Origin of the sequence: Patulibacter sp. (assembly GCF_030655195.1) — a bacterium.
Classification (GTDB): Bacteria; Actinomycetota; Thermoleophilia; order Solirubrobacterales; family Solirubrobacteraceae; genus Patulibacter.
This window is the reverse complement of record NZ_JAURWA010000157.1, coordinates 1-41137: the sequence shown is the minus strand read 5'-3', so window position 1 is coordinate 41137 and position 41137 is coordinate 1. Positions and strand designations below refer to the sequence as shown.

Annotated in this window: 32 protein-coding genes and 1 pseudogene; 21 read left to right on the top strand and 12 right to left on the bottom strand. The window is 74.7% G+C overall.

The window, feature by feature from the left end; translation table 11 throughout:
• The first annotated feature begins 386 nt into the window (after positions 1-386).
• The 3 genes from Q7T67_RS17910 (at position 387) to Q7T67_RS17900 (ending at position 2212) form a co-directional block, all read left to right on the top strand.
• On the top strand, positions 387-1100 hold the full coding sequence (locus tag Q7T67_RS17910; RefSeq protein WP_304792939.1) for a Crp/Fnr family transcriptional regulator: 714 nt from the start codon (positions 387-389) through the stop codon (positions 1098-1100).
• Positions 1100-1744 (top strand): NUDIX hydrolase, encoded by a 645-nt coding sequence (locus Q7T67_RS17905; RefSeq protein WP_304792935.1) that lies wholly within the window; start codon positions 1100-1102, stop codon positions 1742-1744. The genes Q7T67_RS17910 and Q7T67_RS17905 overlap by 1 nt, the downstream gene beginning before the upstream one ends.
• 69 nt (positions 1745-1813) lie before the next feature.
• Positions 1814-2212, top strand: a complete 399-nt coding sequence (locus Q7T67_RS17900; protein WP_304792932.1) for an ASCH domain-containing protein — start codon at positions 1814-1816, stop codon at positions 2210-2212.
• A 15-nt stretch (positions 2213-2227) separates the two neighbouring features.
• On the opposite strand, the gene Q7T67_RS17895 is transcribed toward Q7T67_RS17900, so the two are convergent.
• Positions 2228-2671, bottom strand: coding sequence for an Lrp/AsnC family transcriptional regulator (locus Q7T67_RS17895; protein WP_304792929.1), 444 nt, complete (start codon positions 2669-2671; stop codon positions 2228-2230).
• Positions 2672-2770: 99 nt separating this feature from the next.
• On the opposite strand from Q7T67_RS17895, the gene Q7T67_RS17890 reads away from it, so the two are divergent.
• From Q7T67_RS17890 to Q7T67_RS17860, 7 genes are all read left to right on the top strand, one after another.
• Positions 2771-4885, top strand: a complete 2115-nt coding sequence (locus Q7T67_RS17890) for a DUF6421 family protein (RefSeq protein WP_304792926.1) — start codon at positions 2771-2773, stop codon at positions 4883-4885.
• Positions 4882-5922 (top strand): low specificity L-threonine aldolase, encoded by a 1041-nt coding sequence (locus Q7T67_RS17885; protein ID WP_304792922.1) that lies wholly within the window; start codon positions 4882-4884, stop codon positions 5920-5922. Before Q7T67_RS17890 ends, Q7T67_RS17885 begins: the two co-directional genes overlap by 4 nt.
• Before the next feature lie 27 nt (positions 5923-5949).
• A complete protein-coding gene (locus tag Q7T67_RS17880; protein ID WP_304792919.1) occupies positions 5950-6930 on the top strand; it encodes a D-glycerate dehydrogenase in 981 nt (326 codons plus the stop codon).
• 141 nt (positions 6931-7071) lie between these two features.
• Complete coding sequence (locus tag Q7T67_RS17875; protein WP_304792916.1) at positions 7072-7596, top strand: MarR family winged helix-turn-helix transcriptional regulator; 525 nt, start codon at positions 7072-7074, stop codon at positions 7594-7596.
• A complete protein-coding gene (locus Q7T67_RS17870) occupies positions 7593-9230 on the top strand; it encodes an MDR family MFS transporter (RefSeq protein ID WP_304792913.1) in 1638 nt (545 codons plus the stop codon). The genes Q7T67_RS17875 and Q7T67_RS17870 overlap by 4 nt, the downstream gene beginning before the upstream one ends.
• Positions 9231-9577: 347 nt before the next feature.
• On the top strand, positions 9578-11809 hold the full coding sequence (locus Q7T67_RS17865) for a hypothetical protein (RefSeq protein WP_304792910.1): 2232 nt from the start codon (positions 9578-9580) through the stop codon (positions 11807-11809).
• Positions 11810-11856: 47 nt separating this feature from the next.
• The gene (locus Q7T67_RS17860; RefSeq protein WP_304792907.1) at positions 11857-14154 is read left to right on the top strand and encodes a hypothetical protein; all 2298 of its coding nucleotides are present in this window, start codon (positions 11857-11859) and stop codon (positions 14152-14154) included.
• 79 nt (positions 14155-14233) lie between these two features.
• On the opposite strand, the gene Q7T67_RS17855 is transcribed toward Q7T67_RS17860, so the two are convergent.
• Complete coding sequence (locus Q7T67_RS17855; RefSeq protein WP_304792904.1) at positions 14234-17302, bottom strand: hypothetical protein; 3069 nt, start codon at positions 17300-17302, stop codon at positions 14234-14236.
• 306 nt (positions 17303-17608) lie between these two features.
• Between Q7T67_RS17855 and groES the strand changes: the two genes are divergently transcribed.
• From groES to Q7T67_RS17840, 3 genes are all read left to right on the top strand, one after another.
• Entirely contained in the window at positions 17609-17908 is a 300-nt protein-coding gene (gene groES / locus Q7T67_RS17850) for a co-chaperone GroES (RefSeq protein WP_304792901.1), read from the top strand.
• Positions 17909-17950: 42 nt separating this feature from the next.
• The gene (gene groL / locus Q7T67_RS17845) at positions 17951-19582 is read left to right on the top strand and encodes a chaperonin GroEL (RefSeq protein ID WP_304792898.1); all 1632 of its coding nucleotides are present in this window, start codon (positions 17951-17953) and stop codon (positions 19580-19582) included.
• A 351-nt stretch (positions 19583-19933) separates the two neighbouring features.
• On the top strand, positions 19934-20380 hold the full coding sequence (locus Q7T67_RS17840; RefSeq protein ID WP_304792894.1) for a MarR family winged helix-turn-helix transcriptional regulator: 447 nt from the start codon (positions 19934-19936) through the stop codon (positions 20378-20380).
• A gap of 258 nt (positions 20381-20638) precedes the next feature.
• Here the strand turns inward: Q7T67_RS17840 and Q7T67_RS17835 are convergent, their stop codons facing one another.
• Together Q7T67_RS17835 and Q7T67_RS17830 are read right to left on the bottom strand one after the other, a co-directional pair.
• Positions 20639-21805 (bottom strand): site-2 protease family protein, encoded by a 1167-nt coding sequence (locus tag Q7T67_RS17835; protein WP_304792892.1) that lies wholly within the window; start codon positions 21803-21805, stop codon positions 20639-20641.
• A gap of 1 nt (position 21806) precedes the next feature.
• Positions 21807-22889 (bottom strand): citrate synthase 2, encoded by a 1083-nt coding sequence (locus Q7T67_RS17830; protein WP_304792889.1) that lies wholly within the window; start codon positions 22887-22889, stop codon positions 21807-21809.
• A gap of 129 nt (positions 22890-23018) precedes the next feature.
• On the opposite strand from Q7T67_RS17830, the gene Q7T67_RS17825 reads away from it, so the two are divergent.
• Positions 23019-24479 carry an amidase gene (locus Q7T67_RS17825; protein ID WP_304792886.1) on the top strand — a complete coding sequence of 487 codons (1461 nt, stop codon included), beginning with the start codon at positions 23019-23021 and terminating at the stop codon, positions 24477-24479.
• Positions 24480-24500: 21 nt separating this feature from the next.
• Here the strand turns inward: Q7T67_RS17825 and Q7T67_RS17820 are convergent, their stop codons facing one another.
• A complete protein-coding gene (locus Q7T67_RS17820) occupies positions 24501-25385 on the bottom strand; it encodes an NAD(P)H-binding protein (protein ID WP_304792883.1) in 885 nt (294 codons plus the stop codon).
• Between the two features lie 184 nt (positions 25386-25569).
• On the opposite strand from Q7T67_RS17820, the gene Q7T67_RS17815 reads away from it, so the two are divergent.
• Positions 25570-25833, top strand: a complete 264-nt coding sequence (locus Q7T67_RS17815) for a ferredoxin family protein (protein ID WP_304792880.1) — start codon at positions 25570-25572, stop codon at positions 25831-25833.
• Between the two features lie 177 nt (positions 25834-26010).
• On the opposite strand, the gene Q7T67_RS17810 is transcribed toward Q7T67_RS17815, so the two are convergent.
• On the bottom strand, positions 26011-26526 hold the full coding sequence (locus Q7T67_RS17810) for a carbonic anhydrase (RefSeq protein WP_304792877.1): 516 nt from the start codon (positions 26524-26526) through the stop codon (positions 26011-26013).
• Between the two features lie 245 nt (positions 26527-26771).
• Here Q7T67_RS17810 and Q7T67_RS17805 point away from each other — a divergent pair, with 245 nt between their 5' ends.
• On the top strand, positions 26772-28181 hold the full coding sequence (locus tag Q7T67_RS17805; protein ID WP_304792874.1) for a hypothetical protein: 1410 nt from the start codon (positions 26772-26774) through the stop codon (positions 28179-28181).
• Between the two features lie 154 nt (positions 28182-28335).
• On the opposite strand, the gene Q7T67_RS17800 is transcribed toward Q7T67_RS17805, so the two are convergent.
• The 4 genes from Q7T67_RS17800 to Q7T67_RS17785 form a co-directional block, all read right to left on the bottom strand.
• Positions 28336-28833 (bottom strand): carbonic anhydrase, encoded by a 498-nt coding sequence (locus Q7T67_RS17800; RefSeq protein ID WP_304792871.1) that lies wholly within the window; start codon positions 28831-28833, stop codon positions 28336-28338.
• A gap of 130 nt (positions 28834-28963) precedes the next feature.
• Positions 28964-30109, bottom strand: coding sequence for an Mrp/NBP35 family ATP-binding protein (locus Q7T67_RS17795; RefSeq protein ID WP_304792869.1), 1146 nt, complete (start codon positions 30107-30109; stop codon positions 28964-28966).
• Positions 30110-30242: 133 nt separating this feature from the next.
• On the bottom strand, positions 30243-31337 hold the full coding sequence (locus Q7T67_RS17790; RefSeq protein ID WP_304792867.1) for a hypothetical protein: 1095 nt from the start codon (positions 31335-31337) through the stop codon (positions 30243-30245).
• A 485-nt stretch (positions 31338-31822) separates the two neighbouring features.
• Positions 31823-32689 carry an inositol monophosphatase family protein gene (locus Q7T67_RS17785; RefSeq protein WP_304792864.1) on the bottom strand — a complete coding sequence of 289 codons (867 nt, stop codon included), beginning with the start codon at positions 32687-32689 and terminating at the stop codon, positions 31823-31825.
• 177 nt (positions 32690-32866) lie between these two features.
• On the opposite strand from Q7T67_RS17785, the gene Q7T67_RS17780 reads away from it, so the two are divergent.
• Positions 32867-36151: an ATP-dependent DNA helicase gene (locus tag Q7T67_RS17780; protein WP_304792861.1), complete on the top strand. Its 3285-nt coding sequence runs from the start codon at positions 32867-32869 to the stop codon at positions 36149-36151.
• Positions 36152-36200: 49 nt separating this feature from the next.
• On the opposite strand, the gene Q7T67_RS17775 is transcribed toward Q7T67_RS17780, so the two are convergent.
• Positions 36201-37163, bottom strand: a complete 963-nt coding sequence (locus Q7T67_RS17775; protein ID WP_304792858.1) for a PAC2 family protein — start codon at positions 37161-37163, stop codon at positions 36201-36203.
• 101 nt (positions 37164-37264) lie between these two features.
• Here Q7T67_RS17775 and Q7T67_RS17770 point away from each other — a divergent pair, with 101 nt between their 5' ends.
• On the top strand, positions 37265-38278 hold the full coding sequence (locus Q7T67_RS17770) for an HD domain-containing protein (RefSeq protein ID WP_304792855.1): 1014 nt from the start codon (positions 37265-37267) through the stop codon (positions 38276-38278).
• On the opposite strand, the gene Q7T67_RS17765 is transcribed toward Q7T67_RS17770, so the two are convergent.
• On the bottom strand, positions 38275-39054 hold the full coding sequence (locus tag Q7T67_RS17765; protein ID WP_304792853.1) for a sulfite exporter TauE/SafE family protein: 780 nt from the start codon (positions 39052-39054) through the stop codon (positions 38275-38277). The two genes, Q7T67_RS17770 and Q7T67_RS17765, sit on opposite strands and share 4 nt — an antisense overlap.
• 105 nt (positions 39055-39159) lie before the next feature.
• Here Q7T67_RS17765 and otsB point away from each other — a divergent pair, with 105 nt between their 5' ends.
• The 3 genes and pseudogenes from otsB to Q7T67_RS17750 all read left to right on the top strand — a co-directional run.
• Complete coding sequence (gene otsB, locus Q7T67_RS17760) at positions 39160-39969, top strand: trehalose-phosphatase (RefSeq protein WP_304792850.1); 810 nt, start codon at positions 39160-39162, stop codon at positions 39967-39969.
• Positions 39966-40499 carry a hypothetical protein gene (locus tag Q7T67_RS17755; protein ID WP_304792847.1) on the top strand — a complete coding sequence of 178 codons (534 nt, stop codon included), beginning with the start codon at positions 39966-39968 and terminating at the stop codon, positions 40497-40499. The genes otsB and Q7T67_RS17755 overlap by 4 nt, the downstream gene beginning before the upstream one ends.
• A pseudogene (locus Q7T67_RS17750) lies at positions 40499-41137 on the top strand (hypothetical protein); the annotation flags it as partial. The gene Q7T67_RS17755 and the pseudogene Q7T67_RS17750, both read left to right, overlap by 1 nt.

The following is a 41137-nucleotide window of genomic DNA, read 5'->3' as shown; positions in this document are numbered from 1 at the left end:
CCGCCCCGCCCCCCCCCCGGCCCGCCGACCCTGGACACACCCCGAGCGTCCGAGTCGTCCGGCGCATCGGCTGATGCGCCAGGCGACTCACGCCCCCGGGGTGCGTGTTCCCGGACGACCATCACCGACCCGCCCGCCGACGCCCGGTCCCACATGACCCTCCTCCGAGGGCCGGATCGGCTCGGCGGCTCGCACCCCGTACGCGCGGCCCGCAGGTCGGGCCCGGACGGATCTGTTCCCGCGGTCACAGACCTCGGCGGGGACGCCAGAACCTCCGCATCGTCAGTGTCCACCGGGGGTCATGGGCCGAGCGGGGGTGCGGGGGGCCCGGCCGGACGTCCGGGCAATTCGTCGCGTTCGACCGTTGTGTGTGGTAATCACATGGGGTGGGCGCCACCGAGCATCAGGTCAACGACATCGATCCGACGCTCGAGCTGTTGGGCCGGGTCCCCGTCTTCGAGACGCTCGCGGCGGAGGACCTCCAGCGCGTCGCGGAGGTCGCCGTGCCCCGGCGCTTCTCGCCGCAGCAGGTGATCTTCCGCGAGAACGACAAGTCGGACACGTGCTACGTCGTCAAGGAGGGCCACTGCCGGGCCGTCCGCCACCACCCCGACGGGCGCGCCATCACGCTGGCGCACTTCGGGACGGGCGACATCTTCGGCGAGCTGGCGATGTTCGACACCGACCGGCGCTCGGCGACCGTCGAGGCGCTCGATCGGGTGCAGGCGCTCGCCATCCTGGCCGGCGACATGCGCCGCCTGATGCGCGAGCACCCGGACATCTCGGCCAAGCTCGTGGTCGCCCTCGGCCGCCGCCTGCGCGAGGCCAACGAGCGGCTCTCCCGCCAGTCCTTCCAGACCGTCCAGTCCCGCGTCGCGGGCGTGATGACGCGGCTCGTCGAGCAGGCCCGCGAAGAGGGCAACGACGAGCCCGAGGTCGAGATCCGGATCACGCAGGCCGACATCGCGCAGCTCGCCGGCAGCTCACGCGAGTCCGCCAGCCGCTTCCTGGCCGTGCTGGAGCGCGCCGGGGTGCTGAAGCAGGGCCGAGGACGCATCCTCGTGCACGATCCGGCGGCGTTGGACCGCTACGTGTACTGATGGCCGGGCGCAGGCGCGGGCGGCGTTCGGGCCGCCCCGCCGCCGACCCGGCCTCCGGGAGCCCGTCCGACGCGAAGGCCGACGGCGGGACCCGCGACGCCGCCCCCGACCGGGGCGCACCGAAGAAGGACGCCCCGACGGCCGCCGGCGGCGGGGCGACGCGTGGCCGTCGTCGTCGTCGCGGGGGTCGCGGCGGCCGGGCGACGGCCGGCGGAGGCCCGCCGGCGGCCGAGCGCGAGTTCTCCTGCGGGGGCGTCGTCGTCCGCGACGGGGCGTGCCTGGTGATCAACCCCGTCCGCCCCGACGGCCGCACGATCGCGACGCTCCCCAAGGGCCATCCCGAGGAGGGGGAGGACCCGCCGACCGCCGCGCTGCGGGAGATCTGGGAGGAGACCTCGGTCTCGGCGTCGATCACCGCCCGGCTGGGCGAGGTCGTCTACTGGTACCAGCGGGAGGGGAAGCGGATCCGCAAGACCGTCCGCATGTACCTCTGCGCCCACGTCGAGGGCGAGCCGATCGCGGACGGCTTCGAGGTCACCCGGGCCTACTGGATGCCGCTGGAGCAGGCCCTGGACGAGCTCGCCTTCCCCGGCGACCGCGAGATGGTGGCCCAGGCGATCGCCCGCGCCGAGCGCGACCGCTGAGCCCTCGGCGGGCACTTTTCGTGCAACCCGTGGTGGGGACCGCTCCCGGACGTTAGGGTTCCGTCCTTCATGCAGGTCCTGAACTTCTACTCCCGCATCTTCGCCGACCAGTTGAAGCGGGGCCGCAAGACCGCCACGATCCGGCTGGGCGACAAGTCGCACAAGTACCGCAAGAACCAGGCGGTCCTCGTCACGATCGGGTACCAGTTCTCGCCGCGCGAGAAGATCTTCGACGCCGTGATCGACGCCGTCGAGGTCAAGCGGGTCCGCGACCTCTCCCCGCGCGACATCGAGCACGACAACCCGGAGTTCCGCCGGCACGACGAGCTCATCCACTTCCTCGAGCAGATCTACGGCCGCACGGTGACGGAGGACGACATCGTCACCGTCGTGCGATTCAGCCAGATCATCTCGAGCCCGCCGGGCTACGCGGACGCGCGCCTCGGCATCGGCGGCGCCCAGAACTGAGGCGGCGCCGGGGCGTCAGGCGCCCGGCTCTCCCGGGCCCACCAGGCGCGAAAGGACGATCTGGGTGCGGGTGCGGACCACCTGGCCATCGCGCTGCAGGTCGCGGATCAACCGCTCGAGGTCCAGGTTGTCGCGGGTGCGCACCCGGGCGATCGCGTCCGCCTCGCCCGTGACGCTCCACGCCTCGACGACCTCGGGCCGCGTGCGTAGCGACGAGGCGACCTCGTCGAGCTGCACCGCCGGGCCGTAGAACAGCTCGATCAGCGCCTCGGTCTCGAACCCGAGCGCCCCGTGGTCGATCGTGGCCGTGAAGCCGCGGAGGACCCCGGACTCGCGCAGTCGATCGATCCGGCGCTTGGCCGACGGCGCGCTCAGCGAGACGCGGGCCGCGACGTCGTCGTAGGTCCGTCGGCCGTCCTCGAGCAGGAGCGCAAGGATTCGCCGGTCGATGTCGTCCATGCGTTCGATTGTTGCACGAAGTCGACGCAGAACGGCATCGACACGACACGCGAGGGCCCGTACCGTTGAGGGATCGCCATGCTTCTCGATCTTCCCCCGGTGCCCACCCGACGGCCGCTCGCCCGCGTGCTGTTCGACGAGGCGCACCGCGAGGCGTGGACGATCCGCCCCGACGTCGCGCGGGAGATGCAGCCCGCGCACCCCGAGGACTCGTCCTACGCCCGTGCCGCCGACCGGCTGCGGCGCTGGGACCTCGACGTCCGCGCCCACGCCACGGGCCGCCTGACCCCGGAGGTCCTGGCCGACGTGGACGTGCTCGTCGTCGCGCACCCGTCCGAGCCGCGCTGGGAGCGCACCGTCCCGGGCGAGGGCCCGCTCTTCACCGCGGACGAGCTGGCCGCGATCCACGCCTTCGTCGCCGGCGGCGGCGGCCTGCTCGTCCTGGCGGAGGAGGAGCACGACAAGTACGGCAACAACCTGACCGAGCTGCTGGCGCCCTACGGCGTCGCGGTCCGCCACGAGGTGCTCTCGGACTACGTCCGCCACGACCGGGCACCGCACTGGGTCCTCGCCGCGCCGGCCCGTGGGGCCCAGGGCCGGATCGACGGGGTCGACCTGCTGGCCGGCGTCGAGGGCGTCTGCTTCTACCGGGGCGCGACGCTGGAGCTCTCCGGCGACGCGCGGGCGCTCCTGCGCACCGCGTCGACGGCGTCGACCCCCGACGCCCCGCTCGCGGCGGTCGTCGCGGCGGGAGCCGGCCGGGTCGCGGTGCTGGGCGACTCCGACCTCTTCGGTGACGACTGCCTGGACGACCGGGACCACGAGACGCTCCTGCGCAACCTCGTCTCCTGGCTCGCCGTCCCGTCGATGGCCGACGAGGGCGACGCCCCGCTCTCGGCCGCCCACGACGATCCCGCCTGGGCGCGGCTCGTCGAGGCGGTCGAGGCGCTGCGCCTGCTGCAGCGCCCCGACGGCGCGCTGGACCGGGCCGACGACCCCGCCGTGGCCTCCCACGCCGAGGCCCACGTCGGCGCGATGGTCGAGGCCGTCGCGGCGCTCGCCCCGCACCTGCCGCACCAGGACGCGTACCTGCAGGCCGTCCGCGCCGACCTGGAGCGCTGGGCCGCGACCGGCTTCGGCGTCCCCGACTTCGGCCCGTCGCTGGAGGCGTTCCGCCCCGACCTCGACCGTCGCGACGGCGCCGAGCACCTCGTGCTGTTCCCGATGTACAAGCAGAACGGCTCGCGCGACACCGCGTTCGAGGCGCTGCTGATCCGGGTGCCGTGGCCGGAGTGGCTCGCGCACCTCGAGCGCGAGCGCTACGACAACGAGAAGTTCGTCCCCGTCACGTTCGTGGACCACACCTCGGGCTACGACTCCGAGTGCGCGGTCCTGTTCCCCGAGACGGTGTCGGTCGCCGAGCGCGCCGCCAACCACTTCGGCGGGATCTTCTGCGACCGCGAGGCCGAGCGGTTCCGGCGCACGGTCACCGCCGCCGCCGGGATCCTGCGCCTGGACCTGCCGCCGGACGTCGCCGCCCTGTGCGCCTCGCAGCGCGCCGCTCAGGACGCCTACCTGCTGTGGGACCTCGTGCACGACCGCGCCCACAGCCACGGCGACCTGCCGTTCGACCCGTTCATGATCCGCCAGCGCATGCCGTTCTGGATGTACGCGCTGGAGGAGCTGCGCTGCGACCTGACCGCGTTCGGCGAGGCCGTGCTGCTCGAGGAGCAGGGCGTCGCCGTCGCGCGGGACACCCAGCGGGCGATCCTGCTGGACCGGCTCTTCCGCTTCCCCGTCACGGGCACGCGGGTGCGCAACTACGACGGGCTCGGCGGCCAGCTGCTGTTCGCCTACCTGCACCGCACGGGACGGGTCCACTGGACCGACAACCGCCTGGCGATCGAGTGGGACACCGTCGCCGAGGGCGTGCTCGAGCTGCGCACGCTCGTCGAGGACCTCTACCGCCAGGGCATCGATCGCACCAAGCTCGGGCACTGGCGGGCCGCGCACCAGCTCGTCGCGACCTACGTTCCGCCGGCGTCGGGCTCCGTCTGGGCCACACAGCCGCTGGCCGAGGTCGAGGACCCGCGCGTGCACGTCGACGAGGTCCTGGACGACGAGTTCCCGCTCTCGATCTTCTACACGTCGCTGCGCCTGAAGATGGCGCCGGCGCTCGAGCGGCCGGCGCGGCCTGCGAGCATCGCCGCATGAAGGGCTTCGCCTCCGACAACTACGCGGGCGTCCACCCCGAGGTCCTCGCCGCGATCGCCGAGGCCAACGTCGACCACGCCGTCGCCTACGGCGAGGACCCGTGGACGGCGCGGGCCGAGGGCCTGCTGCGCGACCACTTCGGGCCGTCCGCGCGGTCGTGGCTCGTGTTCAACGGGACGGGCGCCAACGTCCTGGCGTTCCGCGCGCTCTGTCGCCCGTGGCAGGCCGTGATCTGCGCCGACACGGCGCACGTCAACGTCGACGAGGGCGGCGCGCCCGAGTTCATCGGCGGCACCAAGCTCCTGACCGTCCCGACGCCCGACGGCAAGCTGACCCCCGGCATGGTCGACCTGCACCTGACCCGCGTCGGTGACGAGCACGCCGTGCAGCCGCGCGTCGTCTCCGTCACGCAGAGCACCGAGCTGGGCACCCGCTACGAGCCCGGTGAGCTGCGCGAGCTGGCCGACCACGCGCACGCCCACGACCTGCTGCTCCACGTCGACGGCTCGCGCCTGGCCAACGCCGCGGCCGGCCTGGGCGTGTCGCTGCGGGAGACCTCGACCGACGTCGGCGTCGACGCGCTGTCCTTCGGCGGGACGAAGAACGGGCTGCTCGGCGGCGAGGCACTCGTCCTGCTGAGCGACGGGATCGGCGAGGGGGCCACGTACCTGCGCAAGCAGACGCTGCAGCTCGCGTCGAAGGGCCGGTTCCTCGCCGCGCAGTTCGTCGCGCTGCTCGAGGGCGACCTCTGGCGGTCCAGCGCGGAGCACGCCAACTCGATGGCCGCGCGGCTGGCGACGGCGGTGGCGGAGGTCCCGGGCGTGACCCTCACCCAGCGCGTGCAGGCCAACGCGGTCTTCGCGCTCGTCCCGCCCGGCGTCGCCGACCGCCTGCGCGAGGACGTCCGCTTCTACACGTGGGACGAGACCACGGGCGAGGTCCGCTGGATGTGCAGCTGGGACACGACCGAGGACGAGGTCGACGCGTTCGCCGACCGCATCGCGCAGGCGTGCGGGGCGGCCGTCGCCGCGGGCTGAGCGGTCCCCGCCGCTAGCGTGGGGGCCATGTCCGCGACCCCGCCCGTCCGCATCGCGCTCTCCCGCCGGGGCTACCCCGGCCTCGAGGGGGCCCCGCTGCCCGACGGCGCCGAGCTCGTGCTGCCCGACGAGGGCGCGCCGACCGACGCCGCCGCCCTGCGCGCGCTCGCGGCCGACTGCGACGGGCTGGTCGTCTCGACCCCCGACCGGGTCGACGCGGAGCTCTTCGACGCCGCTCCGCGGCTGAAGGTCGTCGCGCTCGTGGCGGTCGGCTTCGACAACGTCGACCTCGACGAGGCCCGGCGCCGGGGCGTCGTCGTCACGCACACGCCCGGGGTGCTGGCCGACGCGACCGCCGACCTGGCGTTCTCGCTGATCCTGATGGCGCGCCGACTGCTCGTCCCGGCGCTCGACACCACCCGCGCCGGCGAGTGGGGCGCGTTCGACCCGCAGGCGTTCTTGGGGCTGCAGGTCGCCGGGACCACGCTCGGGATCGTCGGCTACGGGGGCATCGGCTCGGCCGTCGGCCGGCGGGGCGCGGGCTTCGGGATGACCGTCCTGCAGCACAGCCGCAGCCCGAAGCCGGAGGACGGGATCGCCGAGGCGGTCGGCCTGGACGAGCTGCTGGAGCGCTCCGACGTCGTCTCGCTGAACGTGCCGAAGACCCCCGAGACCGCCGGGCTCATCGGCGCGCGCGAGCTCGACCTGCTGGGTCCGCAGGGCACGCTGGTGTCCACCGCCCGCGGCGGCGTCGTCGACGAGGACGCGCTGCTGGCCGCGCTGCGCGAGGGGCGGATCCACTCCGCCGGTCTCGACGTCTTCTCCACCGAGCCGCTGACCGACGCCGCAGACCCGCTGCTGCACGAGCCGCGCCTCGTCTGCCTGCCGCACATCGGCTCCGCGTCGGAGGAGACGCGCACCGCGATGACGCGGATGGCGCTGCGCAACGTCACCGCCGTGCTCTCGGGGGAGGACGCCCCGAACGTCGTGCCGCCGCTCCGGGGCTGAGGCGCCACTGCGCGCCTGAGGCGCCGGGGCGGGGCCGGGAGCACCCGCGCCGCCGGGGCATGGTCCCGGTCCGCGGAGTACATGCTTGCACGAAGCAAGTGAAAGCGATACTGTTGCTTGCAGGAAGCAGGTATCGACTCCGTGCAGCAGACCGACCACGACATCGACGCGCTCGCCCAGGCGCTCTACAACCTCTCCGCCCTGCGCCGGGACCTCCAGCGCTTCGCGGGGATCGAGCACGCCGTCGGCGGGCTCATGGTGCTGGCCGTCGTGCACCGGATCGGTCCGGTCCGCATCAGCGACGTCGCCTCCGACATGCAGGTCAACCTGTCGGTCGCCAGCCGCCAGATCCAGGCGCTGGAGGACGACGGGTACGTCGACCGGGTCCCAGACCCCAACGACGGCCGGTCCAGCCTGATCGCCATCTCGGCGGCGGGCCTCACCAAGCTCGAGCGCGCCCACCAGCGCCTGGTCGGCGCGATCGCCACGGCGGTCGACGACTGGGAGCGCAGCGAGATCACCGGGCTGGCCGACGGCATCGTCCGCCTGCGGGCCGCGCTGGGGACCTGCGTCGACCACCACCTTCCCGCCGACCGCCCCGCGGCCGACCCCACCCTCACGTCCGCGGCAGCCGCGGACGCGCGTCACGAGGAGCACCTCCGATGAACAGCACACCCACCCCCGCCGCCGGCGGACCGCCGGTCGCCGGCCAGATGACCCACCGACAGATCCTCAACGCGCTCTCGGGCCTCCTGCTCGCGATGTTCGTCGCGATCCTGTCGAGCACCGTCGTCTCGGCCGCGCTGCCGGAGATCATCGCCGACCTGAAGGGCGGCCAGTCCGCCTACACGTGGGTCGTCACGGCGACCCTCCTGACGATGACGATCTCGACCCCCATCTGGGGCAAGATGTCGGACCTCTTCAACCGCAAGCAGCTGATCCAGCTGGGTCTGGTCATCTACCTGACCGGCTCGATCCTCGCCGGCTTCGCGACGTCGACCACGTGGCTCATCGCCTGCCGCGCGATCCAGGGCGTCGGCGTCGGCGCCCTCACCGCACTGGTCCAGGTCATCCTCTCCGACCTCGTCTCGCCCCGCGAGCGCGGCCGCTACATGGGCTACCTCGGTGCCGTCTTCGGCCTCGGCACGGTCGCCGGCCCCGTCATCGGCGGCCTGCTGACCGACGGCCTCGGCTGGCGCTACTGCTTCTTCGTCGGCGTGCCGTTCGCCCTCTTCGCCCTGGTGCTGCTGCAGCGCACGCTGCGCCTCCCGACGAAGAAGCGCGACGACGTCCACATCGACGTGATCGGTGGCACGTTCATGGCCGCCGGCGTCGCCTCGCTGCTGATCTGGGTCTCCCTGGCCGGCAAGAACTTCGACTGGATGAGCTGGCAGACCGCCGCGATGGTGATCGGCGGCATCGTCCTCCTCTTCGCCGCCGTGATGGTCGAGCGCCGCGCTCCCGAGCCGCTCGTCCCGCTGGACCTGTTCGAGAACCGCACCGTCGTGATGGCCGTCATCGCCTCCGTCGCCGTCGGCGTCGCGATGTTCGGCACCACCCTGTTCCTCACCCAGTACATGCAGCTGGCCCGCGGCTACAGCCCGACGGCCTCCGGCCTGCTGACGATCCCGATGGTCGTCGGACTGTTCGGCTCCTCGACCCTCTCGGGTCGCCGGATCTCGCAGACCGGGCACTACAAGCGCTTCATGCTCGCCGGCACCGTCGCGCTGACCGTCGGCCTGGCGCTGATGGGCACCATCGACGAGAAGACCAGCCTGGTCGAGGTCGGCATCTTCATGTTCGTCCTCGGCGCCGGCATCGGCATGGTCATGCAGAACCTGATCCTGGCCGTCCAGAACGTCATCCCGGTCGACAAGATCGGCGCGGGCTCCGCCCTGATCGCCTTCTTCCGGTCCCTCGGCGGCGCCATCGGCGTGTCGGTCCTCGGCGCGATCCTCGGCTCGAAGGTCGCCTCGACCACGGCCGACGGCCTGGCCGAGCAGGGCATCCCGAGCGCCGGCGCCCCCAGCGGCGGCTCGATCCCGGACGTCGGCGCGCTGCCGGGCCCGGTGCGCGAGATCGTCGAGCACGCCTACGGCACCGGCGTGGCGGAGATCTTCCTGATCGCCGCACCGCTCGGCGTCGTCGCCTTCATCGCGGTCTGGTTCCTGCGCGAGAAGGCCCTGGGCACGAAGAGCGGCATCGAGCTCGCCGCCGAGCAGGCACAGGACGGCGCCGCGTCCGACGAGCCCGAGGCCCCGCGCCGCGCCCCGGAGCTCCGCGAGCCGGTGATCCACTAGGAGCGGACGCCGGGACCGTCCGCCCCAGGGTGGACGGTCCCCGGAGCGCACTCCCGCACGGCATCCCGACGCCCCCGGCCGAGTCCTCGGCCGGGGGCGTCGGTCGTCCCGGGGCGAGCCCTCGGCCGGGAGCGTCCGTCGTCCCGGGGGGGCCGGCCGTCGAGCGCGCTCGACGGCCCGGCGTGGCGTGCAGGTCGCCCGGCCGGACCCGGGCCGGACGACCCCCGGGACCGTGAGCGCCGAGGCGCCAATCGCACGGGATCGGTACGGCGTCCGCATCGAATCCACGGACCCGGGGTTCTCAAGGCATCGACCGCAGTGTGGCGGTCCCAGACCCAGGAGTTCCGATGCGTTCCTCGAGCAGGACGGCCGTTCTGGCCGTCACCTTCGGCGTGGCTATGGTGCCCGCCGCGGCGTCCGCCGCAGGCCCCGCGGCCACCACCTTCACGGGCTGGGACGCACCAGGTCCCCTCGGCGTCGGCACCCCGTCGCACGTGTCGGCGGCGGGTACGACGACCGTGATCCTGGGGACCGACCTCAAGGACGGACGGGTGCCGATCGCCGTCACCTCCGCCACCGGCTCGCGGGTCGGCCGCGTCGAGGTCAACAGCGGCGACGCGGGCCCGCTGGCCGTCGCGGCGGCCGGTGCGGACCGCCTGCTGCTCGCCGACACCTGCCGCGTGCGGCACTCCGAGGACCGCGGTCTGGCGTGGAAGGGCGAGCCGCTCGCCGGCTGCTCGGGCGCGGCCCTGAGCCTCACCGTGGCGAGCGCCGACGTCGCGTTCGCGTCGACCGACAAGCGCACCTGGCGCACCGTCGACGGCGGTGCCACCTGGACCGTCGCCAACGCCGGCGAGCGCGGCCCGCAGCTGGCGCTGGACCAGAACGTCGGCCTGCGCACGGTCGCGGCCGGTGCCGCCGGCCTGGGTCTGCAGCGCTCCGTCGACGGCGGCGCCTCCTGGCAGGGCGTCAAGGTCCCCGGTCCGCCCACGGACTCGGACGCCGCCCCGCTCGTCGACGCGCTGCCCTCCATCGCCGGCCTGGCGCGCCGCGCGGACGGCGCGGTCGTCGTCGGCGCCGGGAACGCCGTCCTGGTCTCGACGGACCAGGGCGCCACGTTCACCCGCCGCGTCGTCCCGATCCCGGACGACCTGCCGGGCGCCACGGGCGTGCTCGTCAAGAACGTCGTCTGCGGCACCGCCGGCGGCTGCGTCGTCGGGGTGACCGCCGTCGGCGACCCCGCCCGCCAGAGCGCCCTGCGCTTCGACGGCGACGCCTTCGGCGCCCGCGTGGCCGCCCTCCCCGACGCCGAGGTCACCGCCCCGGCCGCCGACGCGGTCGTCGGCATCACGCGCCCCCAGAACGCCGGGCCGCGCGTCCTGCGCTCCGACGATGCGGGCGCGACCGCCTATCGGCCCCTGGCCTCCGGTGACGACCGCACCGGCTCGCTCGGCGTCCACGGCCTGCTGGCGATCGCCAGCGTCGGCCGCCTGCACGTCTCCTCCGACCAGGGGAAGACCTGGAACGACGTCGCGCTGCCGGCCACGCCGAACCTCACCCGCGTGGCGTCGGCGGGCGGCAAGCTCGTCGCGCTGGCGGACGACGGCACGCTGCGGCGGCTGGACGACGGCGTCTGGGCGACCCTCGCCGACGTCTCCGCGATCCGCCCGGCCGCCCTCGCCGTGGCGGGGGACACGCCCGTCGTCGTCGGCGCCCGCGGCGTGATCCGGCTGACCGACCCGGCGAAGCCCGCCCCGGTCGAGTCCTCCGTGCTCCAGGGCCGCGGCTTCACGAACGCCGTCGCCCAGGGCTCCACCGTCCTGGCGTGGGCCCGGCGCGGCAGCAGCCTGCTCGTCGTCCGCTCCACCGACGGTGGTCGCACGTGGAAGCAGTCGAAGCTCCCGAAGTCCACGGACGACGTGCAGCTCGTCTCCGCGAAGACCGCCTACGCGCTCGACGGTCGCACGCTCTACCGCTCGACGGATGGTGCGAAGACGTTCAAGCGCCGCGCGATCGTGCCGAACCTGGGGGCGGCCGGGCCGGACACCCGCGGTGCCGGTGACCCGAGCCTCGAGTTCTCCTCCGACCGCGACGGGGTGCTGATCACGCCGGCCGGCGCGTTCGTCACCCGCGACGGTGCGAGCACCCTGCGCGTCCTGCCGACCCCGGGGGCGACGACACCGCCGGTCGCGGCCGTCTTCGGCTCCGGCGTCGTCCTGCAGGACAGCGTCCTGGGTGCCGTCTTCCGCAACACGTCGCTGCTGGGCTCGAAGGCCCCGACGCTGACCCTCCGCACCGCGGGCAAGGCGAAGAAGGGCAAGAAGGGCGTCCGCACGGCGACGGTCGTGGGCGTGCTCAAGGGCGCGGCCGACGACGAGCCCGTGTCGCTCGTCGCCTGGCGCGGCGGGGGCAGGGACACCTCGGTCCTGCGCTCCGTCACCCCGAACGCCGACGGCAGCTTCCGCGTCACCGTCCGCCTGACGAAGACCCAGAAGGGCGTCCAGGCCTGGTACCGCGGCGCGGTCCTCGCCGAGCGCACGGACCTCTCGACGGTCAGCAAGGTGCTGCGGGTCCGGTAAGACACGAGCCCGGCATCGACAGACCCGTCCCGTCCCCAGGAGCTCCCGTGTCCCCCGCCCGTTCCGTCCTGCTCACCGCCACCGCGGCGGCCGCGCTCGTCGCCGGCCTCGCCGCCGAGGCGACGGCCGCCCCACCCCCCGCCTCCGCGGACGTCCTCGCCGATCCCGGCGCGGCGTCGACGACCTGGGCCGGCTGGGCCGCGCCCGGCCCGTCCGGTGTCGGTGAGCCCGTCCACGTCACGGCCCGGGACGGGGCGTTCGCCGTCGTCGGTCGTGCCTCGGGCGGGATCGCGCCGTTCCTCGTGCAGCGCATCGACGACGACGGACGGGTGGTGCGGACGATCGGTCGCGTGCCGGTCTCGGCGGCGGCCGCGGCGGCCTCATCGGTGGACCTCGTGTCCGCCGGCGGTCGGACGCTGTACCTCGCCGACGGCTGCGGCGTGCGGCGCTCCGCCGATCTCGGTGCCACCTGGCGGACGACGGTGTTGCCGGGATGCGGGTCCGGGGCGGACGTGCGGCTGACGGCGGTCGACGAGCGCACGGTCTGGGCGAGCTCGGGCTACACCGCATGGCGGACCGTCGACGGCGGCGCCACATGGACCACCGGGCCGGCCGTCATCCGCGGACCGCTGGCCGCCCGCTCCGGGACGAACGCGATCGGCCAGGGGTCCCCGCGCCCGCTCGGCGGCACCATCGCGGAGACCCGGGACGGCGGGGCGACGGCCATCGGTCGAGGGTTCCGCCCGACCCTCGGGCCGGGGCCGGACGGCGCGTTCGTCAACGTCCTCCCGGGCCTCACGACCCCGGTGCTGCGGTCCGACGGCACCGCGGTCGTCGGGTTCGCCCGCTCGATCGGCCTCGTGCCCGTCGCGTCCGACCCCGACGGGAACGACCCGACCTTCGTCGTCCCCGGTGCCGGCGGCCCGGGCGATCCCCGCCCGACCCGCATCGTCTGCGAACCCGGTGGTGCCTGCATCGTCGACCTCACGACCACCGACGGCGGCCGGTCCTCCGTGGTGCTCCGCGACCGGACCTTCGGCCCGGTGGTCGCCGCGTTGCCCGCCGGGGACGCGTCGTCGCCGGGGACCGCCGCGATCGTCGGCACCGAGCCCGACCCCGGGGACGGCGGAGCCCGGCGCGTCGTCGCCACGACCGACCTCGGGGCGACCCCCTACCGGACGATCCTCTCGGCCGACGGCGGCCGCGCCGAGCTCGGTGCCGACGGGCTGCTGGCGATCCCCGAGGAGGGGACCCTGCGGATCTCGACCGACCGCGGCCGGTCCTGGACCGTCGCCCCGGATCCCGCGCCCGCGGGGCTGGTGCAGGTCTCCCGCGTCAGCGGGACGACGGTCGCCCTCGCCGAGGACGGGACCCTGCGCGTCCCCGCCGACGGGGCCTGGGCCCCGATCGCCGACCTGACGGGCATCGCCCCTCGAGCGATCGCGGCGTCCGGCGACGCGCTCGTCGTGGTCGGCGACCGCGGCATCGCCCGCCTGACCGATCCTGCGGCACCGGTCGTGCGGACCTCCCCCTCTGCGGTCGCGAAGGCCGGCCGCTTCGACCACGTGACGGCGTCCGGGCGCGTGGCGATCGCCTGGAGCACGAGCGGCCGCCGCACACGGGCGGCGCGCTCCGGCGACGGCGGCGCGACGTGGCGGCCGACGACGCTGCCCGGCGGCACGAGCGCGGTCGACCTGGCGACCCCGTCGGTCGCCTATGCGCTCGCCGGCCGGACGCTGCACCGGTCGGCGGACGGCGGACGGCGCTTCGCGACCGCGGCCGTGGCGCCGCGCACCGGTGGCGCCGGCCCCGTGGGTGCCGGGCAGGCGTCCCGCCTGGACTTCTCCTCCGCCAAGCGCGGGGCCCTCATCACCCCGGCCGGCCCGTTCGTCACGGGCAACGGCGGCCGGACACTGGAGCTCCTCGCGGTGCCCGGTGCGGTGACGCCGCCGGTGGCCACCGTCGACGGATCGGCGATCGTCGCCCAGGACCCGCTCACCGGGACGATCCAGCGACACGCCGACCTCCTGGGCGTGCCCGCGCCGCGTCTGTCGGTGCGTCGGGCGTCGTCGATCAGGAGGGGCCGGTCCGGTGCCCGGGCGGTCACGGTCTCCGGTCGGCTCCCCGGGGTCGGTGCGGGGGAGCCCGTCGCCGTCCTCGGCATCCGAGGCGGCGTGCGGGACACGACGCTCGAGCGCGTCGTGCGGACGGACGACCGTGGGCGCTTCCGCGCCGCGGTCCGGCTCACGCGCTCCCAGCGGGGCGTGCAGGTCCGCTACCGCGGCGTCGTCCGCGCCGATCGCACCGTGCGGGGCGCCACGAGCACGGTCCTGCGGGTCCGCTGAGGCCGGGGCACGGCGGTCCTGCCGGCGCGGGCACGACCGCCGTGGCCGGCCCCGGCACCCCCGGGGCCCGGCCGCGACCTCAGCCCAGCTTCACCGTGCGCGTCTTCACCGTCTGCGCGCCCAGCTTGCCCTGGGCCCGGACGCTGGCGCCCAGCGTGCCGCGCTTCGCCGTCGCGCAGGCGCCCTTCAGCGCCACCTTCGTGCTCCAGCGGCCCTTCTTCGGGGCGACGGAGGCGCGGAGGGTGGTCCTGCCGCACCGCAGCGCGACCCGGACGCGGGCCTTCGAGGCCTTCGCGATGGTCCCTGTGACGGTGACCCTCCGACCCGACCGCTTGGCGCTGCGCACGCGCAGGCCCGGGCTCTTCGCGCAGGCGGTGGTGATCCTCGGCGCCTGGGTCGGGGCCTTCTTGCCGTTGTGGCCGACGAAGCGGGCGCTGCCCACGTTCTTCCGGCCGCAGATCGACTGCACGGCCTCGATGATCCCGTTCTTGCCCGAGGCGATCGACAGCGTGAACTTCGAGAGGGGCGCGTCGGGCAGCGACGGGAACGTCGTCACGAGCCGGTTGCGGTTGACCGCGGTGACGGCACGCAGGTGGATCGTGGCCTCGCCCTGCAGCTTCACGTAGAGCGTCGGCAGGGTCGCGACGACCTTGCCCGACGCCGTGGTGCGCTGCCCCTTGACGAAGTAGACGGGGCCCTTCAGCTGCTTCTCGAGGATCGAGGTCGTCGCGGTGGCCGATCCGACGATCGACGCCGCCGGGCACTTGTCCTCCAGCGCCGCCTGCGTCTCGCACAGACCCTTCGCGTTGGCCGCGGCGAGCGCCACGGACTTCGGCAGCGCGACGCTCGTCGAGCGGATCCCGGCCTGCCCGTCCGCCTGGGCCGCGGTGGCCTGGACGCCCGGGTGACCGCCCTTGCGCATCTCCCTGCGGCCGGTGAACGCGAGCTGCAGCTTCGGCGCGAACTTCTCCTTGTCGCAGCCGGTGAACGCCACCGGTGCGCTGCGCTGGGCGGCGGTGCCGTCCGGCGCGGCGAGGGTCGACCCGACCTGCTTGGTCCCGCAGGACGTGGGGTTGCGGGCGAAGCCCTTGCGGTCGACGGCGAACGTCAGCGACCGCAGGCGCAGCTGCACGCCCTCCTTGATCTGCGGCAGCGGGTCGCTCGTCACCGTGACGTGCGAGTCCTCCGGGTCGATCGAGACGGCCTGGCGGACGACCACGTTGCCCAGGTCGTACGGACCGGCGATCGCGCGGATGATCGTCACGAAGCCGAACTGGCCGCCGCCGTACGCGTTGGTCAGGTAGACCGGGCCGCTCAGCGGATACGGCGCGGGGCCGGGGCCGGCCAGCGTCGACGCGGTGCCGATCCGGCTGGCCTCGGGGCAGGCCTCCGCCGCGATCTGCGCGTCGGAGCAGCGGGCCACGCCCTTGATGCGGGCGATCAGCCCGGGCGGCAGACCGACGGCGATCTTCTGCAGGAAGCGGTTGCCGTCAGGGCGCGTGAACGTCGTGGAGAACGGGGCGAACGCGCCGGCCTGCGGCGAGGCGGCGACGGAGAAGCCGGGCTCGAACGGGAAGCCGGTGCAGCCGACGACGTCCTGCACCGCAGCGGGCGTGGCCGCGGCGGTGCCCGACCACGGGGCGATGGACGCGACGCTCTGCACCGTCCCGCAGGTCTGCGGGGTGGCGATCACGGCACGGGGACCGTCGTCGAAGTGGAGGTCCAGCGACGAGAACGGCAGCTGCGGCGCGTTCTCGACGACCGTCGTCAGCCGTCCGGTGACCGGGTCGGGCCTGACCGACCCGACGAGCCGGACGGTGAAGCCCGGTCCCTCGGCCGAGATCAGCAGCCGGTACCGGTCGCCCGGCAGCGGGTCGCCGAGGTAGAGGCTGCCGGTCAGCGGCGCGTCGAGGACCGGGGTCCCGACGGTCACGGAGCCGACGCGCGAGGCGGCCGGGCAGGCGACGGGGTCGGCGCTGCCGCGCCGGAACTGCGCGTCGGAGCACGTCTGCAGGCCGTTGGCCGCCGACGGGCTGATCGTGGAGCCCTCCGGGAGGGTCAGCGAGACGTTGCGGACGTGTGACGTGGCCAGGGAGCCGGCGGCGCGGGTCTGCGGGACGCGCAGGCCGACGTCGAGGCCGGTCGGGCTGTCGCGCGAGATCTGCGCCGGCCCGAGCGTGGTGGTCGGGCCGAACGGCACCGCGCCGCAGCCCTCGACGCCGACGGGCGTCGTGTAGCTCGCGGACCGCGCGTCCCCGGCGGTGGACGTCGTCGCGAGGCGCGAGGTCTGGACCCCGGCGCACGACGTCGGCATCGAGAGGAAGGCCACGTCCTTGGCGGCGACGGCGACGTTGCCGCCGGAGGTCTGGTGGGCGAGCGCGCCGGCGATCGGGGTCGCGGCGGGGATCGCGGGGATGTCCGTCTTGGCCTGGGTGCGCTCGGCGTCGTGCGACGCGGCGCCGGGGACGCCCCAGAAGACGAGCTTCGACCGGACGAGCGCCGGGTTGGTCGGCAGCCCCGAGATCGTGAAGAACAGCCCGTTGTCGTCGCTCCGGACGCCGCCGATGATCTGGATCGGGCTCTTGTCCCCGGCGAGGAGCTCCGAGCCGGGCGCCTGGGCGGGGTTGAACGCGAAGCGCGCGACCTGTCCGGTCAGGCGGGCCATGTTGTAGAGCGGGACGCGGACGTCGACCGTCTGGCGTCCCAGGAGCGTGATGTCCCCCCGGATCGTCAGCCGCTGCACGCCGATCTGGCTCTCGACGGGGCAGGCCTTGGCGGACAGCTGCGCGTCCGTGCAGGTCGGGTACGCGGCGGGATCGGGCGTCAGACCCGCGGGGATGTCGACCCTGATGGTCTTCGTGTTCCCGACGGGCTCGCCCTGGCCGTCCGTCGCGAAGACGAAGTCGGTGACGCCGAACGGCGGGCGTCCACCGGCCTGCTGGAAGTAGGACGTGTCGTTGTCCGGGTCGGTCAGCGTGCCGGCCTCGAACTTCGTGATGTCGTAGGCGTGCGCGGGGGCGGCGACGGCAGCGGACGCGCCGAAGGCCGCGAGGGCGCAGGCGGCGGCGGTCAGGCCACGGCGGGCGATGAGGCGGGCGCCTGGCCGTGCCTGCTCGCGGGATGTCCTCGGGCGGGGTGATGCGTGCATGAGTCCTCTCCGGCTCCGCCCGGTGGGCGACGGAGCGCGAGCAGGCTAGTGGGTCGGTGCACGTGTGTCCACAGGGTTCGACGGGTCGGCCGACGGAACGCCCGGTCCGGTGACGGGGCCGCACCTCGGCCGCTCGACGGTCCGGAGCGGCCCGGACCCCCGGGACCCGCCTTGGCACTCTTGTGACCAGAGTGCCAACGAGTCTTGACGGCGAGGCGCAGCGCGCTATGCTGGCTCCACGTTGGCACTCTCGAGGTGAGAGTGCCGACCGCCGTCTTTCACGTAACACGAAGTCCGGAGGGACCGATGTCCATCTCGCTGCAGCCGCTCGGCGATCGCCTGATCGTCCGTGCCATCGACGAGGAGCAGACGACCGCCAGCGGTCTCGTGCTCCCCGACACCGCCAAGGAGAAGCCCCAGAAGGGCGAGGTCCTCGCCGCCGGCAACGGCCGTTGGGACGAGGACGGCGAGAAGCGCATCCCGCTCGACGTCGCCGTCGGCGACCAGGTCCTGTACTCGAAGTACGGCGGCACCGAGATCAAGGTGGACGGCGAGGAGCTCCTCGTCCTCCGCGAGAGCGACGTCCTGGCCAAGGTCGTCGGCTGAAAAGCCGACCGACTCCGAGACTGAAGAAGAAGGAACAGACTTATGGCTAAGCAGCTCAAGTTCGGCACGGAAGCGCGCCAGGCCCTCGAGGCCGGCGTCGACGCCGTCGCCAACGCCGTCAAGGTGACCCTCGGCCCCAAGGGCCGCTACGTCGTCCTGGACAAGAAGTTCGGCGCTCCGACGATCACGAACGACGGTGTCACGATCGCTCGTGAGATCGAGGTCGAGGACGTCTTCGAGAACCAGGGCGCGCAGCTCGTCCGCGAGGTCGCCACGGCGACCAACGACGTCGCCGGCGACGGCACGACGACCGCCACGGTGCTCGCCCAGGCGATCGTCAAGCAGGGCCTGAAGAACGTCACGGCCGGCGCCAACCCGCTCGCCCTGAAGCGCGGCATCGAGAAGGCCGTCGAGCAGATCGTCGCCGCCATCGCCGCGCAGTCGACCGAGATCTCCGGCAAGGACGAGATCGCCCGCGTGGCGACCATCTCCTCCCGCGACGCCGAGATCGGCGACGTCATCGCCGACGCGATCGACAAGGTCGGCAAGGACGGCGTCGTGAACGTCGAGGAGGGCCAGACGTTCGGCATCGACCTCGAGTTCACCGAGGGCATGCAGTTCGACAAGGGCTACGTCTCGCCCTACATGGTCACGGACCAGGACCGCATGGAGGCCGTGCTCGAGGACCCCTACATCCTCATCGCCAACTCCAAGATCGGCGCCGTCCGCGACGTGCTGCCCGTCCTGGAGCAGGTCATCCAGGCCGGCAAGCCGGTCCTCATCATCGCCGAGGACGTCGAGGGCGAGGCCCTGGCGACCCTGGTCGTCAACAAGCTGCGCGGCACCTTCACGGGCGTCGCGGTCAAGGCCCCGGGCTTCGGCGACCGCCGCAAGCGCATCCTCGAGGACATCGCGATCCTCACGGGTGGCGAGGTCATCACCGAGGATCTCGGCCTGAAGCTCGAGAACACCCAGATCAACCAGCTGGGCCGCGCCCGCCGCGTCGTCGTCGCCAAGGACAACACGACGATCGTCGACGGTGCCGGTGACGCCGAGGCCATCAAGGGCCGCATCTCCCAGATCAAGGCCGAGGTCGAGAACACCGACTCCGACTTCGATCGCGAGAAGCTCCAGGAGCGCCTCGCCAAGCTCTCCGGCGGCGTCGCCGTCGTCAAGGTCGGCGCCGCGACCGAGACGGAGCTGAAGGAGAAGAAGCACCGCGTCGAGGACGCGCTGCAGGCCACGCGCGCCGCGCTCGAGGAGGGCATCGTCCCCGGTGGTGGCGTCGCGCTGCTCCAGGCCGGCCTGAAGGTCGACGTCTCCGACCTCGAGGACGACGAGAAGACGGGCGCGAAGATCGTGCTGCGCTCGCTCGAGGAGCCCCTCCGCCAGATCGCGTTCAACGCCGGTCTCGAGGGCTCCGTCGTGATCAACGACGTGCGCAACGCCGAGCCGGGTGTCGGCCTCAACGCCTCCTCCGGCGAGCTCGAGGACCTGGTCAAGGCCGGCGTCGTCGATCCCGCCAAGGTCACCCGCTCCGCGCTGCAGAACGCTGCGTCGATCGCCAAGAACATCCTCACGACGGAGGCCATCGTGGCCGACCCGCCGGAGAAGGACGGCGCCGGCGGCATGCCCGACATGGGCGGCATGGGCGGCATGGGCGGCATGATGTAGCCACCCCTCGGCACCGCATCGGTGCTGAGACGGACCGGGCGCCGCGCATCGCGCGGCGCGCCCACCCAGGTCCAGACGAACGGCCGCCCTCGGGCGGCCGTTCGTCGTTCCGGGGACGGGGACAGCGACTCGGCGGCGCACCCGCGGCCGCCGAGCGTGGTGGGGCCCGGCCGACGTCCTGGTCGGCTCGTCCGCCGTGGGGGCGGCGAACCGGACCTGAAGGGCCAAGCGGCGCCGCCCGGTCGGCTCGTCCGCCGTGGGGCGGCGAACGTGACCCGCTGGACGCGCGCGGGGACCAGGGTCGACCCCGTCGCCCGGTCACCGGGTGTGCGCCGACTATCCTCCGGCTCGATGGCCGCGCCCGACGACACCACGACCGCCGACGCGGTCGCCGTCTGGGGACACCTGACCGCGCTCGTGGAGCTGCGTCGCTGCGACGGCTCCGACGTCGCCCGCGACCTGGACCTGCCCCCGTCGCAGCTCCTCGCCCTGCGGCACCTCGACCCGGAGGAGCCCTGCCGGATGGGGTCCCTCGCCGGCGCGCTGGCCTGCGACAAGGGCAACGTCACGGGGATCGTCGACCGGCTCGAGAAGCGCGGCCTCGTCGAGCGACGCCCCGACGCCGGCGACCGCCGCGTGAAGGTCCTGGCGCTGACCCTCGCCGGGGTCCGCGTGCGCGCCGAGGTCGAGCGCCGCCTGGCCGCCCCGCCGGCCGCGCTGGCGGGCCTCGACGACGACGAGCTGGCCCAGCTGGCGGCGACGCTCGGGCGGGTCGTCGGCGCACTCCGCCAGGACTGACGCCGCCGCGCCCGGACCCGACCGGACCGACGCAGCAACGCGCCGCCTGACGGCACGAACCTGCGTCACTGGTCGCCCGCGAGCCACCGACGCATCGATGTGCCGCCCAGCGGCACGAACCTGCGTCACTCGCCGGCCGCGAGCCACCGACGCATCGATCTGCCGCCCAGCGGCACGAACCTGCGTCACTGGCCGCCCGCGAGCCACCGACGCAGCACCGCGCCGCCCGGTCCGCCCGCGCCCGGTCCCGCCCGCGCCCTACGTCCGCAGCCCGCCCTCGACCACCAGGGCCTGCCGCGCGGCCTCGCGGGAGACCACGCCCACCAGCACGCCGTCGCCGTCGACCACCGGCAGCGCTCCCAGGCGCTCCAGGTCCTTGTCCTTCATGAGCTTGTGCAGCAGGACGTCGTCGCGCACGACGGGCCCGCGACCGCCCGAGAGGAGCTCGCCCGCGGGGGTCGTCGGTCGCCCGGCGGCGAGCTCCTCGCGGACGCGCTCCGCGGCCAGCCGTCCCTGCAGGCGACCGTGCGGGTCCAGGACGACCGCCCAGTCCAGGCCGTGGCCGTCGAACGCCTGCGCGTCGGCCTCGGCGGCGGTGTCGGTCGTCGCCACCCACACGGGGGAGCTCTCCATCACCGCGGACGTGGGCACGAGGCTCGTCTGCGTCCGGCGCGGCTCCGTCGGGATCACCGCGGCCTGGGCGTTCTGCCAGATGAAGAACGCGAGGAACAGGGCCATCAGCCCGTTGAACGTGCTGCCCGTCTCGGCGACGAGCCAGATCGCCGCCAGCACGAGGAGGCCGGCCAGCAGCTTGCCGGCCTGGGCCGCGAAGGCGGTGCCGCGCTCGGGGCGGCCCGTGGCCTTCCAGACGATCGACCGGGCGATCCGGCCGCCGTCCAGGGGCAGCGCCGGCAACAGGTTGAAGATCAGCGCGAGGCCCTCGAAGAAGAGGATGATCCCCGCGACCGCGCTGACGGCCGTCGAGCCGGAGTACTGCAGCGTGCCGATCTGCCAGAGCGTCCGCAGGTCGTAGCCGTCGACGGATCCGACGACCAGGGCCGCGATGACCGCGGCCAGGAGCGTCACGGCCGGGCCCGCGGCGGCGACGAAGAACTCCTCCTTCGGCGTCCGCGAGCCGCGGGAGAGGTGCGCGAGGCCCCCCAGCGCCCACAGCTCGACGCGCTCGGTCTCGATGCCGAACGCCCGGCCCATGAGGGCGTGCCCGAACTCGTGCCCGACCAGCGCGATCACGTAGAGGACGACCACGACGACGGCGAGGAAGAACGCGCGTCCCTCGGTCGGGGCGATCTGGTCGGGGAAGAACCCCGCCATCAGGTAGAGCGCGACGAAGATCCACAGCAGCCACGAGAAGCCCGCGACGATCGGGACGCCGAAGAGGCGCCCCAGGTGCAGCTGACCGCCCATCTCAGCGCACGTCCGCGACGGAGCGGGGCGGCTCCCCGACGTACTTCGCGGTCGGCCGGATCAGTCGGCCCTCGCGCTTCTGCTCGAGGATGTGCGCCGACCAGCCGGCGACGCGCGCGCACGTGAAGAGGGGCGTGAAGAGCGGCGCGGGGACGTTGGCGCTGTCGAGGATCACGGCGGACCAGAACTCGACGTTCGTGGCCAGCACGCGGTCGGGGCTGCGGGCCTGCAGCTCGCCGAGGGCGGCCTCCTCCAGAGCGGCGGCGGCCTCGTAGCGCGGGGCGTCGATCTCCTTGGCGGTCCGACGCAGGACGCGGGCCCGCGGGTCCTCCGCCCGGTAGACGCGGTGGCCGAAGCCCATCAGCCGCTGCCCCTTGTCGAGCGCGGCCTTGACCCAGGCGAGCGCGTCGCCGGACTGCTCGACGCCCTCGAGCATCGCCAGGACGCGCGACGGGGCGCCGCCGTGCAGCGGCCCCGACAGCGAGCCGACGGCGCTGGAGAGCGCGGCCGCGACGTCCGCGCCGGTCGACGCCGTGACGCGGGCGGTGAACGTCGACGGGTTCATGCCGTGCTCGGCGGCGGAGATCCAGTAGGCGTCGATCGCCTTGGCGTGGACCGGGTCCAGCTCGCCGCGCCAGCGGATCAGGAACCGCTCGGCGACGGTCGCGCCCTCGCGGATGGCGGCCTGCGGCACGGGCGGCCGGCCGCCGCCGCGGGCGGACTGGGCGACGAACGACAGCGCCATCACGGACGCGCGGGCCAGCTCGTCGCGGGCCTCCTCGTCCGTCGTGTCGATCAGCGGGCGGAAGCCCCACTCGGGGGCGAGCATCGCCAGGGCCGCCTGGACGTCGACGCGCGGGTCGCCCGAGCGGACCGTCAGCGGGTGCGGCTCGGCGAACGGCAGGCCGCGGCCGAAGGTCCCGTCGACCAGGAGCCCCCAGACCTGCTCGTAGGGGACGTGGCCCACGAGGTCCTCGATGTCGACCCCGCGGTAGCGGAGCGAGCCGCCCTCCTTGTCGGGCTCGGCGATCGTGGTGGCGAAGGCCACCACGCCCTCCAGCCCGGAACGCACGTCGTCGGTCATGTCTCGTCCTCGGTCGCTTCCGGCCTGCCCCGCGCACGATACGCGAGGGACCGCGGGCGACCGGTCCATCGACGGCGTCCACGGGTCGCGTCCCGGGGCCGGTCGCGGGGCGGGCGCTACCGTGGGCCGATGTCGCCGGACGCCTCGCTCCTGCTGCGGCCCGCCGTCGAGCTCGCGGCGCTCGTCCGGGCGGGCGAGGTCACGGCGGTCGAGCTGACGACCCTCGCGCTGGAGCGGATCGCGACGGTGGACGGGCGGGTCAACGCGATGGTCGACGTCTGGGCCGACGACGCCCTGGCCGCGGCGGCCGCGATCGGGCCGGGCGACCCGCGGCCGTTCGCCGGGGTGCCGACCGCGATGAAGAACAACCGCGCGGTCCGGGGCCGGCGACTCACCTTCGGGTCCGGGATCGTCGACCGGATCGCGACGGAGGACCACGGCGTGACGCGCCGGGTCCGCGACGCGGGCTTCGTGCTGCTCGGCGCCACGAACCTGCCGGAGTTCTCGATCACCCCCGTCACGCGCGGGCGGCGCTTCGGCGCGGTCCGCAACCCCTGGGACCCGGGCCGGGCGGCCGGCGGCTCCTCCGGCGGGGCGGCGGCGGCCGTGGCGGCCGGGATGCTGCCGATCGCCCACGGCAACGACGGCGGCGGGTCGATCCGGATCCCCGCGGCGGCCTGCGGGCTCGTCGGGCTGAAGCCCTCGCGCGGTCGCGTCACCCTGGCCCCGGACCTGGGCTGGCACCTGCTCGTGACCGACGGGATGCTCGCACGGACGGTCGGCGACGCCGCGGCGGCGCTCGACGCGCTGGCCGGCCCGCTCCCGGGGGACCTGTCGCCGCTCCCGGCGGCCGCGCCCGGTGCGTTCGCCGCGGCGGCGCGGACCGGTGCCGCCGCCGGCCCCGGGCCGCTGCGGGTCGCGCTGACGCTCGACCCGGTGTTCGAGCACGAGGCCTCGCCGGCCGACGCGGCCGCGACCTGGGCCACGGCACGCCGCCTCGAGGCGTTGGGCCACCACGTCGAGGAGGTCGACGCCCCCTGGCGGATCCCGGGGTTCCTCGACCTCTTCACGGTCGGCTTCGGCGCCGGCGTGGGGTCCGGGATCCGGTCCGTCGGCCGTGCGCGCGGCCGCGACGTGGAAGCCCACGAGGTCGAGTCGCTGAGCTGGGCGCTCTACACGGCGTCGCTCGAGCGGCCCGCGGTCGACCACGTGCTGGCCGACGCCGAGATCCAGGGCGTCGCCCGCCGTGTCCTCACCTGGGCGGCCGCCTGGGACGTCGTGCTCACGCCCACCCTCGCCACGGCGCCGCCGTCGGTCGACGCGCTGGACCCCGACGGCCCCGACCCGATGGGCGGCTTCCGCGCCGGCGCCGTCTTCAGCCCGTTCGCGGCGATCTGCAACGTCACGGGCCAGCCGGCGATCACGCTGCCGCTCGGGGTCCGGCCCCCGGACGACGCCGCCGCCGGGATGCCCGTGGGCTCGCACCTGATCGGCCGGCCGGGGGGCGAGGCGCAGCTCCTGGCGCTCGCCGCCCAGCTCGAGGCGGACGCGGGACCGGCCCCGGTCGCGCCGCTCGCGGCCCGGGGCTGAGGGGCCGGCGGGCGGAGCTCCTCAGCCCCCGAGCGCCTCGACGATCCCGCCCGGGCGGACGCCGAGGGCCTCGAGGTCGCGGGTGCCGTGCCGGCCGGTGGTGTCGCAGGTGAGGACGGCGAGCTCCTCGCGGTCCGCCGCCCCGGGGCGCTCGAGGACGGCGACCGCGGCGTTCAGGACGCCGGCGGGCAGGCCGATCGTCCGGCGCCGGCGACCGACGACGGTGTGCAGCGCGGGGACGAGGTCGCGGACGAGGTACTCGTCCGGGCCGGCCAGCTCGTGGCGGGCGGGGCGGTCGACCGGGGGCGTCCCGCCCTCGACGACCGCGACGATCGCGTCGGCGACGTCCGCCGCGGACAGCGGACGCGACCGGCCCGCCGAGCGCGCGGGCACGGGCACGACCGGCAGGAGCGACAGCGCCTGGGCCCACGACGCCCACCGCTGGCCGCGGGCGAGGATCAGCGACGGCGCGACGATCGAGACGCCCATGCCGCCGGTCGCCCCGGCACCCGAGACGACGTGCTCGCCGACCTGCTTGGCCCGCAGGAACCGGCAGCCCGCGGCGCTGCCGGCGCCCAGCGCCGAGGCGTAGACGAAGTGCTCGACGCCCGCGGCCGCGGCGGCATCGGCCAGCCGCCAGCTGGCGGTGGCGTTCAGCTCCTCGAGCTGCCCGATCGGCTGGTCGCTCAGCGGCCCGGCCAGATGGATCACCGTGTCGACCCCGCGCAGGGCCCCACCCGGCAGGCGGTTGTCCGTCAGGTGCCAGAGCGAGAGCTGGACGTCGACGCGCCGCGTGCCCAGCCGCGCCGGGTTGCGGACGAGGCAGCGGACGCGGTGGCCGCGCGCGAGCAGGCGGTCGAGCACCCGTCGGCCCGTCGCGCCCGTGGCCCCGGTGAGGAGGATCATCCATGCAGGGTACGGCCCACCGCCGTCGACCCCCGCACGTCGTGACCGGACGGTCCCCCCGGCCGGATCACCGAGTTAGGTGCACCCATCCCATCCGCCGTCCGGGACGGCGATCACACGGGGTGGACGCGTCGTTATGCTCCGGGATCGAACACCCCGAAGAACGACCCCTGAGGAACCGTCCATGGCCTATGTGATCGCCGAGCCCTGTGTCGGCACGAAGGACAACTCGTGCACCGAGGTCTGCCCGGTCGACTGCATCCACCCGACGCCCGATGAGCCGGACTACGACAAGGTGGAGCAGCTCTACATCGATCCGGACGAGTGCATCGACTGCGACGCCTGCGTCGAGGCCTGCCCGGTCGACGCCATCTTCGCCGAGGACCAGATCCCGGACGAGTGGACGTCCTTCGTCGACAAGAACATCAAGTACTTCGAGGCGGCCTAGCCGCCGCTGACCGGGCCGGGGCACGTCGCCCCGGCCCCGCAGGACCCGGTCGGGACGGGATCTCCCCCGGCGGCCCTCCCGGGCGTCCGCCGGGCCGGCCGGTCCGCGATCCGGCCATGCGTCGGCGAACCGGGCCGCGCGCCTGCGCCCCGTCCGCCGTCCTGGATCCGGCGCGCGTCAGTCCTCGAGGACGACCTCGCGCAGGCCGCCGTCCTCCACCTGGAAGACGAAGCCACGGACGTCGTCCGTGTGCAGCAGGAACGGGCTGGAGCGGACGCGGCGCAGCGACTGCCGGACGTCCTCCTCGAGGTCGGTGAACGACTCGGGCGACCACGTCGGCTTGTAGCCCGTCTCGCGCTGCAGCTCGGCGTTGAGCTCGTCGTCGGAGAACGTCTGCATGCCGCAGCCCGTGTGGTGCACGAGCACGACGGAGCGGGTGCCGAGCTTGCGCTGCGAGATCGCCAGGGAGCGGACGACGTCGTCGGTGACCACGCCGCCGGCGTTGCGGATCAGGTGCGCGTCCCCGGTCTTCAGGCCGAAGAGCCCGAAGAGGTCCAGTCGCGCGTCCATGCACGCGACGACCGCGACGTGCCGGACCGGGGCGGCCGAGTCGTACGGCTCGTAGGAGTTCGGGAACGCCTGGGCGTTGTCGAGCATCTCGGGGGTGAACGGGGCGGGGGTCTCGTCGGTCATGGGACTCCGGTTCTGGGGGCGACCCGGCGATCCTACGACCCCCCCGACGCCTCCGTCACCCACAGGGCGCACACGAGGACCACAGGGAGGCGCCCGACCATGAGGGACCCGTGAGGAACGCCCCGGTGGGGTTGGCCGGCGTCGGGCGATGCGGCAGGATGGCGGGGCCGGTCGGCCCGCCGGCGCCGTCCGCCCCGCGATCCCCCGAGGTCCCCATGACGTCCTCCGTCCCTCGCCACCGCCCGATGCGTCCCGGAGCCTCGGTCCGGACCGCCCGCATCGCCCGCCTGTCGGTCCTGGTCGCCGTCGCGGCCCCGCTCGCCCTGGCGTCGTCGGCGTCCGCCGCGGTCCAGGACTTCCCCGTACCGACGCCCGACTCCGGGCTGACCGACATCGCCACGGGCAAGGACGGCAGCCTCTGGTTCTCGGAGCAGAAGGGCTACAAGGTCGGGCGGATCACGACCGCCGGCCAGATCACGGAGTGGACGATCCCGCGCAAGGACGCCGACGACACCGACTTCGGGCCCGAGGAGCTGACCGTCGCCGCCGACGGCCGCGTCTGGGTGCTCTCGGACGCCCACGCCTCCGCGTTCGTCATCGACCCCGCCGTGCCGGGCACGCCGGTCGGGCGCTACGCGGTCAACGGCGACGAGCTCGGCGGCCGTCGCGGCAACGACATCGCGGCCGCCCCCGACGGCACGGTCTGGATCACCGACAGCGTCGGCGACGGCGTGCTGCGCATCGCACCGGACGGCCGTGGCGCCGACACCCGCGGCGGCGCGCCCGAGTGCGACTTCGACGGCGTCATCGCGCCGGGGCCCGACGGGAAGATGTGGTGCGCGGACAGCGGCGGGGGCGACGCGCTGAAGCGGATCGAGCTCGACGGGGTCAACAACGTCGCCGTCCCGCTCGCGCCCGGCTTCTCCGCCGGTGCCCTGGCCGCCGGCCCCGGCGGGACGATGTGGTTCGGCCGCTTCAGCGCCGGGACGATCGGCTTCAAACCGGGCAACGGGTCGATCGGCTTCGTCGCGCCGGACGGCGGCGTCCGCGAGTTCCCGCTCGGCGACCGCGTCGCGCCGTCGAGCATCGCGGCCGGTCCCGACGCCGCGATGTGGTTCGGCAGCGCCGGCTTCGACCAGGTCGTCGGCCGCGTGACGACCTCCGGGGCCGTGACCCTCGCGCCGCTCGGCGCCCGCCGCGCGGACGCCGTCGCGTTCGGCGGCGACGGGGCCCTCTGGTTCATCGACGAGAACGCCAACCGGCTCACCCGGATGACGCGCGACGAGGTCGTCAAGGGGGCCACGCCGGTCGGGGCCCCCACGGTCCCGGCGGGCACGCTGCGGACGTCGAAGGGGCGCGTCCCGGTGCGGGTCACCTGCCCGGCCGGTGCCGCCGCGCGGTGCCGCGGCACGGTCCGCCTGCGGACGGCCTCGAAGGTCAAGGTCGGGGGTCGCGGCAAGGCGGCCGTCCGCACCGTGACGTCGTCGGGGCGCTACACGCTGTCGCCGGGGAAGACCGGCACGATCCGCGTGTCGTACACCGCCACGGGTCGCAAGGTCGTGCGGAAGGGCCGCACCGTCCGCACGGTCGTCGAGGTGACGCCGAGCGGCGCGAAGAAGGTCGCGACGAAGCGGACCGTGAAGCTGCGCGGCTGACGGCGGGCGGGGCAGACCGGAGCCGACGGGCGCGGCAGGCGCCGTGGTCCGCAGACGGCGGCCGGCAGCGTCGGGACGACGGCCTCGTGCCGTCCGCCGACGGGACGGGGCCGCCGTGCGGCCCCGTGGCCCGCCGCCGCCCGGCGGGGTGCGGTCAGGTGGCGCTGACCTCGCGCAGCGCGCCCGTGTGCACGTCGTAGACGAAGCCGCGGACGCTGTCCTTCTTCGGGATGAACGGACTGGCCTGGATGCGTGCGATCGACTGCCGGACGTCGACGTCGAGGTCGGAGAACGACTCGGCGGCCCACTCGGGCTTGATGCCGACCTCGTCCTGCACGCTCTTCTTGAACTCGTCGTCCGTGAACGTGAGCATGCCGCAGTCGGTGTGGTGGATCAGCACGATCTCCTCCGTGCCGAGCAGGCGCTGCGAGATCGCCAGGGACCGGATCTCGTCGTCGGTGACCACGCCGCCCGCGTTGCGGATGACGTGCGCGTCGCCCTCGCTCAGGCCGAGCAACCCGTAGGGGTTCAGTCGGGCGTCCATGCAGGCCAGGACGGCGATCTTCTTCCCGGGGGGCAGGGGCAGGTCGCCCTTGTCGAAGCTCGCCTCATAGGCCTTGGCGTTCTCGAGGAGGTCGTCGGTCGTGCTCATGCACCCGACAATGGCCCAAACCTGATCGGAAAACAAGAAATTGGGATCCGGTCCCAGCTCGGACCGAGAACGACGACGGCCGCCTCGCGGCGGCCGACACGTCCTGGCTCCGGCGCTCCTCCGGCTCGTCCTAGGCCATGGGCAGCGAGGCGCCCTTGGGCTCGTTGCGCTCGACCGTGAGCATCGGCGGGAGCTCCTGCAGGAGCGGCGGCAGCTCGGGCGTCGAGGCGATGACGGCGCGGGCGACGTGGCGGACGGCCTGGGCGGCGGCGTCGTCGGGGTTCACCGAGACGATCGGCACGCCCGCGTCGGCCTGCTCGCGCAGGCCCATGGTGATCGGGACCTTGCCGAACAGCGGCAGGTCGAGCTCGTCGGCGAGCTCCTGGCCGCCGCCGTCGCCGAAGATCGCGTAGCGCTGGCCGTCCGGGGTGCTGAAGCCGGACATGTTCTCGACGACGCCGAGCAGGCCCAGGTTGACCTTCGTCGCCATCTCGGCGGCGCGGCGCGCGACCTTCTGCGCGGTGTCCTGCGGCGTCGTGACGAGGAGGAACTGCGCCTGCGGCAGCAGCTGCGCCAGCGTCATCGAGACGTCGCCGGTGCCCGGCGGCAGGTCGATCAGGAGGTAGTCCAGCTCGCCCCACTCGACGTCCTCGAGGAACTGGTTCAGCGCCTTGTGCAGCATCGGCCCGCGCCAGACGACGGCGGAGTCCTCCGGCACGAAGAAGCCGATCGACATGACCTTCACGCCCTGGGCCTCGAGCGGGAGGATCTTCCGCTCGGCCGAGACCGGCGGGCGCTCGGCGCCCAGGCCGAACATGCGGGGGATGGAGTAGCCCCAGACGTCCGCGTCGAGGACGCCGACCGACTTGCCCTCGGCCGTGAGCGCGGCGGCGAGGTTGACCGTGAGGCTCGACTTGCCGACGCCGCCCTTGCCGGAGCCGACGCAGATGACGTTCTTGATCAGCGAGACGTTCTCGCCGGTCGGGAGCGAGCCCTGGATGCCGAGCTTCTTCTGCAGCGCGGTCTTCTCCTCGGGCGAGAGGACGTCGAACTCGATCTCGCCGGCCTCGGCGCCGACGCTGCGGATGGCCTTGCGGACCGCGACGACGAAGTGGTTGCGCAGCGGGCAGCCGTTCGTCGTCAGCGAGATCATCACGTCGACGCGCTCGTCGCCGATCGTGATCTTGCGCACCATCCCGAGCTCGACCACGTCCTTCTTGAGCTCGGGGTCGATCACCGACTTCAGTGCTTCGAGGACGTCCTCGCGCGTAGGCATACCCCTGATTGTCGCACGGTCGACCGCTCGGCCCGCGCACGGGGCCGGAACGCCGCGATCCCGGCCGGGGCCGGGATCGCGGGTGCTGCTGGACGGGTGCCGGAGGCGCTCCTCCGGTCGGCGCTCTCTCGCTCTAGACGAGCGAGAGGACGCGCTCGCGCGCCTGGCCGGCGTAGTCGACGGCCTGCTTCTGCGCCTTCGTCACGCGGGCCTCGACGTCGCCGCGGAGCTTCGGCAGCTCGGTGCGCAGCTCGGCGGGGGAGGAGGGGAGGCCGTTGATGCGGGTCTCCAGGGCGGAGCGGCGCTCGCGCAGCTCGCGCTCGATCTGCGTGCGGGTGCGGGTCAGGTCGCGCTCGAGGTCGGCCTTGGCCTTGGCGCCACGCTTCTCGAACGTCTTGAGCTGCGTGTCGAGCTGCTTGCGGCGGGCCTGGGCCTGCTTCGTGGCGGCGTCGCGGCGCTCCTGGAGGCGCTTGGCGGCGGCGTCGCGGCGGGCGACGAGCTCCTTGGCGGCGGCGTCGCGGGCCTCGAGGGCGGCGCCCGTCGAGATCAGGACGGCCTTCTCGGAGACGACCTGGGCGCGCTCGGCGACCTGCTCGGCCTGCTTCTGGGCCAGCTCGCGGACCTCGAGGACCTGCTTCTGGGCCTCCTCGAAGCTCTTCGGCGCGGCGGCGTACAGGTCGACGGCGACGCGGCGCGCGGCGACGACGCGGGACTCGGTCTCCTGCGCGACGTCGGTCTTCTTCGCGCGGGAGGCGGCGGTCTTGGCCTGGGCCTTCGTGCGGGTGGCCGTCTTCTTGGCGGCGGTCTTCGCGGCACCGGTGGCCTGCGTCTTGGTGCGCTTGGCGGAGGCCTTGGCGCTCGACGCCTTCGGGGCGGCGGCCTTGGCGGCGGACTTCGCGGCACCGGCGGTCTGGGTGGCCGTGGCCTTGGCGGACGTCTTGGCGCCGGCGGCCTGCGAGGTGGCGGAGCGCGTGGTCGACGTGCGCTTGGCGGCGGGCTTGCGCGTGGTGGTGCGCTTGGCGGCCGGCTTGGCGGAGGTCGTGCGCTTGGCGGCGGGCTTCGACGCGGTCGACTTCGACGCGGTCGTCCCGGAGGTGCTCGCGGTGGACTTCGGCGCGGTCGACGACGTGGAGCTCGACGCGGCGGGCTTCGACGCGCTGCTGGAGGCGGCGGGCTTCGAGGCGGAGCTCGAGGTCGTGGAGCTGGTGGTGTTCGTGGTGTCGGCCATGTCTGGATCCCTTGGGCTGCGTGGAGCACCTCGGGGAAGGTGCTTAGTTCTAAGTTCCACCGGAATGTATCGGCGAACACCTGTTCTTACAACCGGGCCCCCCGGCGGTTACGGCCGACGCCGGACGGCGTACGCCCCTCGGGATCCGCCTCGGCGGGGCGCGACGGGCGTCCCGGCGATGGGCGCCGCCGGTGGTGGATCGGCGCAATTGGTCGCCCGCCGTCCCTCGCGGTGGTCGAAAAGCCCGCTCTGAGCAGGGAAAGCCGAGAGTTCGGTCGAGGAGGCCGGCGTGCGGTGGTCGTGCTCACGCCCGCGAGCAGCGGGCCGCGGCGCGTCCGCCGGGGCGGCGAGCGCGCGCCGCAGGGCCGAGCGGCCTGCCGTCGTCCAGTGACCAGAATCACAGGCCCGAACGGGGTGTCGCGGCGGTCGGAGCCGCTTCGCAGCGGCCCGTCGCTTGCGCCCGCCGGCGGCCCGCGGCGCCGTGCTCAGCCGTGCGGCAGCTGCGCGACCCGCGCCAGGCCCGCCGCCGACCGCGCGGCCACGACCGGGCCGTGGGCGACGAGGTCCAGGGGGGAGTCCAGCGGGGCGTCGAGGTCGCCGAAGGCCACGTGGCCGCCCGACTCGCGGACGATGAGCTGGCCGGCCGCCGCGTCGACCGCGCGGCAGCGCCAGAGCGACGCCATGCCGTCGCACCGGCCCCCGGCCACGGCGCAGAGGGAGATCGCGATGGCGCCGACCGCGCGCAGGCGGTGGACGTGCTCGAGCAGCGCCTCGCCCGAGGCCATCACGTGCGCAGGGTGGGCCGACTCGATCGCGACGAGCTCGAGCTTGCCGGCCGAGGTCAGGCGCTCCTCCGCGGCGGCGACGATCGGCGCGCCGTCCAGCCAGGCGCCCGCACCGCGGATCGCGGTCCACCGCTCGTCCGGCCCCAGGTCGGCGACGAGACCGCAGACGACGTCGGCCATGGTGCCGGTCGTCGCGACGGCCGGGCCCTCGGCCACGGCGATCGAGACGGCGTGGTGCGGCATCCCGCGCTTGGCGTTCATGGAGCCGTCGATCGGGTCGATCACCAGCAGGACGTCGGGCGAGCCGTAGTCGACCGTGCCGCGCTCCTCGGACAGCGCCGTGAAGCGCGCGCCCTGCTCGTGCAGGGCGTCGAGCTCGGCGAAGATCAGGTCCTCGGCCTCCGCGTCGATCACCAGCGTCCGGTCCCCGCCCTCGCCGGTGGTGCCCGTCTCCGCCAGCCGGTCGGCGTCGGCGGTGACCTCCGACAGGCGGTCCCGGACGCGGTCCGCGGCCCGGTTGAACGCGGCGATCCACGTCTCGGGGGCGGGCTGCACGGAAGAGGCCATCGACACCCCATCCTAGTCGGCGGTCCCCGGCGGTCCCCCGACCCGCCCGGCGTGCGCCCGCCCGGAACGCGGCCGGGTCGCCGGGCACCCCCGCCGACCCCGGTGGGCCCGCCGGCGGCCCCCGCGGCCCGCTCCGCCCCCGCCCGGCCCGCCGACCCGCGAGAATGCCCCGACCCGATGGAGCCCCTCGACGGACTGTCCGACGCGCAGGTCCGCGTCGCCACGCACGGCGCCGATGGACCGCCCCTGCTCGTCCGCGGGACCGCCGGCACCGGCAAGAGCACCGCACTGGCCGCCCGGGCGGCCTGGCTGGTCACCGCGGTGGGGGCGGACCCCACCCGCATCGCCGTCCTCGGCGCGACGCCCGCCGCCGCGGCCCGCACGCGCCGGCGCCTGGACGAGCGGCTCGGGCCGGCGGCCGCCGACGTGGTGGTCACGACGCTCCCGGACCTCGGCCACCGGCTCCTGCGCGACGTGGCGGAGGAGGTCGGCGTCGACCCGTTCGTCGTCCCCGCCACGCGCAACGAACGGGTGGCTCTGCTGCTCGAGCACCGCGAGGAGCTCGGTCTGCTGCACCACGACGGCGGCTCCGGCGGCCGCGGCCACATCGGGCTGCTCGCGAGCGCCGTGGCGCGCATCGACCGGTTGAAGGAGTCGCTCGTCGACGCCGAGGAGCTCGGGCGCTGGGCGGGCGGTCTGGCGGACGTCGACCCGCGTGCGCCGCGCGAGCGCGAGTTCGCGCAGCTGATGCGCCTGCACGACCGGGTCCTGCGCGAGCGCGGGCTGATCGACCACGGCGACCTGCTGCTGCACCTCGTCCGGCTGCTCGAGGACCCGACGCCGCGAGGAGACCGGGTCCGCGAACGGGTGGGCGGTGCGTTCGCGGCGCTCCTGGTCGACGACATCCAGGACCTGCCGACGGCGGCGATGCGGCTGCTGCACGCCCTGGTCCGCTGCGGCACGACGCTGACCGCCGCCGGCGACGACGACCAGGCCACCCGCCGCGTCCGGGCCGCGGCGCCGAAGAACCTGCGCGACCTCGTGGCGACCTACCCGGACCTCGGGACCGTCGCGCTCGAGCGCTCGTGGCGCAGCCCGGCCCGGGTCCTGCGCGCCGCCGAGGCCGTCGTCGAGCCCGCCGCCGACCGGCTGCCGCACGCCTGGCACGCCCCGTCGGGCGGCAGCGTGCGGTTCTGGCGCGCGACCTCGGAGCGGGCGCAGGCGCAGGCGGTGGCCGGCGAGGTCGAGCGGCTGCTGCGCGACGGTGCGCGACCCGACCGGATCGCGGTGCTCGTCCCCTCCGTGCGACGGGAGGCCGGGCCGGTCGTCGCGGCGCTCGAGGAGCTCGCGGTGCCGACGCGCCTGGGCGGCGCCGGGGCGTTCCTCGAGCGCGTCGAGGTCCGCGACGTGCTCGCGTGGCTGCGGCTGCTCGTCGACCCGTCCGACGCGCCGGCGGTCTCCCGCGCGCTCGCCCGTCCGCCGATCGACCTGCGGCCCGCCGACCTCGCGCGCTGCATGCAGCTGGCCCGCCGCCGGCGGATGGACCTCGTCGGCGCGCTCGCCGCGTCGATGGAGTCGCCGCAGATGGCGCCCGAGGCCCGCGACCGCGTCGCCGCGTTCCTGCGCCTCTACCGCAGCGCCACGCGCGCCCTCGACGTCACGCCACCGGACCAGTTCGTCCACCGGCTCGTCGAGCACCTGGGCCTGCGCCGGCAGCAGCTCTTCGGCGACAACGGCGACGTCGTCGAGCGGCTGCGCGACCTCGCGCGCGTCGGCCAGCTCGCGGAGCGCCACGTGCGGATCGCCCCGCAGTCCACCGCGCGCGACTTCGCCCGCTGGCTGATCCTGCTGGCCGAGGCCGGCGGCGACCCGGACGGCAAGGTCGAGGCCGTGCCGTTCGCCGCGGGGATGGACGGCGACCCGCCGGGTGACGAGCCCGATGCGGGCGGCCGGACGTCCCGCACGGGCGCGGTGCGCGTGCTCCCGCTGGAGGCCGCCGCCGAGCTCGAGCTCGACCACGTCTTCGTCCTGGGCCTGCAGTCCTCCCGGCTCGGTGCGATCGGCGCGGCCGCCGGCCGGCGCCTGGTCGACCCGCTGCCCGACGAGCTGCTCGGCGACGACCGGGTCGGCGGGCGGCTGCTGGATGCGGGCGACGGGCGGAGCGGGGCGGCCGACGTCGCGGACCCGTCGCGGGCGATCGCGATCGACGAGGCCCGCCGCGCGCTGCACGTCGCGATGACGCGCGCCCGCGAGGGCGTCGTCCTGGCCTACCCCGAGCGCGCGACGAGCGGGGCCGCCCGTGAGCCGTCGTCGATGGTGGAGGACGCGCGGCGCGCGGTGGACGGCGAGTGGGAGGAGCTCGACGAGCGGCTGTTCGGCCCCGACGACACCCTGCACGCGACGTTCCGGACGCTCCGCGACGACCTGCTGCGCGACGTCGCGACGATCGGCGCGCGCCTGGGCGACCTGCGGATGGACACCGACCTCGACGTCGCCCACGGCGTCACCCGGTACCTCGAGCTGATGAAGGTCGCGGCGCTGATCAACCGGCCGGAGGGCCAGGAGGTCGCCGCGGCGATGCCGGCCGTCGACGGGGCGATCCGCCAGGCGGCCACCGCGCAGCAGAAGGAGATCCTGCTCTCCTCGTCGCTGGACGAGGACATCCTCGCCGCCGCGGGCCAGACCGCGGAGCGCCGTGCCGCCGGTCGCGGCGAGCCGTCGCTCGAGCCGTTCCTGCCGCTGCGCGACGACGGGGTGGTGATGTCGGCCGGCGACCTGTTCGTCTACGGGTCCTGTCCCCTGCGCTACAAGTTCAACCGGGTCCTGCGGATCCCCCAGCAGCCGACGGTGGCGCAGCGGTTCGGCATCGTCGTCCACCAGGTGCTCGAGCGCTGGCACGGCCGCGGGGGCACCGAGCTGGCCGAGCTGCAGGAGCTGCTGACGGCGAGCTGGCGGCGCTCGGGGCTGCAGGGCTCGGCCGACGAGGCGCGCCTGTGGTCCCGCGCGCAGGACTCGATGGCCCGGTACCACGCGCGGACGACCGCGGAGGACTCCGAGACGGTCTGGCTCGAGCGCGGCTTCGAGTTCCGCCTGGGCGACCACACGCTCCGCGGCCGGGTCGACCGCGTGGACCGCCACCCCGACGGCGCGTACGAGCTCGTCGACTACAAGACGGGCCGCCCGCGCACGCCGGAGCAGCTGCGCGACGACGTCCAGCTGCAGCTGTACGCCGTCGCCGCGGTCGACGCCTGGGGCCTCGAGGCACCCCGCCAGAGCTACCACTACATCCTCGACGACGTGAAGACCCCGCTCGAGGCCGAGGGCGGCGAGCGGGCCAAGATCACGTCGACCGTCGAGCGGATCGGCGACGCGATCCTCGCCCAGGACTTCGAGCCGACCCCGTCGTACGAGACCTGCGCGATGTGCGACTACCAGCTGACCTGCCCTGCAGCCGAGACCTAGCGGGCGGCGCCTGGCGTCCCCAGGCATCCGCCCGCGGTGCGGGCGGCCGTCAGGCCTGCGGGCGGTCCTCGTCCTCGTCCGCGTCGTCGTCCTCGTGGTCCTGCTCGCGGAGGAACTCGAGGAACTCGTCGGCGATGACGTCGCCGGTGGGCAGCTCCCCCAGGTTCAGCTGGATCTGCGCCTCGGCGGCCTCGGCGAGGTCCTCGTCGGAGTCCTCGTCGCCGATGACGTCGCGCAGGTCGGCCATCTGCTCCAGGCGCTCCAGGAGCTCGCGGCGCTCGGGGTCGCGCTCGACGGCCTCGGTCACCTGCTGCTCGTACCGCTCCGACGCGGCGCGCAGGCGGGCGGTCGGGACGGGCACCTCGGTGAGGGCCTCGACGGCCTCGACCAGGGCGAGGGTCGCCTTCGGGCTGGGGACGCCGGCGACGTAGTGCGGCACGTGCGCGAGCAGCGTGACGGCCTGCAGGCCCTGCTTCTGGGCCTCGAAGTGGACGACGCCCGTCAGGCCGGTCGGGCCCTCGTAGTCGGGCAGCATCGCGCCGAGCGGGGCGATCAGGTCGGGATCGGTGGCGATCCCCGTGATCGGCACCGGGCGGGTGTGCGGCACGTCGGAGAGCAGCCCGCCGAGGGTGACGACGAACGTCGCGCCGAGGCTGCGGGCGGTCTCGATCAGGGTCTCGCTGAGCGACTGCCAGCGCATCGCCGGCTCGGGGCCCGTGACGAGGATCAGGTCGCGGCGCGCGGTCGGCACGACGGCGGCCCGGAGCTCGACCGTGGGCCAGTCGACGTCGGAGGCGACACCGTCGCGGACGGTGATGTGCGGCCGGTAGGACTGCATCGTGTAGAGCAGCTCCGGATCGACCGTGGCGCAGCGCTGGGCCCCGAGCCGGCGCGAGATCACGCCGACCGCCGAGCTGGCGGAGTCCCCTGCATCGGTCCAGCCGGTGAACGCGCACACCAGGGCCGGGTCGCGCAACCCGACCGGGCGGTCGTCCCAACGAAGGGGAATCATCCGGTTGACGGTACAAGATGCTTGGCGTGGCACCCGACGGACCGTCCAGCCCGCAGCCCCCCGAGGGCTCGGACCATCGTCCACAGGGAGCCGTCGAGGAGGTGGCGCCCGCCGCCGACCGCCCCGCGGTCGAGGACCGCGACCCCGCGGACGCACCCGCCGCGGGCACGGAGCACGAGGGTCCCGGGGAGCCCGCGACGCGCGACGAGCGCCGGATCGACGTGCCCGTCCCGGCTCGGGCGACGGCCACCGCCACCATCGCCGCGCTGGGCCCGGGCGATCGCATCGCCGGCGCCTACGCGTGCATCCGCAAGGACCGTTCCCAGGGCCGCTCCGGCGCCTACCTCTCGCTCGACCTGCGCGACCGCACCGGCACGATCCCCGCGCGCGTGTTCAAGGACGTCGACCGGCTCGACGCGGCGTTCCAGCGCGGCGACGTCGTCCAGGTCGCCGGCACCGTCGACCGCTACCGGGAGGAGCTCGTCGCCGAGCTGACCGCGGTCCGCCGCCTCGATCCCGCGCAGGTCGACCCGACGCAGTTCCTGCCCACGGCCTACCGGGACCTCGACGAGCTCGACGGGTTCCTCGAGGGCCTCGCCGGTGAGGTCGGCGACACGGGGTTCGCCGGGCTGCTGCAGCAGCTGCTGGGCGACGAGGCGCTCCGCCGGCGCTGGCGCCTGGCGCCGTGCACGATCGGCGGGCACCACAGCTACCTCGGCGGTCTGCTCGAGCACACCGTCGCCGTCGGCGCGCTCGCCCAGGAGGCGTGCGTCCACCACCCCGGCCTCAACCGCGATCTGCTGCTGACGGCCTGCATCGTCCACGACCTGGGACGCACCCGCGAGTTCACCTACGCGGCCGAGATCGGCCGGACGGAGCAGGGCGAGATGCTCGGCCACGTCGAGCTGGGCCTGCGGATCATGTCCGAGCCCGCCCGCCGCGCCGGCCTCGACGAGACCCGCTGGATGCACCTGGCCCACTGCGTGCTCACCCACCACGGTCCGGAGCGCGCCGGCGGCCGCTTCCGCTCCGCCGAGGCCGCGACGCTGCACCGCATCAACGCGCTGGACGCGACGATCAAGGAGGCCCTGGAGCACGGGCTGGGGAACGGTTAGGCCGGCGCCACCTCCTTCGCCAGCCCCCGCCGCGCCAGCCGCTGGGCCACGTAGAGCAGGAGCAGCGCGAAGCCGACCTCGAGGACCCGGACCGGGAGGGCGTTGGCGAGGACGACGCCCAGGAGGGCACCGGGGATCGCGAGGACGCCCATCGTCACCGAGGTGCGGACCTCGAGGTTGCCGTAGCGGTGCTGGCGCCAGGCACCCAGGAGCGACATCGGGACCATCGCCAGGAGCGACGTGGCCTCCGCCTCGACGTGGCCCAGGCCCAGGACGTAGATCAGGCCGGGCACGAAGAGCGTGCCGCCGCCGACGCCCAGGAGCCCCGAGACGACACCGGCCGCGAAGCCGAAGACCGCCGCCAGGGCGACCCGGGTCGCGTCGAGGTCCGCGCCCCCGCCGTCGGCGTCGCCGGTCGAGAGCACCATCGACGCCGCCACGCCGATCAGGAGCACCGCGAAGATCAGCGACACCCGCTTGGCGGGCAGGCGCTGCTGCAGCGCCGTGCCCGCGACCACGCCGGCCAGGGCGGGGACCCCGACGAGCAGGCCCTCGGTCAGGTGGACGGTGCCGTAGGCGCCCTGGGTGAGCGTGGCGGCGGTCGCGATGATCACGATCGCCCCCAACGACGTGCTCGTCGCGCGGCGCTCGTCCATCCCCAGCAGCAGGAGCAGCAGCGGCACCATGACGACGCCGCCGCCGACCCCGAAGAGGCCGCTGAAGAGGCCCGCCACCGTGCCGATGCCGGCGATCTTGGCGGTCCGGCGGCGGTCCATCGGGCGGATGCTAGAGAAGGTCCCGTGGCCTCCCCGCGCCGCCCGGCACCCGGCGTCCGCACCCGGTGGGGGACACCCCGCGGGCGATGCGCGAGACTGCAGGACGTGATCGACGATCGCCTCGGCGACCTCCTCGCTCCCCTGCGCGCCACCCCGGGTCGGACCGCCGTCCTCCTGGACGTCGACGGCACCCTGGCGCCCATCACCACCCGGGCCTCCGACGTCGCCGTGCCCGAGGCGACCCGGGCCGTCGTCGCCGACCTGGCCTCGCGGTTCGGCCTCGTGGCCTGCATCACCGGTCGGCGGACGGTCGAGGCGCGGGCGATCGTCGGCGTCGACGGCCTGGAGTACGTCGGCAACCACGGGACGGAGATCCTCCGCAGCGGTGCCGACGAGGCCGAGGTGCGCCCGGGGATCGCGGAGTGGGAGCCGCGCGTCCGGGAGACCGCCGACCGGCTGCTCGCCGCGGCGTCCGGGGCCGGTGCGGCCGACCTGCGCCTGGAGGACAAGGGTCCGATCCAGGCGATCCACTGGCGCGGGGCCGCCGACGAGCCGGCCGCCGAGGTCGCGGCGGAGGAGGTCGGACGTCTGGCCGAGGCCGACGGCCTCGTCCTGCACCGCGGTCGGATGGTGCTCGAGCTGCGCCCGCCCGTGCCGTTCGACAAGGGCGCCGCCGTGCGCTGGGTGCTCGAGGGACGCGACGCCGACGCGGCGCTCTACGCCGGCGACGACCGGACCGACGTCGACGCGTTCGAGGGCCTCCGGGCCCTGCGGTCCGCGGGTGAGCTGACCCACGTGGTCTGCGTCGCCGCCGTCGACCCCGACTCCCCACCCGCGGTCGCGGAAGCGGCCGACGCCTCCGTCGAGGGCACCGACGGCGTCCGCTCGCTGCTGCAGGAGCTCGCGCGCCCGTGACCTTCCGGCAGCTCCTCCACGCCACGGTCCTGCTCTCGGGCGCGTCCGCGACCCTGCTGGGCCTGATCGTCGTCTCGCACGCCCAGGTCAACAGCGACCCGATGCCCGCCGTGATCTCCGCGCTCTGGTGGATCGTCGCCAGCATCCTCGGGATCAACGCGGGCCGGATGAACGACACGAACCCGCAGATCGCCCGGGTCCTCGCCGAGGCGCGCGCCGCCGAGCAGCTGCCCGAGCCGCGCCCGGTCCTGACGCTGATCAACCGGCTGTGGCCGCTCTTCGCGGTGACGATCGTCTCGGGCGTCGCGGCGATCTGGCTCCCCCAGGTCGCGGGCGTGGCCACCGGGTTCCTGCTGATCTGGGCGCTCGGGTGGCGCAAGCAGGAGCACGCGGTCAAGGCGATCGAGGAGCGCGACGGCGTCGAGTTCCTCGTCGAGCGGACCGGCCCCGTGTCGCCCCTGAAGCTCCTGCGCACCCCGGGCCTGCGGCGCGACCGCCCCGAGCACAAGCGCCACTCCGCCAGCGCCTGATGGCGGCCGGGCTTCCCGCGGACGTCCTCCTCGTCTCGCTCGGGTCGACCCCCGGGCTGCGGCAGGTCGACGACGAGCTCGCCGGGGCGATGGAGCGCGCCGGCGCACGGGTCGTGGTCGCCCGCGCGAGGGCCCCCCGCGCGGTCCGGACGCTGGCCCTGACCGACCTGACGTGGGCGCTCGCCGCCCGCCGGGCCGCCGAGCGGGGCCTGGCCGACCACCGGCCGCGGGCCGTCGTCTACGGCAGCGTCGGGGCCGCGCTCCTGTGGCCGCGCCCGGGCGCGATCCGCCTGGACGCCGCGATGGCCGCCAACCGCCCCGGCCGCCACGGGGTCTGGCAGCGGCCCCGCGAGCGCCTGCTCCTGCGTCGGTGCCCGCTGCTGGTGCCACAGTCCGCCGAGGCCCTGGACGAGGTCCCGCGGCCCCGCCCGGCATCCGTCGTCGTACCGCCGCCGGTCGCGCTGGGGCCCGCCCCCGTCGCCTGGGAGCAGCGCGACGTGGCCGCGGTCGCCTACGCCTCGGACCCGGCGAAGAAGGGCCTGGACCGCGTCCTCGCCGCGTGGCGCGCGGCGCGCCGGGACGGCGAGGAGCTCGTCGTCTGCGGCGCGCGACCCGGCGCCCTCGACGCGGCCGCGGGA

Coding starts and splice junctions, on each gene's coding strand:
- Q7T67_RS17840 (WP_304792894.1), top strand. CDS start 19,934: ATGGCCGCGCCCGACGACACCACGACCGCCGACGCGGTCGCCGTCTGG.
- Q7T67_RS17785 (WP_304792864.1), bottom strand. CDS start 32,689: ATGGCCTCTTCCGTGCAGCCCGCCCCCGAGACGTGGATCGCCGCGTTC.
- Q7T67_RS17865 (WP_304792910.1), top strand. CDS start 9,578: ATGCGTTCCTCGAGCAGGACGGCCGTTCTGGCCGTCACCTTCGGCGTG.
- Q7T67_RS17810 (WP_304792877.1), bottom strand. CDS start 26,526: ATGACCGACGAGACCCCCGCCCCGTTCACCCCCGAGATGCTCGACAAC.
- Q7T67_RS17825 (WP_304792886.1), top strand. CDS start 23,019: ATGTCGCCGGACGCCTCGCTCCTGCTGCGGCCCGCCGTCGAGCTCGCG.
- Q7T67_RS17765 (WP_304792853.1), bottom strand. CDS start 39,054: ATGGACCGCCGCCGGACCGCCAAGATCGCCGGCATCGGCACGGTGGCG.
- Q7T67_RS17790 (WP_304792867.1), bottom strand. CDS start 31,337: ATGGCCGACACCACGAACACCACCAGCTCCACGACCTCGAGCTCCGCC.
- Q7T67_RS17870 (WP_304792913.1), top strand. CDS start 7,593: ATGAACAGCACACCCACCCCCGCCGCCGGCGGACCGCCGGTCGCCGGC.
- Q7T67_RS17780 (WP_304792861.1), top strand. CDS start 32,867: ATGGAGCCCCTCGACGGACTGTCCGACGCGCAGGTCCGCGTCGCCACG.
- Q7T67_RS17800 (WP_304792871.1), bottom strand. CDS start 28,833: ATGAGCACGACCGACGACCTCCTCGAGAACGCCAAGGCCTATGAGGCG.
- Q7T67_RS17830 (WP_304792889.1), bottom strand. CDS start 22,889: ATGACCGACGACGTGCGTTCCGGGCTGGAGGGCGTGGTGGCCTTCGCC.
- Q7T67_RS17880 (WP_304792919.1), top strand. CDS start 5,950: ATGTCCGCGACCCCGCCCGTCCGCATCGCGCTCTCCCGCCGGGGCTAC.
- Q7T67_RS17775 (WP_304792858.1), bottom strand. CDS start 37,163: ATGATTCCCCTTCGTTGGGACGACCGCCCGGTCGGGTTGCGCGACCCG.
- Q7T67_RS17905 (WP_304792935.1), top strand. CDS start 1,100: ATGGCCGGGCGCAGGCGCGGGCGGCGTTCGGGCCGCCCCGCCGCCGAC.
- Q7T67_RS17895 (WP_304792929.1), bottom strand. CDS start 2,671: ATGGACGACATCGACCGGCGAATCCTTGCGCTCCTGCTCGAGGACGGC.
- groES (WP_304792901.1), top strand. CDS start 17,609: ATGTCCATCTCGCTGCAGCCGCTCGGCGATCGCCTGATCGTCCGTGCC.
- Q7T67_RS17815 (WP_304792880.1), top strand. CDS start 25,570: ATGGCCTATGTGATCGCCGAGCCCTGTGTCGGCACGAAGGACAACTCG.
- Q7T67_RS17885 (WP_304792922.1), top strand. CDS start 4,882: ATGAAGGGCTTCGCCTCCGACAACTACGCGGGCGTCCACCCCGAGGTC.
- Q7T67_RS17855 (WP_304792904.1), bottom strand. CDS start 17,302: ATGCACGCATCACCCCGCCCGAGGACATCCCGCGAGCAGGCACGGCCA.
- Q7T67_RS17835 (WP_304792892.1), bottom strand. CDS start 21,805: ATGGGCGGTCAGCTGCACCTGGGGCGCCTCTTCGGCGTCCCGATCGTC.
- Q7T67_RS17805 (WP_304792874.1), top strand. CDS start 26,772: ATGCGTCCCGGAGCCTCGGTCCGGACCGCCCGCATCGCCCGCCTGTCG.
- Q7T67_RS17820 (WP_304792883.1), bottom strand. CDS start 25,385: ATGATCCTCCTCACCGGGGCCACGGGCGCGACGGGCCGACGGGTGCTC.
- groL (WP_304792898.1), top strand. CDS start 17,951: ATGGCTAAGCAGCTCAAGTTCGGCACGGAAGCGCGCCAGGCCCTCGAG.
- Q7T67_RS17795 (WP_304792869.1), bottom strand. CDS start 30,109: ATGCCTACGCGCGAGGACGTCCTCGAAGCACTGAAGTCGGTGATCGAC.
- Q7T67_RS17900 (WP_304792932.1), top strand. CDS start 1,814: ATGCAGGTCCTGAACTTCTACTCCCGCATCTTCGCCGACCAGTTGAAG.